The 55,351-nt window shown below is 68.4% G+C and carries 52 protein-coding genes and 1 tRNA gene (1 of these 53 cut by a window edge); 16 read left to right on the top strand and 37 right to left on the bottom strand.

Going from position 1 to position 55,351, the window contains the following annotated elements; translation table 11 throughout:
- From Q7J39_RS05330 to Q7J39_RS05315, 4 genes are all read left to right on the top strand, one after another.
- Window positions 1-295 carry the 3' portion of an energy transducer TonB gene (locus Q7J39_RS05330; RefSeq protein WP_304821193.1) on the top strand. It extends 404 nt beyond the left edge of the window, so only the last 295 of its 699 coding nucleotides appear in the window; its start codon lies beyond the left edge, outside the window; its stop codon occupies window positions 293-295.
- Window positions 296-434: 139 nt separating this feature from the next.
- On the top strand, window positions 435-1,214 hold the full coding sequence (locus tag Q7J39_RS05325) for a LytTR family DNA-binding domain-containing protein (protein WP_304821191.1): 780 nt from the start codon (window positions 435-437) through the stop codon (window positions 1,212-1,214).
- 18 nt (window positions 1,215-1,232) lie between these two features.
- Window positions 1,233-1,309 (top strand) — tRNA-His (locus Q7J39_RS05320).
- A gap of 105 nt (window positions 1,310-1,414) precedes the next feature.
- A complete protein-coding gene (locus Q7J39_RS05315) occupies window positions 1,415-2,095 on the top strand; it encodes an isochorismatase family cysteine hydrolase (protein WP_304821189.1) in 681 nt (226 codons plus the stop codon).
- On the opposite strand, the gene Q7J39_RS05310 is transcribed toward Q7J39_RS05315, so the two are convergent.
- From Q7J39_RS05310 to Q7J39_RS05300, 3 genes are all read right to left on the bottom strand, one after another.
- Complete coding sequence (locus Q7J39_RS05310; protein WP_304821187.1) at window positions 2,067-3,275, bottom strand: DUF6351 family protein; 1,209 nt, start codon at window positions 3,273-3,275, stop codon at window positions 2,067-2,069. The genes Q7J39_RS05315 and Q7J39_RS05310 overlap by 29 nt on opposite strands.
- Window positions 3,260-4,780 carry a tannase/feruloyl esterase family alpha/beta hydrolase gene (locus Q7J39_RS05305; RefSeq protein WP_304821185.1) on the bottom strand — a complete coding sequence of 507 codons (1,521 nt, stop codon included), beginning with the start codon at window positions 4,778-4,780 and terminating at the stop codon, window positions 3,260-3,262. Before Q7J39_RS05305 ends, Q7J39_RS05310 begins: the two co-directional genes overlap by 16 nt.
- A 61-nt stretch (window positions 4,781-4,841) precedes the next feature.
- On the bottom strand, window positions 4,842-7,472 hold the full coding sequence (locus Q7J39_RS05300) for a TonB-dependent siderophore receptor (RefSeq protein ID WP_304821183.1): 2,631 nt from the start codon (window positions 7,470-7,472) through the stop codon (window positions 4,842-4,844).
- 137 nt (window positions 7,473-7,609) lie between these two features.
- On the opposite strand from Q7J39_RS05300, the gene Q7J39_RS05295 reads away from it, so the two are divergent.
- On the top strand, window positions 7,610-8,635 hold the full coding sequence (locus tag Q7J39_RS05295; RefSeq protein ID WP_304821181.1) for a LacI family DNA-binding transcriptional regulator: 1,026 nt from the start codon (window positions 7,610-7,612) through the stop codon (window positions 8,633-8,635).
- A gap of 34 nt (window positions 8,636-8,669) precedes the next feature.
- Here Q7J39_RS05295 and Q7J39_RS05290 read toward each other — a convergent pair whose 3' ends face one another.
- The 4 genes from Q7J39_RS05290 to Q7J39_RS05275 form a co-directional block, all read right to left on the bottom strand.
- Window positions 8,670-10,031 carry an MmgE/PrpD family protein gene (locus Q7J39_RS05290; RefSeq protein ID WP_304821178.1) on the bottom strand — a complete coding sequence of 454 codons (1,362 nt, stop codon included), beginning with the start codon at window positions 10,029-10,031 and terminating at the stop codon, window positions 8,670-8,672.
- 4 nt (window positions 10,032-10,035) lie between these two features.
- Window positions 10,036-11,055 carry a hypothetical protein gene (locus tag Q7J39_RS05285; protein WP_304821176.1) on the bottom strand — a complete coding sequence of 340 codons (1,020 nt, stop codon included), beginning with the start codon at window positions 11,053-11,055 and terminating at the stop codon, window positions 10,036-10,038.
- 13 nt (window positions 11,056-11,068) lie between these two features.
- Window positions 11,069-12,187, bottom strand: a complete 1,119-nt coding sequence (locus Q7J39_RS05280) for a CapA family protein (RefSeq protein WP_304821175.1) — start codon at window positions 12,185-12,187, stop codon at window positions 11,069-11,071.
- A gap of 178 nt (window positions 12,188-12,365) precedes the next feature.
- A complete protein-coding gene (locus Q7J39_RS05275) occupies window positions 12,366-13,184 on the bottom strand; it encodes a flagellin (protein ID WP_304821173.1) in 819 nt (272 codons plus the stop codon).
- Between the two features lie 527 nt (window positions 13,185-13,711).
- On the opposite strand from Q7J39_RS05275, the gene Q7J39_RS05270 reads away from it, so the two are divergent.
- On the top strand, window positions 13,712-15,169 hold the full coding sequence (locus Q7J39_RS05270) for a carotenoid oxygenase family protein (protein WP_304821171.1): 1,458 nt from the start codon (window positions 13,712-13,714) through the stop codon (window positions 15,167-15,169).
- 164 nt (window positions 15,170-15,333) lie between these two features.
- Here the strand turns inward: Q7J39_RS05270 and Q7J39_RS05265 are convergent, their stop codons facing one another.
- From Q7J39_RS05265 to Q7J39_RS05210, 12 genes are all read right to left on the bottom strand, one after another.
- The gene (locus Q7J39_RS05265) at window positions 15,334-16,140 is read right to left on the bottom strand and encodes a DUF1295 domain-containing protein (RefSeq protein WP_304821168.1); all 807 of its coding nucleotides are present in this window, start codon (window positions 16,138-16,140) and stop codon (window positions 15,334-15,336) included.
- Window positions 16,141-16,145: 5 nt separating this feature from the next.
- A complete protein-coding gene (locus Q7J39_RS05260; protein ID WP_304821166.1) occupies window positions 16,146-16,904 on the bottom strand; it encodes an SDR family oxidoreductase in 759 nt (252 codons plus the stop codon).
- Window positions 16,905-16,908: 4 nt separating this feature from the next.
- Entirely contained in the window at window positions 16,909-17,430 is a 522-nt protein-coding gene (locus tag Q7J39_RS05255; protein ID WP_304821164.1) for a nuclear transport factor 2 family protein, read from the bottom strand.
- A complete protein-coding gene (locus Q7J39_RS05250; RefSeq protein ID WP_304821161.1) occupies window positions 17,427-17,855 on the bottom strand; it encodes a nuclear transport factor 2 family protein in 429 nt (142 codons plus the stop codon). The genes Q7J39_RS05255 and Q7J39_RS05250 overlap by 4 nt, the downstream gene beginning before the upstream one ends.
- Window positions 17,852-19,072: an acetyl-CoA acetyltransferase gene (locus tag Q7J39_RS05245; protein ID WP_304821159.1), complete on the bottom strand. Its 1,221-nt coding sequence runs from the start codon at window positions 19,070-19,072 to the stop codon at window positions 17,852-17,854. Before Q7J39_RS05245 ends, Q7J39_RS05250 begins: the two co-directional genes overlap by 4 nt.
- A 70-nt stretch (window positions 19,073-19,142) precedes the next feature.
- Complete coding sequence (locus Q7J39_RS05240) at window positions 19,143-20,201, bottom strand: SO2930 family diheme c-type cytochrome (RefSeq protein WP_304821157.1); 1,059 nt, start codon at window positions 20,199-20,201, stop codon at window positions 19,143-19,145.
- Window positions 20,198-21,421, bottom strand: coding sequence for a parallel beta-helix domain-containing protein (locus Q7J39_RS05235; protein ID WP_304821155.1), 1,224 nt, complete (start codon window positions 21,419-21,421; stop codon window positions 20,198-20,200). The genes Q7J39_RS05240 and Q7J39_RS05235 overlap by 4 nt, the downstream gene beginning before the upstream one ends.
- A gap of 104 nt (window positions 21,422-21,525) precedes the next feature.
- Complete coding sequence (locus tag Q7J39_RS05230) at window positions 21,526-22,269, bottom strand: aminoacyl--tRNA ligase-related protein (RefSeq protein WP_304821153.1); 744 nt, start codon at window positions 22,267-22,269, stop codon at window positions 21,526-21,528.
- A gap of 213 nt (window positions 22,270-22,482) precedes the next feature.
- Window positions 22,483-23,694 (bottom strand): acyl-CoA dehydrogenase family protein, encoded by a 1,212-nt coding sequence (locus Q7J39_RS05225; protein ID WP_304821151.1) that lies wholly within the window; start codon window positions 23,692-23,694, stop codon window positions 22,483-22,485.
- Between the two features lie 95 nt (window positions 23,695-23,789).
- The gene (glcF, locus tag Q7J39_RS05220; protein ID WP_304821149.1) at window positions 23,790-25,007 is read right to left on the bottom strand and encodes a glycolate oxidase subunit GlcF; all 1,218 of its coding nucleotides are present in this window, start codon (window positions 25,005-25,007) and stop codon (window positions 23,790-23,792) included.
- Window positions 25,008-26,057 carry a glycolate oxidase subunit GlcE gene (glcE, locus tag Q7J39_RS05215; RefSeq protein WP_304821147.1) on the bottom strand — a complete coding sequence of 350 codons (1,050 nt, stop codon included), beginning with the start codon at window positions 26,055-26,057 and terminating at the stop codon, window positions 25,008-25,010.
- Window positions 26,035-27,534, bottom strand: a complete 1,500-nt coding sequence (locus tag Q7J39_RS05210; RefSeq protein WP_304821145.1) for an FAD-linked oxidase C-terminal domain-containing protein — start codon at window positions 27,532-27,534, stop codon at window positions 26,035-26,037. Before Q7J39_RS05210 ends, glcE begins: the two co-directional genes overlap by 23 nt.
- A gap of 121 nt (window positions 27,535-27,655) precedes the next feature.
- On the opposite strand from Q7J39_RS05210, the gene Q7J39_RS05205 reads away from it, so the two are divergent.
- Entirely contained in the window at window positions 27,656-28,426 is a 771-nt protein-coding gene (locus Q7J39_RS05205; RefSeq protein ID WP_304821143.1) for an SDR family NAD(P)-dependent oxidoreductase, read from the top strand.
- A 13-nt stretch (window positions 28,427-28,439) separates the two neighbouring features.
- The gene (locus Q7J39_RS05200; RefSeq protein WP_304821141.1) at window positions 28,440-29,168 is read left to right on the top strand and encodes a dienelactone hydrolase family protein; all 729 of its coding nucleotides are present in this window, start codon (window positions 28,440-28,442) and stop codon (window positions 29,166-29,168) included.
- A gap of 67 nt (window positions 29,169-29,235) precedes the next feature.
- On the opposite strand, the gene Q7J39_RS05195 is transcribed toward Q7J39_RS05200, so the two are convergent.
- The 4 genes from Q7J39_RS05195 to Q7J39_RS05180 all read right to left on the bottom strand — a co-directional run bounded on the left by Q7J39_RS05195 (window position 29,236) and on the right by Q7J39_RS05180 (window position 35,732).
- The gene (locus tag Q7J39_RS05195) at window positions 29,236-31,767 is read right to left on the bottom strand and encodes a TonB-dependent receptor (RefSeq protein ID WP_304821139.1); all 2,532 of its coding nucleotides are present in this window, start codon (window positions 31,765-31,767) and stop codon (window positions 29,236-29,238) included.
- A gap of 396 nt (window positions 31,768-32,163) precedes the next feature.
- Window positions 32,164-33,420, bottom strand: coding sequence for a cytochrome P450 (locus Q7J39_RS05190; protein ID WP_304821137.1), 1,257 nt, complete (start codon window positions 33,418-33,420; stop codon window positions 32,164-32,166).
- A gap of 136 nt (window positions 33,421-33,556) precedes the next feature.
- On the bottom strand, window positions 33,557-34,840 hold the full coding sequence (locus Q7J39_RS05185; RefSeq protein WP_304821135.1) for an MFS transporter: 1,284 nt from the start codon (window positions 34,838-34,840) through the stop codon (window positions 33,557-33,559).
- Between the two features lie 82 nt (window positions 34,841-34,922).
- Window positions 34,923-35,732, bottom strand: coding sequence for a 2-keto-4-pentenoate hydratase (locus Q7J39_RS05180; protein WP_304821133.1), 810 nt, complete (start codon window positions 35,730-35,732; stop codon window positions 34,923-34,925).
- Between the two features lie 141 nt (window positions 35,733-35,873).
- Here Q7J39_RS05180 and Q7J39_RS05175 point away from each other — a divergent pair, with 141 nt between their 5' ends.
- Window positions 35,874-37,202 carry a polysaccharide lyase family 1 protein gene (locus Q7J39_RS05175; RefSeq protein WP_304821131.1) on the top strand — a complete coding sequence of 443 codons (1,329 nt, stop codon included), beginning with the start codon at window positions 35,874-35,876 and terminating at the stop codon, window positions 37,200-37,202.
- Window positions 37,203-37,355: 153 nt separating this feature from the next.
- Window positions 37,356-38,396, top strand: coding sequence for a LacI family DNA-binding transcriptional regulator (locus tag Q7J39_RS05170; protein WP_304821129.1), 1,041 nt, complete (start codon window positions 37,356-37,358; stop codon window positions 38,394-38,396).
- A gap of 319 nt (window positions 38,397-38,715) precedes the next feature.
- Here the strand turns inward: Q7J39_RS05170 and Q7J39_RS05165 are convergent, their stop codons facing one another.
- A complete protein-coding gene (locus Q7J39_RS05165) occupies window positions 38,716-39,582 on the bottom strand; it encodes an alpha/beta fold hydrolase (protein WP_304821127.1) in 867 nt (288 codons plus the stop codon).
- A gap of 132 nt (window positions 39,583-39,714) precedes the next feature.
- Between Q7J39_RS05165 and Q7J39_RS05160 the strand changes: the two genes are divergently transcribed.
- On the top strand, window positions 39,715-41,388 hold the full coding sequence (locus tag Q7J39_RS05160) for a class I adenylate-forming enzyme family protein (protein WP_304821125.1): 1,674 nt from the start codon (window positions 39,715-39,717) through the stop codon (window positions 41,386-41,388).
- Window positions 41,389-41,412: 24 nt separating this feature from the next.
- Window positions 41,413-41,856 carry a GFA family protein gene (locus tag Q7J39_RS05155; RefSeq protein ID WP_304821123.1) on the top strand — a complete coding sequence of 148 codons (444 nt, stop codon included), beginning with the start codon at window positions 41,413-41,415 and terminating at the stop codon, window positions 41,854-41,856.
- A gap of 5 nt (window positions 41,857-41,861) precedes the next feature.
- On the opposite strand, the gene Q7J39_RS05150 is transcribed toward Q7J39_RS05155, so the two are convergent.
- From Q7J39_RS05150 to Q7J39_RS05130, 5 genes are all read right to left on the bottom strand, one after another.
- Window positions 41,862-42,542 (bottom strand): hypothetical protein, encoded by a 681-nt coding sequence (locus Q7J39_RS05150; RefSeq protein ID WP_304821122.1) that lies wholly within the window; start codon window positions 42,540-42,542, stop codon window positions 41,862-41,864.
- Window positions 42,539-42,772, bottom strand: a complete 234-nt coding sequence (locus Q7J39_RS05145) for a hypothetical protein (RefSeq protein ID WP_304821121.1) — start codon at window positions 42,770-42,772, stop codon at window positions 42,539-42,541. The genes Q7J39_RS05150 and Q7J39_RS05145 overlap by 4 nt, the downstream gene beginning before the upstream one ends.
- Window positions 42,769-43,149 (bottom strand): hypothetical protein, encoded by a 381-nt coding sequence (locus Q7J39_RS05140; RefSeq protein ID WP_304821119.1) that lies wholly within the window; start codon window positions 43,147-43,149, stop codon window positions 42,769-42,771. The genes Q7J39_RS05145 and Q7J39_RS05140 overlap by 4 nt, the downstream gene beginning before the upstream one ends.
- Window positions 43,150-43,354: 205 nt before the next feature.
- Window positions 43,355-43,921: a hypothetical protein gene (locus tag Q7J39_RS05135; protein ID WP_304821117.1), complete on the bottom strand. Its 567-nt coding sequence runs from the start codon at window positions 43,919-43,921 to the stop codon at window positions 43,355-43,357.
- A gap of 3 nt (window positions 43,922-43,924) precedes the next feature.
- Complete coding sequence (locus Q7J39_RS05130; RefSeq protein WP_304821115.1) at window positions 43,925-44,725, bottom strand: DUF2306 domain-containing protein; 801 nt, start codon at window positions 44,723-44,725, stop codon at window positions 43,925-43,927.
- Between the two features lie 85 nt (window positions 44,726-44,810).
- On the opposite strand from Q7J39_RS05130, the gene Q7J39_RS05125 reads away from it, so the two are divergent.
- Both Q7J39_RS05125 and Q7J39_RS05120 read left to right on the top strand, forming a co-directional pair.
- Window positions 44,811-45,836: an AraC family transcriptional regulator gene (locus Q7J39_RS05125; protein WP_304821113.1), complete on the top strand. Its 1,026-nt coding sequence runs from the start codon at window positions 44,811-44,813 to the stop codon at window positions 45,834-45,836.
- 125 nt (window positions 45,837-45,961) lie between these two features.
- Window positions 45,962-46,903: a DUF808 domain-containing protein gene (locus Q7J39_RS05120; RefSeq protein ID WP_304821111.1), complete on the top strand. Its 942-nt coding sequence runs from the start codon at window positions 45,962-45,964 to the stop codon at window positions 46,901-46,903.
- A gap of 111 nt (window positions 46,904-47,014) precedes the next feature.
- Here Q7J39_RS05120 and Q7J39_RS05115 read toward each other — a convergent pair whose 3' ends face one another.
- The 4 genes from Q7J39_RS05115 to Q7J39_RS05100 all read right to left on the bottom strand — a co-directional run bounded on the left by Q7J39_RS05115 (window position 47,015) and on the right by Q7J39_RS05100 (window position 49,799).
- A complete protein-coding gene (locus Q7J39_RS05115) occupies window positions 47,015-47,419 on the bottom strand; it encodes a glyoxalase/bleomycin resistance/extradiol dioxygenase family protein (protein ID WP_304821109.1) in 405 nt (134 codons plus the stop codon).
- 85 nt (window positions 47,420-47,504) lie between these two features.
- On the bottom strand, window positions 47,505-48,761 hold the full coding sequence (locus tag Q7J39_RS05110; RefSeq protein WP_304821107.1) for an RNA polymerase sigma factor: 1,257 nt from the start codon (window positions 48,759-48,761) through the stop codon (window positions 47,505-47,507).
- Entirely contained in the window at window positions 48,758-49,129 is a 372-nt protein-coding gene (locus Q7J39_RS05105; RefSeq protein WP_304821105.1) for a YciI family protein, read from the bottom strand. Before Q7J39_RS05105 ends, Q7J39_RS05110 begins: the two co-directional genes overlap by 4 nt.
- A 76-nt stretch (window positions 49,130-49,205) precedes the next feature.
- Window positions 49,206-49,799, bottom strand: coding sequence for a TetR/AcrR family transcriptional regulator (locus tag Q7J39_RS05100; RefSeq protein WP_304821103.1), 594 nt, complete (start codon window positions 49,797-49,799; stop codon window positions 49,206-49,208).
- 75 nt (window positions 49,800-49,874) lie between these two features.
- On the opposite strand from Q7J39_RS05100, the gene Q7J39_RS05095 reads away from it, so the two are divergent.
- Window positions 49,875-51,068, top strand: a complete 1,194-nt coding sequence (locus Q7J39_RS05095; RefSeq protein WP_304821101.1) for a serine hydrolase — start codon at window positions 49,875-49,877, stop codon at window positions 51,066-51,068.
- 24 nt (window positions 51,069-51,092) lie between these two features.
- On the opposite strand, the gene Q7J39_RS05090 is transcribed toward Q7J39_RS05095, so the two are convergent.
- The 3 genes from Q7J39_RS05090 to Q7J39_RS05080 all read right to left on the bottom strand — a co-directional run bounded on the left by Q7J39_RS05090 (window position 51,093) and on the right by Q7J39_RS05080 (window position 53,590).
- The gene (locus tag Q7J39_RS05090) at window positions 51,093-51,764 is read right to left on the bottom strand and encodes a hypothetical protein (protein WP_304821099.1); all 672 of its coding nucleotides are present in this window, start codon (window positions 51,762-51,764) and stop codon (window positions 51,093-51,095) included.
- 305 nt (window positions 51,765-52,069) lie between these two features.
- Window positions 52,070-52,729: an HAD family phosphatase gene (locus Q7J39_RS05085; RefSeq protein WP_304821097.1), complete on the bottom strand. Its 660-nt coding sequence runs from the start codon at window positions 52,727-52,729 to the stop codon at window positions 52,070-52,072.
- Window positions 52,730-52,747: 18 nt separating this feature from the next.
- Window positions 52,748-53,590 (bottom strand): phosphotransferase, encoded by an 843-nt coding sequence (locus tag Q7J39_RS05080; RefSeq protein WP_304821095.1) that lies wholly within the window; start codon window positions 53,588-53,590, stop codon window positions 52,748-52,750.
- 380 nt (window positions 53,591-53,970) lie between these two features.
- On the opposite strand from Q7J39_RS05080, the gene Q7J39_RS05075 reads away from it, so the two are divergent.
- Window positions 53,971-54,588 (top strand): NUDIX hydrolase, encoded by a 618-nt coding sequence (locus tag Q7J39_RS05075; RefSeq protein WP_304821093.1) that lies wholly within the window; start codon window positions 53,971-53,973, stop codon window positions 54,586-54,588.
- Window positions 54,589-54,902: 314 nt separating this feature from the next.
- Here Q7J39_RS05075 and Q7J39_RS05070 read toward each other — a convergent pair whose 3' ends face one another.
- Window positions 54,903-55,265 carry an argininosuccinate lyase gene (locus Q7J39_RS05070; RefSeq protein ID WP_304821091.1) on the bottom strand — a complete coding sequence of 121 codons (363 nt, stop codon included), beginning with the start codon at window positions 55,263-55,265 and terminating at the stop codon, window positions 54,903-54,905.
- Window positions 55,266-55,351 lie beyond the last annotated feature (86 nt).

The following is a 55,351-nucleotide window of genomic DNA, read 5'->3' as shown; positions in this document are numbered from 1 at the left end:
CAGCAACCCTGACTGGTCGCGTCGTCCCAACGCCGAAGATCTGGCCCGGTACTTCCCGGACCGGGCTCAGCGGATGAACGTCGAGGGCCGCGCGACGATCAGTTGCACGGTCACCGCCAGGGGCACGCTCGAGAACTGCTCGGTGGTTTCGGAAGATCCGGCGGACTACGGCTTCGGTGACTCCACCTTGAAGGCTTCCAAGCTCTTCAAGATGAAGCCGAAGACCCTGGACGGCGCCCCGATCGAAGGCGGTACGGTTCGTATTCCCCTTCGTTGGGTTCTTCCCAAGGGCTGAGCCTCCGGGCTCCCCTGCAAAAACGAATTGGCCCCGGAGGTTCACCTCCGGGGCTTTTTCTTTGCGCTATGCTGGGGCCATGAGGACGCAGGATCGAAGCGGGGAGGGGGAAAGAGACCGGCGGGGCGACCTGCTGTTCATGGGCCTCTTCATGCTCTTCGCCGGCGGCGTGATCATCGTGGACATCTTCACCGTCCTGCACGACCGCGCCCGTTTCGGGCAGCCCGTCGCCTGGTGGGAGCCCACCGTCTGGGAGGTGTCCAGCGGTCTGGTCCTGGCCGTCCTGTTGCCGGCGATGCTGTGGCTCATCCGTCGCTGGCCCCCGCGTCCTGAACGGCCCTTCACCTGGGTGGCGGTCCACATCGCCGGCGGCCTGGCCTTCTCCCTGATCCACGTTGTCGCCATGGGCCTGCTGCGCAGCGCCGCCTACAGCCTCGTCGGCGGCGTCTATGATGCCCTGGGGCCGCTGGGGGACTGGCCCTACGAGCTTCGCAAGGACCTGCTGATCTATTCCGGCGCCCTGGTCTGCTACCCTCTCTGGCGGCAGTTCCGCGCCCGCCAGGCCCCGGCTGCGTCGCAGGGCGACATCCTGGAGGTGCGCGACGGCGCCCGCCGGGTCTTCCTGCCGGTCGGGGACATCCGCTGGGTGGAGGCGGCCGGCAACTATGTCGAACTGCACACGGGTGAGAACGCCGTCCTGCACCGCGCCTCCCTGGCCCAGATGGAACAGCGGCTGGCCGGCTTCGTCCGCATCCACCGCTCGCGCCTGGTCAGCCGCGCCGCCATCGCCGAGGTGGAGACCAAATCCTCCGGCGATTTCAACCTCCGGCTCACCTCTGGCGAGCGCCTGGCGGGAAGCCGGAGATTTCGCGCCGGCCTGCTGTCGCGCGCGCTTGATCCGGCTGCCGCGCCCGACTAGAACACGCCTTCGCGATGCGCCGCCTTAGCTCAGTTGGTTAGAGCGCCGGTTTGTGGAACCGGAGGTCCTCAGTTCAAGCCTGAGAGGCGGTACCATCGCTCTCCCGTCGTGCTGGCGGTTTTTCCACACAATTTCAGTTGATGTTCGCGCTCTGTTCGCGTCGCGACGAATCGTGCCTCCTTCCTTCGGGGAGAGACGATATGGAAGCGCCGTTGCACGACTGGCACATCGAGGCCCGCGAATACGCCCGGCAGGAAGATCGCCGCGGCCGCCGCCATGCCTATGAGGTGATCGTCCCGGCGCGAACCGCCTTGCTGGTGATCGACATGGTTCCGTTCTTTCTGAACGAGCTGCCCTACACCCGCGGCATCGTCCCCAATGTCCGCCGCATCGCCGATGGCCTGCGCGCGGCCGGCGGGACCGTGGCCTGGGTCCTGCCCACCAACAGCGCGCCGACACCGGCCTCCACCGAATTCTACGGCGAGAAGGTCGCGGCGATGTATGCGGCCAGCGGCGGGGAGGGGACCCTGGCCGAGCGGCTCTGGCATGAGTTCCAGGTCCATGAGGGCGATGTCCTGGCGGAGAAGTCGGCCACCAGCGCCTTCTTTCCCGGCCGCTCCACCTTGCCGCCAATGCTGGAGGCGCGCGGCGTCGACACCGTGCTGATCACCGGGACCCTGACCAATATCTGCTGTGAATCCACCGCACGCGACGCCAGCACCCTGGGCCTGCGGGTGATCATGGTGGCCGACGCCAACGCCGCGCGCCGCGACCAGGACCACAACGCCGCCCTGCACAACGTCTACCGCACCTTCGGCGACGTGCGGGCGACCGACGAGGTACTGGCCCTGATCAGGGCCGGAGCAGCCGTTCCGGCTTGAAGGCCGTGAAGGGCGCTTTTGGCAGGTGGCTCCAGGCGCCCTTCGTCACGCGGCCGTCCAACACCTGCACGGCGGCCAGCAGCTCGTCGGGCTGGAAGTTGCAGTGCCCGGTGCGGGTCACGAAGACCTGCCGCAGCAGCTTGCCCTTGCCCCTGGCGGCCACCTTGGCGCCGTAGGTCCCCTCATTGGCCGAGGAGGTCAGGGGATCGTGCGTGGTGTGCAGGGTCAGGACCGGCCGGGTGAGGGCGCCGGTGGGGACGTAGTTGGCGGTCAGATAGGCCACCGCCTGTGGATCGGCGCCCTGGCGCGGCGCGGCGTTCAGGGCCGCCACGTCCTTGTCGATGGCCAGGCCCGCCTGCGCATAGGCCGCCGCGATCGCGCCGCCCTTGCCGGTGGCCTTCACCTGGCGGCGATAGTCGACCCCGGTGTTCCAGGAGAACACCCCGCCGGCGCGGCGTTCCTGGTCGGCGCGCGGGAAGAACACCCCCATGACGAAGCTCTTCAGCTGGTCGTCCAGGGTCGCGCCGGGCAGCTGTGCGAGGGCGGCCACCAATTGCAGCCGCGCCCGGCCCTGGGGCGTCTGGCGGGCCTCGGCGACCACGGCGGCCGCGCGTTCCGCGACAGCGCGATCATCCACCCCACCGACGATCTTCAGGTCGGGGGCCAGCAGGGTCTTGAAGGCGAAGGCCGCGTCGAAGGCGGAGTTCATCATCGGGATCGCCCCGCCCACCGAGCCGCACAGCGGCAGCCCCCCATCGAACCGGCCCGGGTGACGCTCGATCAGGGCGACCGTCGCCAGGGCGCCCATGGAGGAGCCCCAGGCCAGGGTCCGCTTGGGCGTTCCGATGGTGGCGGAAAACGCATCCAGGGTGGCGAGTTGGCCGGGAACCGCCTCCTCCAGCGCCCAGCCGGGACGGGCGAAGGACGATCCGGCCAGGGCGTAGCCCTTGGCCAGCAGCAGCGGCTTCACCGCCTCGCTCGGGGCGTTGTGGGCTGGATTGGCCGGCCCTCGGGCATATCCGTGGCTGTACAGCAGCAGGGCGCCATTCCAGGCGTCCGGCACGTCGATTACATAGGTCGCGCCCCCCGCCAGGGTCCCGGTCTCGTGGCGCGGGGCGGCCAGGGCGCTCGATGCCAGCAGGGCGGCGAGGGCCGCGGCGGGGATCAGGCCTTTACGCATGTGAAGTTCGCCGCCTCGTCCGTGCTGCCGGAACCCTTGTAGCGCGCCACCTTCGGCCAGGCGCAGAGCGGCCGGGTGCGGACCACCTTCTCGTCCACCATCTTGCTGGCGACGACCCGCTCGGGTGCACGGTCCTGTTCCACCCAGGCCATGATGGCGGCCAGCAGGTCGTGGTCGGGGTCATCCACTGGCGCCGGCCGCCCCGAGCCGCCGAACAGGTCGGGTCCCGCTCCGCCGCCGCAATGGAGCACGCCGGGCGCCAGGAACAGGCGGGTGAAGCTGTCGGCCGCCTGGCCGCCCATCTTCGTGCGAACGCGGCCGTAATAGTCCAGCGACTGCCTGGCCCCGATCGAGGGGTCCATCCAGCCCTGGTAGAGGATGAACTTACCGCCAGCCGCCTTGAAGCCCGACAGGTCGGTCTGGTCGGCGCCCAGGGTCGGCATGGTCTGGCGCACCAGGGCCAGGTCCTGGGTGACGTCGAAGGTCATGGCGTCCCAGTTGACGTCCTTGTGCGCCCCGTCGGCGAACATCGCCCGCAGCAGCGGGGAGGGCGGACCGGGCCGCGTCCGCACCCCGTGGACCAGGCCGGAGTCCAGGTCCTTGCCGGCGCTATCCTTCAGGGGGGCGTAGATCCAGCGCACCATGGCGATCTGGGCCGGGGTCAGGCAGCGGCCGGCCAGCTTGCCGCAGGCCAGGGCGTCCAGGTCGAACCGGCAAGCCAGGGGCTGCTCGACGACGCCGTCTGCCACCCCGTCCTTGGCGTCGCAGTCGGCGACGGCGCGGGTGGTCACCAGATCCCAGTCGGCGTCGGTCAGGGCGGCGGCCGGGCGGCGCATCTCCTCCACCGCGATGGCCATGAACCGGGCCGACTGGATCATCATGTAGGGGCCGGGCGCCCCGGCGACGATGCCGTCATAGTCGTCGGGATAGGACTGCATCTCCTTCAGCGCCTGACGGCCGCCGCCGGAACAGCCGATGAAGTACGAATAGGCGGTGGGCTTGCCGTAGTAGGCCGCGGTGATGGCCTTGCCGGTCACCGTCATCAGGTGCTCGGCGCGGTGGGCGTAGTTCTCCACCTTGACGGGATCGAGCATCCAGTGCGGCTCGGTGATCTTGTGGCCGCTATCGGTGGTGGCCGAGGCGTAGCCGCGATCCACCCCGCGCGCGAGGTCGGCGTAGTTGTAGATCCCGGCGTCGCCGCCGACACCCGCCCCCAGGAAGCGGCCCGTCCAGCGATCAGGCGCGGGCAGCCATAGTTCGAAACCGATGCCGCCCTCGATCACGCCTTCGACCCGGCAGAAGGGGGCGGAAACTACCCCATTGTAGAGCCGCTGCTGGGGCGACTTCCAGGTGGGGGCCGGGACCACGGTGGTCGCCGCTGTGATCTCCACGTCCTTGAGCTTCAGGCCCTTCAGGTCACCGCACGCGCCGGCCGTGGCCAGGGCCGGCGCGGCCAGCGCCACGGCCAGGACGCAGGCGGCGGCGGAAAGGCGCGGAACGGCCATGGCTGTACTCCGAAACAGAAGAAGGCCGGAGGGCGGGGACGCCGCTCCGGCCCTTGAAATCCTACCAGCGCTTGTCGATCGACACGCCCACCAGCCGGCCGATCGGGCTGGCCATCTGCGGGTCGTAGCCGCCGGAGATGTCCACGAAGGGCGGCTCCTTGTTGAACAGGTTCTGGGCGTCCAGGGCCACGGTCACACCGTCGAACCAGCCGCCGCGCGGGCTCAGGTCATAGCTCACGTGCAGATCGACGGTCGTGAAGGCGTCGATCTTCTTGGCCGGGGTGATGGTGTTGTTCTTGTAGGCGCCGGTGAAGTTGACGGCGGAGCGGGCGCTCCAACCGTTGTTGCGCCAGGCCAGCTCGCCGCGCATGCGCAGCTCCGGCGGGTAGTTGATGGTGTCCACCACCGCGGTGATCGGCGCGCCGGGGGCCGGCGAAAGGTCGAACTTGGTGAAGTACTCGCCGCTGACGCTGGTCTCGAAGTCGCCCAGGCTGGTGCTCCAGTCATAGCCCAGGTCGAAGTCGAACCCGCGGATGATGTTGGTGCCCAGGTTATGGCGCCGCCCGTCCTGGATGTAGGTCACGAGGGCAGTGTTGATCGGGGTGTTGGTGACGTACTGCGCCTGCAGGGCGGCGATCTGCGCCGGGGTCGGGTTGCGGATCACGAACTGCGCATAGAAGGGCAGGGACAGCAGGCCCGCCGTCCCGCGCAGGGCGACGATCTGGTTCTCGTAGTCGACCTTGAAATAGGTGACGTTGGCGTGGAAGCCGGGCAGGGGCTCGGGACGCAGGTCGAGGCCGAAGGACCAGGTCTTGGCGGTCTCGGGCTGCAGGTTGGGATTGCCGCCCGCGATGCCGATGCCCTGGCGGGTGCCGGTGGGGGAGGACGGATCGGGCAGGGTGTCACCGTAGAGGCCCGCGCCTCCGCCGATCGGGCTGTTCTCCGCCAGGCTGGGCGCCCGGAACGACTTGCCGTAGCTGCCGCGGAAGCTGACGCCCTCGGCCAGCTCCCAGTTCAGGCCGATCTTCGGGTTCTTGGTGGTCCCGACGTCGGAATAGTCCTCGTAGCGGCCGGCCACCGACAGGTCGAGACGGCGCACCAGGGGCACGTTCATGTCGGGGCCCACCAGGGGCACGTAGAGTTCGGCGAAGGTCGCGCCGATGTTGCGGGTGACGTTGGAATAGGCCGAGGTGGTGGCCGGACCCGGCGCGCCGCCGAACAGGTTGGTGACCAGCTGCTCCTCGCGGTACTCGGCGCCGACCGCCAGGCGCACCTTGCCGCCGGGCAGGTCGATCAGCCCGCCGTCGGCCTGGACGTTGTAGGTCTTCAGTCCCGTGCGCGCCTGGATGATGAACTGGCCGCTGGAGATCTTGGCGATGGTGGCCGGGTGGTTGGCGCCGCCGAACAGGTTGAGCGCCGTGGCCGGGTTGGTGTCGGCCAGCGCCGCCACGCCACCGGCGCCGTAATAGTTCGACCGCTGCTTGTTGAGGTCGTCGGACCGGCCATAGGAAGCATAGGCGGTGGCCTTCCACTCGCCAGGCAGCTTGATATCGGCGCCGGCGGTGATCTCACCCGAGGCCGAGCCCGAGGCCACGTAGTTGTATCCGAAGTCCTTGAAGAACGAGTAGTTCACCGACTCCGAGGTCCCCGCCGGCGCGCCGGGCGGGCGAACATAGAAGGGGTTGGTCGAGGGCACGGTCAGGGACGAGGTGATGATGTTGCGGTTCAGCACCTGGCGTTTTGAGTAATAGCCCTCGGTGAACAGGCTGATGGTGTCGGTGATGTCCTGCCGGGCTGACAGCACCACGCTGTTCTTCTGCTGCTCGGGGATGATGTAGTTGTACTTCAGGTTGTCGCAGAGGTTGGTCGCGGGAACCAGCGACGCCGCGTTGGCCGCGGTGACCCCGCCGGCCGGGATGGCATAGGTCACGCCCGAGATAATGATGTTGCCCGGATTGCACTGATTGGCCCGCAGGTCGCGGCCGCCGCGCGAGCGCAGGTCGGAGGTATAGAAGTCGCGGTCGCGCGCATCGAGCTCGGTGTTGTAGCTGTGCTCGAAGGCGATCATCGCGGCGCCGCTGTCCCAGCTCGTGCCCAGCAGCTGGCTGATCTGGTGGGTTTCGTAGCCGTCAGCGTAGGAGACCCGCGCGTTGGTCTGGGCGCCGTCGAAGGTCTTGCGGATGATCAGGTTGACCACGCCGGCGATGGCGTCGGAGCCGTAGATGGCCGAGGCGCCGTCCGGCACCACCTCCACCCGCTCCAGGGCCAGGAACGGAATGACCGAGGGATCGGTGAACTGGCCTTGGGTCCCCGCCGCGGGGAAGCGCTTGCCGTTCAGCAGCAGCAGGGTGGCGTTGACGCCGACGCCCCGCAGGTTGACGCCCGAACCCCGGGTGGCGTTGGCCGCCCCGTTTTGGGCGCTGGAGGCGGTGGCCGAGGGGCCAAGCCCGATCACCTGCGGCACCTTTCGCAGCAGGTCGGCGGCCGACGAGGTTCCGCTCTGGACAATCGCTTCCTGGTTGATGCTGACGACGTTGGAGCCGACCGCCTCGACGCCACGAATCCGGCTGCCGGTGACCACGACTTCGGAGAGGCTGGTGTCCTGGGCGCTGGCCTGGCCCGCGCCGAACGCCATCAGGGCGCCCAGCGCCGCTCCGGCCAGATAACGGCCGCGCATCTTCAGTTCAGACATTTGGTCAACCTCCCCAGGCATCGGTCGCTCATGGCGCCGTTTGGAGAATTAATTGTACGTCAAACGTACAATGTCAACGTGCAAATGTAAGCGCGTTCATCGTTGCTGCGTAAGGGTTTTTGGATCATCGTCACGCTGTGACACCGCCGCTCCGCCTCGTTCGACGCCCCGACTCTCCGACGCCGACCCTGGCGCAGGTGGCCCGCATGGCCGGCGTGTCGGGGGCCACCGTGTCTCGGTTCTTCAACGCGCCGGGCAAGCTGAGCGCCGAGACCGCGGCCCGCATCAAGGGCGCGGTGGACGAGCTGGGTTACACACCGAACCTGGTGGCTGGAGGCCTGGCCTCCAACCGCTCCCGGCTGGTGGCGGCGCTGGCGCCGACCATCGAGCAGTCGATCTTCGCGGCCACCATCCAGGCCATGACCGACGAGCTGGCGGGCGCGGGCTACAGCGTCATGCTGGGTCTGACCGGGGCGCGGGACGAGCACGTGGGCCAGCAGCTCTCCGCCGTGCTGGGCCGGCGCCCGGACGGCGTGATCCTCACCGGCTCGATCACCGATCCGATCATGCGCCAGCGCCTGGTGGCCCAGAACACCCCGATCATCGAGACCTGGGACCTGCCCGCCGATCCCATCGACATGGTGGTGGGCTTCTCCCACGAGGCAGTCGGCCACGCCGTGGGCTCGCGCGTCATCGACAAGGGCTGGAAGAAGCCGCTGCTGATCTCCGCCACCGGGACCCGAGCCGGCATCCGCCAAGCCGGCTTCACCGAGGCCCTGCGCCAGAACGGCCGACCCAACCCCGAGGTTCTGACCTTCGACGGCGTCACCACGGTGGGGCGGGGCCGGCGCGCCTTCGCCCAGGCCTGGGAGGCCGGCACGCGGCCCGACGTGGTGGTCTGCTCGTCGGACTGGACCGCCTATGGCGTCATCGCCGAGGCCCAGAGCCGGGGTCTCGACGTTCCGGGCGACCTGGCGGTGATCGGCTTCGGCGACCTCGACTTCTCCGCCGATGTGAACCCAGCCCTGACCACTGTCCGCATCGATGGCCACGCCATCGGCCGCCAGGCGGTGAGCTTCCTGCTGCAGCGGGCGCGGGGGGAACGCGTGGCCGAACCTATCGTGGACGTTGGGTTCGAGTTGGTGGTGCGCAAGAGCGGGTAGGGATTTCTCCCTCCCGTGAAGGGGAGGGCGGATGTCACAAGCTTCCGATCAGGCCCTTCAAGTCTGCCTCTTCATCCACCGCCAGCAGCCTCGCCGCGAGACCCGCCGCGTCCGTCACAGGCGACGCCGCATAGCCCGCGCAGGCCACGAACTTCGCCACCAGGGCCCGCTCCGTCATCGGATTGGTGGGCGCGCCCAGCGGCTCGGGCACGGCCATGGCGAAGCTCCGCCCATCGGTGGTGCGGATATCCAAGGCGCCGGAGGCGGCGGTGCGCATGTCCGCGCCCGGCGCCTGGACGAAGCTGACCTTGCGCGCCAGGGCCAGCACCGCCGGGTCGGTCAGGTTCTCGAAGGTCTCTAAGGTGATCTCGCCGCGAACCAGAGCGGCGGCCACGGTGAAGGGGATGGAGAACTTGGCGTCGATGGCGGTGGCGGGCGCCTGTTTCTGGGCGGCGGGTTCCACCAGCATGACCTGGACCGGACCGCCGGTGGCTGTCAGGGCCTCGATTTCGGTCGGCTTGAGCCCGTTGCGGGCGCTGAGCGTCAGGGCCGCCTCGATGAAGGCGTGGGTCCCCCGGCAGCTGGGCCACGGTTTGAGGCTGAGCTGCGTGCCGTAAAACCGCGCACCCAGGCGGTCGGTGATGACCTCGGGATCATAGGCGCCACGGGCATAGAGCGCGAACAGTCCGGCCTTGCCCTCGAGCGCGGTGTCAAAACCCCGCACGCCCTTCGAGGCGAGCAGAGCAGATTGCAGGGCCGCCTGGGCCGGGAAGGCGTCGCGGACCGCGCGGATCACCGAGGCCGGCTCGCCCTTGAATTCGGCGCTGGCTACCGCCTGGTTCAGCACCAGGGCGAAGGCGTCCAGCAGGGCGCGCTCGTCCAGCTTCAGCAACTTGCCCGCCGTGGCGACCGCCCCGAAGGCCGAGAGGATCGGCGGGGGATAGAAGCCGAAGTCGTCCGGGTTCACCTGCAAGGCCAGGCCGAGCCGACAGGTGAGGTCGCAACCTACCGCCAGGGCCGTGATCAGGTCGCGGCCGGTGACGCCAGGCAGGGTCTCGGCGAGCGCCAGGGCCACCGGGGTCGAGGCGGCGTTGGGATGCACCGGCGCGCCGTCCAGGGCGTCCTCGAAGTCCAGGGCGTGGGCCAGGGCGCCATTGGCCAGGACCGCGGCGGCCAGGGGCGCCTTGAAGCCCGCGCCCAGCACCGTGGCCTCGGGCCGGCCGCCGGCATCCCGCGCCAGCTCGGTGAAGGGGCCGCAGCCCTCGCCGATGCCGCTGGCGGCCAGGCTTACGGCCACGGCGTCCAGCAGCGAGCGCTTGGCGGCCGTCACGGCTTCAGCTGTCAGGTCCTCGAACCGCAGGGCCACGACGTGGCGGGCGACCGCGCGGGTCAGCATGGGCTCAGGTCGCCTCGGCCAGGGCGAGGCGCCGCGCGGCCAGGCGCGGGGCCACCGACAGCACCACGATGGCGGCCACCAGCAGGCCCGAGCCGATCAGTTCGGCGGTGGTGGGCTTGGGCAGGCCCAGGGTGAAGGCCAGAACATAGGCCGCCACCACGCCGGCCAGCACGCTGGCCGACCGTTCCAGCGGTACGCAGAAGGTGTTCTCCCGCGCGTCCAGCAGGATCAGGATCGAGAACACCGAGACGACGAAGAGGGTCAGGCCCATGACGGCGATGGGCAGCAGTTGCGGACTGCTCCAGACGTCCACGAAGCCCCAGCCGAGCTGGCCGCCCTGGTTCCCCAGGCCAAACCACGAGATGGCCGCCAGCACGGCGATGGCCACCGGGATGCCGACGATCTTCTCCTCGACGAAGTAGCTCTTCACAGACCCCTCCGCCCCGGTCTTGGAGACCTTGGTCATGATCGCCAGGCGGCCGAAGTAGCCGATCGTGTAGGCGATGATGGTGGCGATCGCGATGGGCGGCAGGTTGATCCCGCCGCGCGCATTGATGGCGATGAACATGCCCAGGGCCGCCAGGGCGAGCGCCGTCCAGGACCACCAGCGCACCTTGCGCCCCATCACCAGGTCCACCACCGGCGCGATCAGCAGCACGTCGCCGCGCATCAGCAGCTGGATGTAGGGGATCGAGACCCCTTGGAAGGTGTAGGACAGCGGCACGGTGAACAGCACGAAGGCGGTGCAGATCCCCGACAGCAGGGTCCACTTGGTGGGGAAGGGGACCGACAGCGGTCCCAGCTTCACCTGGTTGGCCGACTTCCACCAGCCCGCCGCCCAGATCCAGAGGATGGTCGCCACGCCCGAGAGCGCCAGCGACGCCGGCAGGATCTCCAGCCCGCTCAGGGGCCGTCCCAGGGTCGGGTCCGGCGTGGTGGCCAGGTGCTTGGTGAGGATGATGTAGGGGATGTAGAACAGCATGTAGAGGAGGGTGATGACCTCCAACGGCAGGGCGCGTTTCATCGCGGTCGCCTCCTCAAGATGTCTGGATAATGACCTCGTCGCCTTGGACGACGAAGCCGGTGTCGAGATCGACCGCCACGCCGATGGCGCGGACATAGTCGATCACCTGGGTGAAGCGCGGGTCGCCGGCGGCCAGCACTTCCGGCTGGGCCTGGCGGTTGATGAAGGCGGGCAGGTAGCCGACGCGGGTGATCGCCCCGCCTGAAATCACCGCCTTGGCGATCAGGGTCATGCGGGCGTCGGGCGGGAAGTTGTAGAGGCTTTCGAAGTCCGGCTCCCAGCCGGGCGACAGCACCTGGATCTCCTTGAACCCCTTGCTGGCCGCATGCTCCGGCGTCATCCGCAGATCGACGGCGAAGTTGCTCAGCGAATAGAAGATCGCCTTGCCCCGATAGACCTCTATGCCCTTCAGGATGTGGGCGTGGTGGCCGAGGATCAGGTCGGCGCCGGCGTCGATGGCCGCGTGCGCCACCTCCTGCTGGTAGTCGGCCAGGACGGCGGGCACGAAGTGGATGCCCCAGTGCAGGGAGACCACCACCACGTCGGCCACGGCCTTGGCCTTGGCGATGTCGTCCAGCAGGGCGGCCAGGTCGCCGCGGTGCGCGTAGGTGTGGACCCGGGCCGGGGTGCCGGGCTGGTCGTGTTCGATCTGTTCGTAGAGGGTGTGGGCCCGCATCGGCGCGCAGCCGGGGCGGTCGGCCTCGGCCCAGTAGCTCATCGGCAGGATCGAGGAGTAGGCCAGGGTCGCCACCCTGGTCCCGCGCACCTCCTGGATGACCGGCGCGCGCGCCGCCCCGATATTGGCCCCAACCCCCACCACCTTGAGGTCGGCGATCTCCAGGTTGGCGATGGTGTCGAAGAAGCCTTCCTTGCCCCAGTCCATGCAGTGGTTGCCGGCGAAGGACACCAGGTTGAACCCGGCGGCCTTCATGGCGTGGGCGGCCTTGAGGGTGGCGCGGTGGGTATGGCGGGCCTGAGGCAGGCGCGAGCCGCCCTCGGTCAGGTTGCACTCAAGCTGGCAGAAGGCGATGTCGGCCTGGCGCAGGGTGTCGGCGGCGAGCGCGAAGCACTCGGCGGGATCGTCCCGGTCGGGCGCCACGTCGCCGGCCGCCAGGAGAAGAATGTCGCCCATGTCTCTCCCCGCCGATCCGCCATTTCTTTGTGCGGATAAATTGTACGTCTTGCGTCCTATCTAACGCGAGACATCGGGGCATGGGAAGGGTGAAAGCGCTTACATGCGCAGACAGCAAAAAGGGAGGTCCCGTGCGGGACCTCCCTTCCTGTACGCATACTGGAGTTCTGGTCGGGGCTTAGCGGAAGAGGCTGAGCAGGCCCGACGAAGAGCTGTTGGCGATCGACAGCGCCTGCACGCCAAGCTGTTGCTTGGTCTGCAGCGAGGTCAGTCGCGCGCTTTCCTTGGCAAGGTCGGCGTCAACGAGGTTACCCACCCCGGCGTCGATCGAGTCTTGCAGCTTGCTGACGAAGGTCAGGTGGGCGCCGAGCGACTTGGAGCCCGTACCCATCTTCGACAGGGCGGTGGAAACCGTGGAGATCGCCGTGCCGACGGTGGCGATCATGGCTTCGGCCGTCGCTTGGGTCGAAATCGACCCGGAGGCCAGGCTGATGCCGGCCAGGGACAGGTCCTGGGCCTGGACGGTGATCTTCGAGGTGCCATCATCGTTGGCCAGGGCGGCGATGTCGGTGCCGGTGGCGCTGATCATGTTCACGCCGTTGAAGGTGGCGTTGGAAACCGACTTCCCGATCTGGTCGCGCAGAGCGTTGAAGTCGTCGTTCAGAGCGGTCCGCGAGGCGGTGTCGAGGCTGGAGTCGGAGGCGGCCAAGGCCTTTTCCTTCATTTGCAGCAGCAGATCGGAGACAGCTTCACCGCCAGCGATGGCGACGTCCACGGTCGACTGCGAGCGCTGCAGGGAGTCCTTGACGGCGTTCAGGGAGCCGGAGGTGGCGCGTTGGTTCTGGGCGATGGCCCAGATGGCGCCGTTGTCCTTCGCCGAAGCGATCTTCTTGCCGGTGTTGATGCGGTTTTGGACCGTCATCAGCTCGGAGCTGGTCTGGTTCAGGTTCTGAAGGGCGACCATCGCCCCGACGTTGGTATTGACGCTATTCGGCATCGTAGAAAACCCCACTTTTAGGTTTCGTTCACCGTTTTGGTGACCGCAAGCATTTTTGCTCTGTGACCTTTGTAGTGGGGCAGGGTTCTTGAATCGTTACGCGAAGATTTCCGAGTCGTGAATCACGGGAATACTCTGGCTGTTCCTTAATGTTGATTCACCAAGAGTCATAACGAACGGCGACAAGAGTCTAGGCGGGATTCATGGGTGCGCCCCGTGACTCTCGGTGATTCAACCGGACTCCGTTAATGCGCGGGGGGCGGGCGCGTTAAGGACGTGGGCCCGCGGCGGGTGTCCACTTTGTCGCACCTGGGCCTGAAATTTCTTATCTAAGCGGGGCTAGAGGCCCGAAAAGTCGGCCGGACGCGTCTCGCGGAAGGCCGCGAGGCCTCCAGATTGGCTGGCGCGCCCGCCCGCGCCGGCTTGCAGGTTGCCGCGACGGCGCCCTCGCGCGGGCACGCGCGCGGAGCTAGGGTGGGCCCACGGCCCCGTCTCAGAAGGGCCGCTTGCCCGAGGACACGCATTCCATGAAGGTCGAACGGCTTCCGCCCGTCGTCACCAGCCTGCTGCCCAGCAACCACCCCTATCTCAACGGGGCCTGGACCCCGCTGCACGAGGAGGTCAACGCCACCGACCTGGAGGTGACCTTCGGCGCGATCCCCACCGACCTCGACGGCGTCTACCTGCGCAACACCGAGAACCAGGTGCAGCAGCCGCTCGGCCGCTTCCATCCCTTCGACGGCGACGGGATGATCCACCAGATCGATTTCAAGGGCGGCCAGGCCAGCTACCGCAACCGCTTCGTCCGCACCCGCGGCTTCGAGGCCGAGCAGGAGGCCGGCGCCTCCCTGTGGGGCGGCCTCGCCGATCCGGTCCAGCTTGCCAAGCGCCCGGGCTGGGGCGCCCACGGGTCGCTGAAAGATTCATCCTCCACCGACATCGTGGTCCACGCCGGCAAGGCGCTCTCCACCTTCTACCAGTGTGGGGAGGGCTATCGCCTCGATCCGCTGACCCTGGAGCAGGAGGGCCTGGAGAGCTGGGTGCCGATCGACGGCATCAGCGCCCACCCCAAGGTGGACGAGGCCACCGGCGAGCTGATGTTCTTCAACTACTCCAAGCACGCCCCCTACATGCACTATGGCGTGGTCGGCCCCGACAATCGGCTGAAGACCTATATGCCGATCCCGCTGCCGGGCCCGCGCCTGCCGCACGACATGGCCTTCACCACCAACTACTCGATCCTCAACGACCTGCCGGTGTTCTGGGACGCCAAGCTGCTGGAGCGGAACATCCACGCGGTGCGGCTGCACGAGGGCATCCCCTCGCGCTTCGCCATCGTCCCGCGCCACGGTGGAGATATCCGCTGGTTCGAGGCCGCGCCCACCTATGTCCTGCACTGGCTGAACGCCTATGAGGAGGGCGACGAGATCGTCCTCGACGGCTACTTCCAGGAAGACCCGACGCCGGAGCCCAATGCGGACGCGCCCCCCGGCTTCGAGCATATGATGGCCTATCTCGACGAATACCGGTTCAAGCCCAAGCTGCACCGCTGGCGCTTCAACCTGAAGACCGGCGAGACCACCGAGGCCCACCTGGACGACCGCATCCTGGAATTCGGCATGATCAACGCCCGCTATGCCGGGCTGAAATACCGCTACGCCTATTCGACGGTGGCCGAGGTCGGCTGGTTCCTGTTCCGGGGCTTCGTCAAGCACGACCTGGAAACCGGCGAGAGCAGCGAGTTCATCCTGCCCGAGGGCGTCTATGCCAGCGAGGCGCCCTTCTGCCCCCGCATCGGCGCGGTGGACGAGGACGACGGCTATCTGGTGAGCTTCCTCACCGACGAAAACGCCGGGACCTCGGAGTGCATCCTGATCGACGCCAGGGACCTCGCCGCCGGGCCCGTGTGCCGCATCCGTCTGCCGCACAAGCTGTGCAGCGGGACGCATGCGGTCTGGGCGCCGCGGGACATGCTGGCGGGCTAGGGCGACCCTTTCCTCCCCTGCGCAGCGGGGGAGGGGGACCATGCGCGAGCATGGTGGAGGTGGCGAGACCGGGCTCGGAGCTTGAGGCCGCCCCTTCCACCACGCCTGCGGCGCGGTCCCCCTTCCCCGTAAACGGGGCCGGAAAGATCAGGCCTCCAGGCGCGCTACTCCGCCGCCACCTTCTTCGGCGGCATCGGCACGAACCCCGAGGTCCTCGCCACATAGGCCTCGTAGTCCGGCCGCTTGCGGCGCATGCGGCCCTCGACGGTGGGGACCCCGCTCCACTTGGTGAGCAGGAAGGTGATCAGCACCGGACCCACGATGGAGACCGCGCCCACCAGGCCGGTGTCGGCGGCGATCAGCCAGAGGCCCCACCAGGCGCAGGCGTCGCCGAAATAGTTGGGGTGGCGGGTGTAGCGCCACAGGCCGGTGTCCAGCACCTTGCCGTTGTTGGCCGGGTTGGCCTTGAATTTCATCAGCTGCCAGTCGCCGAGGCTCTCGAAGGCGATGCCGATGACGGCCAGCGCCACGCCGGCCCAGGCGATGGCCGAAAGGTCGGTGGTGGCGTGGACCTGGCCCAGTTGCACCGGCAGGCAGACCGCGAACTGCAGCGGCATCTGCAACGCGAAGACCAGCAGCAGGGAGGCTTTCGGATAGTCCCAGCCGCGCTCCAGCTTGGCCTTGCCCATCATGGTGGCGTAGCGGCGGTCGGCGCCGTGCTTGCGCCAGCGCCACAGCAGGTAGATGCCCAGCCGCAGGCCCCAGACGGCGCAGAGCAAGGTCAAAAGGGCCGCATGCGGGCCTCGGCCGCCGGTGATCAGGTAGCTGGTCAGGGCCATCACCACCATGCCCAGGGGCCACCAGCTGTCGATGAAGCTCGGGTCCTTGATGCGGATCGAATAGAGCCACAGCCCGATGAAGAGGGCGATGGAGACCCCGGCGTTCAGCAGCAGGAGTTGGGCGATTTCCATGGGTGTCAGCGTCCGGTGGTGACTTGGGTGGCGGTGAGCATCTTGGCCATGCTGCGTTCCAGGGCCTTGGGGTCGCGGGCCAGCGAGGCGCGCACCTCGATGGCCATGCGGTCGGTGTCCAGTTCGTCGAGGCCCCGGCGGATGGCGGCCAGGCCGGCCTTGGCGATGTCGGCGGGGTCTTCCTTGGCGCCGGCGACGTGGGCGGCCATGCGGGTGTCCACCGAGCCGACGATCAGGGCGGTGACGGTGGTCCCCTGTCCGGCCAGCTCGGCACGGATGCAGGTGGTCGCCGCGCGGCCGGCGAACTTCGACGGGCTGTAGCCGCCCATGGCCGGCACGGCCACCATCCCTCCCGACGACAGTACGTTGCAGATCGCCCCGCCGCCGTTCTTCGCCAGGATCGGCGCGAAGGCGCGGGCCAGGGTCAGGGGGCCGAAATAGTTGACCTCCATCTCGTCGCGGGCGGCGGTGAGATCTGGCGCGGTCATCAGGGTCTGGTTGTGGAAGGCCCCGGCGTTGTTGATCAGGATGGAGACGTCGCCGCACTGGGCGGCCGCCGCCGCGATCTGCTCGGGCTTGGTGACGTCCAGCTCCATGGGAATGGCGCGGCCGGGCGCCTCGGCGGCCAGGTGGGCGGCGCTGCCTGCCTCGCGGGCACCGACATAGACCTTGGCCGCGCCGGCCGCGAGCAGGGCGCGCACGAAGGCTTCGCCGATGCCGCGATTGCCGCCGGTGACCAGGGCGACGCTGTCCTTGAGCTCCATGGGATCAGGCGCCGTAGATCAGGTCATCGGGGGTCTTGCGGCCCCGCACCAGCACCGTGGCGTCGGGCGCGATGATGCCGCGGCCCCAGGTCTCGGCCATCGGCATCTCGTGATTCCACTCCCAGACCATGCGGCGCGTGGCGATGCGCCAGGTTCCGCCCCGCTTCTCAAACTGGTCGACGGCGCGGGCCAGGGTCAGGGTGTCGAACTTCTCGCCGTCCTTCTTCAGTCGGGCGAAGGCCAGGATGTGGCTCTCCACGTGGGCGCTGTCACCATCGAGGGCGATCAGGACGTTGGTGGTGGTGTGGGTCATGATCCCGCCGCGCGGCAGGATCGGCGCGATGCTCTCGATATAGGCGGTGGCCGAACCGTTGAACGTGCCGCCGTGATCCTCGGTGGCGTCGTCGTGATAGCAGGCCTTCAGCAGGGGGATGTCGGCGCGGTCCACGGCGCGGCAATAGCTGGCCAGCACCTCGGTGATCGCCTGCTTGTCCAGCAGAGCCTGGATCTCGGGCGCGTGGCTCACAGGGCCACCCGGTCGATCAGGGCGTCCACCCAGGCCGAGCGCGGATGGCCGGTCTTCTGGGCCTCCATCACCCCTATGTCGACATAGTCGCGCCAGCCGATGATCAGGCCGTCCTTGAACTCGATCACGCCGGCATAGGGCGCGGCCACCAGGCCGCCGTCCTTGGCGAGGTATTCGTCCACGCCCTCCACGAACAGCCGGTCGCCGTTCTCGGCATAGTCGAAGATCCGCCAGCGGACCTCGCTGATCTGGCTCTTGAAGTTCTCCAGGAACTTCCGAGCCTTGACCTTGCCCTTCAGCGGCGGGGCGACGCTGGCGGCGTAGTGCCAGACGATGTCCTCGTGCATGTGGGCCAGGGCCCCGTCCACGTCGCCTTCCGACCAGCGGGCGATCAGGGCCTTCATGGTGGCGAGTTTGGCGCTCAAAGGCCCACCACCAGGCTAACCGTGGTGGTGGTGGAGCCGCCGATGTTCAGGGTCTGGACGGTTTTCGCCCCCTCCACCTGATAGTCGCCGGCCTTGCCGGTCACCTGCTTGTAGGCGTCCAGGGTCATGCGCACCCCGGTGGCGCCCACCGGGTGGCCGCCCCCGATCAGGCCACCGGAGGGATTGATCGGCAGCCGGCCGCCGATCTCGATGGAACCGTCCTCCACCGCCTTCCAGGCTTCGCCCGGCGCGGTCAGGCCCAGGTGCTCGATGGCCATGTATTCGGTGGTGGTGAAGCAGTCGTGGGTCTCGACGGCGTGGAGTTGGCTGATGTCGTCGATCCCGGCCCGGGCGCGGGCCTCGTCGATGGCGCGCTTCACCTGCGGGAAGACATAGGGGCCGCCAGCGCTGGCGCGCACCTTGCGGTCATAGCTGATGGGGGCGGAGCGGTGGCCCCAGCCCTTGATCTGCGGCAGGCTTTCCAGGGGCAGGCCGCGCTTGTCGGCATAGGCCTTGGCCGCCTTCTCCGAGGCCAGGAACACCACGGCAGAGCCATCGGTCACCTGGCCGCAGTCGTTCTTGCGGATCATGCCCTCGACGACCGGGTTGGCCTCGTCATCAGCGGTGAAGCTCTTGTCGTTGAAGGCCCACTGACGGGTCTGGGCATTGGGGTTCTTGCGGCCGTTGGCGAAGTTGATCTCCGCGATCCGCATCAGGTGCTCGTACTTCAGGCCCCAGCGGCGGTCGTATTCCTCGCCCAGGTCGGAGAAGGCCTTGGGCCAGAGGTAGGTGGCGTCCTGGAACTCGTGCCCGGCCCAGGCCGCGGCGCCCAGGTTCTGGGCCGCCTGCTGGCCCGAAACGTTGCGCATCATCTCCAGGCCGACGACGCAGGCGGTGTCATAGCGGCCGGCCTCGATCTCGGCGGTGGCCGCCAGGATCGCGACGCTGCCCGAGGCGCAGGCCGCCTCGTGGCGGGACGTCGGCATGCCGTCGAAGTCGGGATGCACCAGGCCGAAGAACCCGCCCAGCAGGCCTTGCCCTGCGAACAGGTCGCCGACGAAGTTGCCGACGTGGCCGGTGTCGATGTCCTTGGGTTCCAGGTCCACGGCCGCCAGGCCCTCACCCACCACCTCGGCGAAGGCGTCGGCGAAGTCCATCTGCTGGCGCGCCCAGTTCTTCGAGAAGTCGCTCTGCCAGCCGCCCAGGATGTAGACCATGACCTTTGTTTCCTCTTGGGGCGCTCTTGCCGTCGCCCTGCAGCGACAAGAGGCGTCCCCGGGTTGGGTGTCAACGCGAAGCCGGAAGGCTCCGCAGATAGTCGGCGACCAGGGCCACGCCGTCCTCATCCACCAGGGATCGGCCCAGCTCCGGCATCATCACGCCCGGTTCGCGGGACTTCATGCGGTGCAGGAGGATTGAGGTTTCGGGACGTCCCGGATCGATATCGAATTCGAGGCCGCCGGATCCGCGCCCGGCTGCCACCGGCCGCCGGCGGACCCCCAGCTTGGCGGGGTCGGTCTCCTCCAGGTGCAGGAAGAGGCCGGAGTTGCTCGCCATGCCTTCGGGGTTGTGGCAGTGGCCGCAATTGCCGTCGAGATAGGCCCGCGCACGGTCGGCCAGGGGCTCGGCCGCGTCGTTCCAGATCGCCGTGCGGGGCGCGATCCTAGGGTCCGGGGCGCCGGTCAGCAGGCCGGCCCTTGTCCAATGCGCCAGCTGGTTCTCGCGCCTCGGGCCATAGGCCAGGTCGCCGTTCAGGTTGCGGGCCTTGGGGCCGATGGGCGCCAGTTCGCCGGATAGCGAATGGCACTCCTTGCACTGGTTGGTGTTGGGGACCGCATAGTCGATGGTCAGCGGCTTGCCGGCGTGATCGATCACCGAGACCGGCAGCCGCGCCCCGGCGCGCTTCAGCACCGCCTGGGTCTGCTCGGGGTTCCAGACATAGGTTAGAGCCACCCAGCCCTGGGGCTTGTGGATCATCAGGCGGGTCTCGATGAGCCGCACCCGATCCCCAGGTTTCCGCAGGTCGGCGGGATAGGCGAAGGTCTTCACCAGGGTCGCCCCCACCGGGAAGGCGAAGGCGCCTGTCGCGGCATAGGTCGCCTGGGTGCCTGGCGGCAGAAACAGGAAGCGGGACTTTTCCGAATGGTCGCTGAACAGCGGCGTGTTCAGGGCATAGGGGGTCAGGCCGGCGTTGGGCGCCCGCGCGCCCTGGTCGGTGAACAGCCGGTAGGTGTCCAGGCTCGGCGCCGGGGTGTCGGCCAGCAGAGCGTCCAGCGCCACGGGTGCGGGCTCGGGCGCCGCACCCAGCGACAGGACCGCCGCCAGCAGAGCGGCGAGACGCATCATTTGGCGGGCTTGTCCTGATCGGCCGGCAGCACCACGGCGGCCCGCTCCGGCAGGCCCGGCGATCCCAGGCTCGCGGTGACCGTCGGCTTGGCGGCCTCCACCTCGCCCGCCTTGGGCAGGTTCAGGTTCAGAACGGGGCCGTCCTTCAGGTACAGGCGCGGGGCGGGTCCGCCGTAGCCGGCATAGGTGGTGACGCCGTCCCAGAGGATCGGAGGCAGAGACCCTCCGGTCGCCGCGGCGAGCATCTTGCCGCCGGGCAGGCCGGGCAGCCAGCCGTTGCGCCCCAGCCTGTTGTCCCGCACCACGATGTCCCGGGGCAGGGGGTTGTAGCTCTTGTCGTCGAAGCTGCGGCTGAAGCTCACCAGCATCACCGCGCTGGTCTGGTTGCCGGAGATGTCGTTGTCGAACACGTGGACGTCGCGGTTGGCCATCAGCATGACGCCCACCCCCACCGGCACATTGGCCACGATATTGCCCTTGGGCGCGAAGTTGGCGGTGTCGTTGTCCACCACCTGGTTGCGGAAGATCCGCGTCGAGTGGCCGCCCATCACGGGCAGGCCTGGCAGGTCGAACACCAGGATGCCGCCGGTATTGTGGGTGGCGACATTGTCGAACACATCGGCGTCGGTGGAGTTCTCGATCTCGATGCCGGCGACGTTGAACTCCGCCCGGCTGTTGCGGACGATGATGTTCTTCGACTGGCCGACATAGATTCCGGCGTCGGACGCGCCGCGCACGGTGACCTTGTCGATCAGCACATTGGTCGATGCGACCGGGTAAACGCCATAGGCGCCGTTGGTCTCCTTGGGGCCGCCGGTCCACTCCACCGTGACGCTGACGAAGCTGATGCGGTCGGCGCCCTTGGACTTGATGCCGTCGCCCTTGCTGTCCTGCAGGGTCAGGTCGCGCACCGTGACGCCGTCCGAGGTGATCAGCAGACCCTCGCCCGCCCCCTTCTGACCCGCGAAGGACAGCACCGTCTTGCCTTGGCCCGCACCCGTCACGGTCACACTGTCGACGTCGAGGGACAGACCGTCGGTGAAGGCGAACGTTCCGGCGTCCAGGGCCACGGTATCGCCGGGCTTGGCGTCCAGCAGGGCGGACTGCACTCGCTCCTGCGCGTCCGCGCCGGGGGCGACCCTGAGCGTCGCCGCCTGAGCCGACGACGCAAGGGCGCCGGCCAATACGCAGGCGAGCACGAACTGATTTGAAGCGGCCATTGACGTCCTCCACCCGTGGCGCTCTTGCGGCGCCGTTCCTTGATACGGACCATGCGGGAAGGAGGACGCCTTGTCAGGCCTGACCTAAGGTCAGTCAGCGAAGGTTATCGCCCGTCCGCCACGCCCCAATTGTAGACGCAGCGGTCCAGGCCGATGGCGATCTCCAGCACCAGCACCGCCACCTCGCGCACCTCACCGCCCTTGGTGGCGAACCGGGCCGCCTGCGGGAAGTCGGTGCGTCGGGAGATGGAGCAGACCTCCATCCACTTGTCGCTGTTGTCGACCTCCACATCCATGGTCACCTGGGAATAGGCCGGCAGGCGGTCGGACGGCACGATGCGGGTGGGCAGCCGCACCATGGCCTCGATCATCCGGCGCACCGGCTCCAGGCTGGCGGCGTGGTAGTCGTTGGCGGTGTCGACCGTGTAGGCGCACTGGAACTCCATCTGCCAGAATTCCTTGAGCCGCATGTGCTTGCTCACCTGGTCCTGCTCGCGCCGGAACGACTTGCCGGCCTGCCAGACACACAGCGGCATGCGCACCTTGGCGTGGCTGTTCAGCAGGTGGGCCATGTAAGCGTAGGTCGAGGGCGTGGTCTCCGGCCGCAGGACCAACTGGGCCTCGCCCAGGCGTTCGATGAAGAAGATGTCCTCCGGCCCATAGGCCTCCGACACCATCTCGCGCGGCGTCAGCTGCGGCGCCTCCACCCGGCGGATGTCCCAGGCGGGGTTGGCGTTCGTCAGGAAGGCCGAAATCTCGGCGGTGAAGTGGGCCTGCATCATGTCGCGCAGGCGGATCTCACGGTCGGTCCAGTGGACCAACCCATTGGATTGATAAAGGGAAAGCACGGTGGCTCCTCCGAATAGATTTGGGAATGTCAGGCGGTGGTTTCACGTCCCCGGAGCGCCCGGGAACGGCTGCGCCTGATCCCGCGGTCTATCCGAAGACGCGCAGACCTCGGCCGCCGCGGGCGTTCAGCACGCTCCGCAGGTCGGTCAATGCAACAGTGGCGGTCGAGGCGGCCATGGCCCCGCCTTAGCGGCGAGGCCCCAGGCGGTCAATCAGTAGGTGTGGATGTTGGTGTCGGGCAGACCCAGGATCCGCTTGGAGATGATGTTGTTCTGGATCTCGTAGGAGCCGCCCGCGATCGTCCCGGACTTCACCCGCAGGAAGGCTCTAGCTGCGGCCAGCTCCTCGGCGCTGAACTCGTCTCCGGCCCAGGCCAGGCCGTTATAGCCCATGGCCTCCACCACCATCTCGGCGTGGTTCACATTGATGCTCGAGCTGGCGTTCTTCATGATCGAGGTCGCCGCGGAGGGCCCGCTCTGATTGCGCGCTTCCAGGGCCACCCGGGCGTTGGTGAGCTGATAGGCCCGGGCGTTCATGTCCTGCTCGATCAGCCGGGTGCGGAAGTCGCGGTCGGCCAGCCGGCCGCTGTCGTCCACGCCGATGTATTTCTTGGCGATCTCCCGCAGCGCCGCCGGATTGTTCCGCGCCGGCGCCCCGCCGCCGCCCGACAGCCCGTTGCGCTCGTGCTGCAGCAGCCGCTTGCCCACCGTCCAACCGCCGTTGAGCGGCCCCACCAGGTTCTCCTTGGGCACCTTCACATCGGTGAAGAAGGTCTCGCAGAACGGCGACGACCCGGAGATCAGCAGGATCGGCCGCGGCTCGACGCCGGGCGTCTTCATGTCGATCAGCAGGAAGCTGATCCCCTCATGCTTCTTGCTGGGATCGGTCCGCGTCAGGCAGAAGCACCAGTCGGCGTACTGAGCGCCAGAAGTCCATATTTTTGAACCATTTACGAGGAAATGATCACCCTTGTCCTGAGCTTTTGTCTGCAGGGAGGCGAGGTCAGATCCAGAGCCCGGCTCGGAGTAGCCCTGACACCAGCGCAGCTCGCCGCGGACGATGGGCGGGATGTGGCGCTGCTTCTGTTCCTCGGTGCCGTATTCCAGCAGGGTGGGGCCGAACATCATCACCCCCATGCCGCCGATGGGGTTCCAGGCGCCGATGGCGGCCATCTCCTCGCGCAGCACGCGGGCCTCGGAGCTGTTCAAGCCGCCGCCGCCGTACTCTGACGGCCAGGTGGGAACGCCCCAGCCCTTGGCGCCCATCCGCTCCTTCCAGAGCTTGTAGTCGCCCTCGACGGGGACCGGCGCCTCGGCGGCGGCAATGTCGCTGCGGTTCTTCAGGGAGGGGGGGAAGTTCTCCGCCAGCCAGGTCTTGGCTTCGCTGCGGAAAGCGTCGAGATCGGCGCCGCCAAAATCAGCCATGGTCGTTTCCCTAAATGTCTTTGCGCCGACGTGGTCGAGCCCGCCCGCTTATGGCGACATGAGACTGCCGCTGGGGCAGGCTGTCAACGCCATGCTCAGGGCCGCGTGACCTCGTCCACCGCCTCCAGCCAGTGCCGCACCGGGGCGGTGGAGTCGGGCGCCAGGTGCATCCAGCAGCCGATATTGGCGGTGTAGATGGCGGCCGGCTGGTGGGCGTTGAGGGTGCTGAGCTTGGCGGCCTTCAGCTTGCCCGACATCTCCGGCTGCAGCAGCGAATAGGCGCCGGCCGAGCCGCAGCAGATGTGGCTGTCGGCCACCGGCTGGGGCTCGTAGCCCAGGCTCGCCAGCAGCGTCCCGATGCGGCCGGTCAGGCGCAGGCCATGCTGCAGGGTGCAGGGCTCATGGACGGCGATGCGGGGCTCGGCGGGCGCGCGTCGGGCCGCGAGGTCGGCCACCGACAGCAGCTGGATGGGGTCGCGCACCAGGGCGGCCACCACCCGGGCCTTTTCGGCATAGGCCGGGTCGTCGCGCAGGACGTCTGGATAGTCCTTGATGAAGGCCGCGCAGCCGCTGGAATTGACCACCACGGCCTCGGCGCCGGCCTCGATGTCGGGCCACCAGGCGTCGATATTGGCCCGCGCGGCGGCGGCGCCCTCGTGCGGTGCGTCCAGGTGGAAGCTGACAGCGCCACAGCAGCCGGCGCGGGGCGCCTCCACCAGGCTCACCCCCAGACGGTCGAATACCCGGGCGGTGACGGCGTTGAAGTGCGGGGCGGCCGCTGACTGGGCGCAGCCGGTGAGCATCAGCATCCGCCGGACGTGGTGCGGGGCGGGACGCAGGCCAGGGGCGATGCGCGGCGTGACCTTGGCCTTCAGGGCCTTGGGAAGCAGCGGGCTCACCAGGCGGCCCACCGCCAGGGCCGCGCCCAGCAGGGCCGCCGAGCGGGTCACCCGCCGGATCACGCCGCGCGCCAGCCGCTCGGTCCAGGGCCGGCCCACCTGATCGACGACCGCCTCTCGCCCGATGTCGTAGAGCCGGTGGTACTGGACGCCGGAGGGGCAGGTGGTCTCGCAGGCTCGGCAGCTCAGGCAGCGGTCGAGGTGCTTGAGCGTCGTCTGGCTGACCGGCTGGCCCTCCAGGGCCTGCTTCAGCAGGTAGATGCGGCCGCGCGGGCCATCCAGCTCGTCGCCGGTGATCTGGTAGGTGGGGCAGGTGGCGTTGCACATGCCGCAGTGGACGCAGGCGCGCAGGGCCTGGGCGGCGATGTCGCCGCCGCTGCTCCCAGCCAGCGGACCCTGGATGACCGTCTTCATCTAGAGCCCTTCATACATGGCGCCGGGATTGAAGATCCCCGCCGGGTCCAGGGCGGCCTTCACGCGGCGGTGCAGGTTGAAGACGCCGGGGGCAAGCGGCTGGAAAACCTGGTCATTATCTGCCTGGCCTCGGAACAGGGTGGCGTGGCCGCCGAGCCGCGCGGCATGGCCCCAGACGCCTGGATCGACGCTGTCGGCGGCGAGCCAGCGCTGGCCGCCGGCCCAGTCCCAGGCGGTGGTCTCGAAGCTTTCCGCCGGGCCGGTGGGCGGCAGGGACACGCGCCACAGGACCGGCTCCTGGAAGACCGGATGGGTCATGTGGCGGATCGCGGCCCAGGTCTCCAGCGGCTCGTCCTCGCCCCCGAGTTCGGCCTTGGTCGCCGCGACGCCAGCCTCGCCACCGGAGAGCCGCAGGTGCAGGCGTTGGCCATCGTGGAAGGCGCCCGACAGGGGCAGGGGGCGGCCCATCAGGCCGGTCACCCAGGTCCGCGCCGCCTCGCCCGCCATCTCGAAGACCAGGGCCCGTTCTGTCCGCGGCCGAGGCGTCACCCGCAGGGAGACCTCCAGGATCGGCCCGAAACAGCCCAGCGATCCGGCCATCAGCCGGAAGGCGTCGAAGCCGGCGACGTTCTTGAACACCGTGCCCCCGAAGCGAAGCACCTCGCCCTGCGGGTTCATCAGGCGGGCGCCCAGCACATAGTCGCGCAGCGGCCCCACGAAGGGCCGGCGCGGCCCCGACAGCCCCGTGGCCACCGCGCCACCCAGGGTGCCGGCCGAACCGAACACCGGCGGCTCGAAGGCCAGCATCTGGTTCTCGGCCGCCAGCAGGGCCTCGATCTCGATGATCGGCGTTCCCGCTCGCGCGGTGATCACCAGTTCGCTGGGGTCGTAATCCACCACGCCGTGGTGTCCGGCCAGCGACAGCGCGGCGCCGTCCACCTTGCGGCCATAGAGGCCCCGCGTCCCGCCGCCCTCCAGGCGCAGGGGACCTCCCGCGCGGACGCGCTCGGCGAGGCTCTCGGTAAGGTCAGAACCGGGGGAGGTGCGCAAAGGGCAGTTCCCCGTTGTGGATGTGCATGCCGCCGAACTCTGCGCAGCGGGCCAGGGTCGGGATGGCCTTGCCGGGATTGAGCAGGCCCTTGGGATCGAAGGCGGCTTTCAGGGCGTGGAAGGCGTCGATCTCGGCGCTGCTGAACTGCACGCACATCTGGTTGATCTTCTCGCGGCCCACGCCGTGCTCGCCGGTGATGGTGCCGCCCACGGAGACGCAGAGCTCCAGGATCGCCCCGCCCAGGGCATCGGCGGCGTCCTGGTCGCCGTCCTTGGCCGCGTCGTAGAGGATCAGGGGGTGCAGGTTGCCGTCGCCGGCGTGGAAGACGTTGGCCACCGCCAGGCCGTGGACCTCCGACAGCCGGGTGATCTCCGTGAGAACATTGGGCAGGGCCCGCCTGGGGATGGTGCCGTCCATGCAGTAATAGTCCGGCGCGATCCGCCCCACGGCTGGGAAAGCCCCCTTGCGCCCGGCCCAGAACCGCTTGCGCTCGTCCTCGTCGCGGGCCTGGCGGACCTCGGTGGCGCCGCAGCTCGAGAGCAGGGCCGAGACCCGGGCGATCTCCTCGGCCACGTCCGGGCCGGCGCCGTCCAGTTCGCAGAGCAGGATGGCCGCGGCGTCCTTGGGGTAACCCGCCATGGCGAAGTCCTCGGCGGCGCGCAGGGCCGGGCCGTCCATCATCTCCAGGCCGGCGGGCACGATGCCTTCGGCCATGATCTCGGCGACGGCCTGGGCGGCCACCTCCACATTGTCGAAGGCGGCCAGCAGGACCTGGGTGGTCTCGGGCACGGGCGTCAGCTTGACGGTGATCTCGGTGACCACCCCCAACAGGCCCTCGGACCCGGTCATCAGAGCCATCAGGTCGAACCCCGGCGCGTCATAGGCGTCGGAGCCGAGGTGCAGCACCTCGCCCTCCAGGGTCACCATCTCCAGCTTCAGCAGGTTGTGCACCGTCAGGCCGTATTTCAGGCAGTGCACCCCTCCGGCGTTCTCCGCGACATTGCCGCCGATGGAGCAGGCGATCTGGGATGAGGGGTCCGGGGCGTAGAACAGGCCCAGATGCGCCACGGCCTCGGAGATCGCCAGATTGCGCACGCCGGGCTGGACCCGCGCGGTGCGGGCCTGGGCGTCGATCTCCAGGATGCGGCTGAACTTGGCCAGGCTCAGCAGCACGCAGCCGGGATAGGGCAGGGCGCCGCCCGACAGGCCCGTGCCCGCGCCGCGCGCCACGACGGGCGCCCCCAGGTCGGAGCACACCCTCAGGATCGCCTGCACCTGCGCCACGGTCTCTGGCAGGGCGACGACGGCGGGGAGGGAGCGGTAGGCGGCCAGGCCATCGGTCTCGTAGGGCCGCAGAGCCTCGATCTGGGTCTTGAGGTTTTCGGGCGGCAGCAGGGGCTTCAGCGCCGCGATCAGGCGCGCGGGATCGACGGGCGGGAAATCGGCGTCGAGGCGGGCGTCGAACTGATCGAGCATCACCCTTCTTGGTCCGGGCGCCGCGGGGGCGTCAATCACTTGAAGCGCCGGCATCAGAAAGACCTCGCGGCTCCGCCCGCCCGCGCTAGAAAGGTCGCAACAAACCAAACGGGAGACGACCATGGATCTTCAACTCAAGGGCAAGACGGCGGTGGTCACCGGCGCGACGCGGGGCATCGGCCGGGCGATCGCCGAGCTGTTCGCCGAAGAGGGCGCCAATGTCGCCATCTGCGCCCGCAACGCCGACCAGGTGGCCGAGACGGTCGCGGCCCTGCAGGCCAAGGGCGTCAGCGCCTGGGGCGAGGTCGTCGACATCGCCGACGGTCCGGCCCTAAAGGCCTTCGTCACCAAGGCCGGCGAAACCCTGAGCGGCATCGATATCCTGGTGTCCAACGCCAGCGCGCTTGTTCAAGGCGCCAAGGAGGCGGACTGGAAGGCGATGTTCGACATCGACCTGATGGGCGCCGTCAACGCCTTCGAGGCCGCCAGGCCGTTCCTGGAAAAGGCCGCCGAGGACAAGGGCGACGCCTGCATGGTGATCACCTCCTCGGTGTCGGCGGCGGAGGCCTCCAGCGCCTCGGCCTATGGCGCCATGAAGGCCGCCCAGATCCACTACGCCAAGGGCCTGGCCAAGGAAGGCGCGGCCAAGCACGTCCGCTGCAACGTGGTCTCGCCGGGCACCGTCTTCTTCGAGGGCGGCGTCTGGGGCAATGTGAAGGCGGGCATGCCGGCCTTCTTCGACCAGATGATCAAGCGCAACCCCACCGGCCGCATGGCGACCCCTGAGGAGGTGGCGGCCGCCACGGTCTTCCTGGCCAGCCCGCGCTCGGCCTTCACCACGGGCATCAACATGCTGGTGGACGGCGCCATCAGCGCCCGCGTCAACTTCTAGGGGCAGGGGCGCCATGATCGAACAGACCCTCGAGATCGCCACCGCGCACGGTGCGACCACCACCTTCATCGTCCATCCCGAGCGGGACGGGCCGCACCCGGTGATCCTGTTCTACATGGACGCCCCGGCCATCCGCGAGGAACTGCGCGACATGGCGCGGCGCCTGGCCAGCTCCGGCTACTATGTGGTCCTGCCCAACCTCTATTACCGGGCCGGCGTCCTGGAACTGGCGGGCTTCGCCACCGAGGCGGACCGCAAGACGATGTTCGACCTGATGGCCTCCATCAACATCGGCCTGATCATGTCAGACACCAAGGCGCTGCTGGCCCACATCGACACCGATCCGGCCGCCAGCAAGGGCCCTATGGGGGCGGTCGGCTACTGCATGAGCGGCCAGTACGCCATCAACGCGGCGGCCTACTATCCGGACAAGGTGAAGGCGGCGGCCTCGATCTACGGTGTCTCCCTGGTCACCGACGCCCACGACAGTCCCCACCTGGCCGCCCAGAAGGTCCAAGGCGAGGTCTATTTCGCCTGCGCCGAGATCGACCCCTATGCGCCGCTGGAAATGGTCGAGGCCCTCAGCCAGTCGGTCACCGCCAACCAGGTCAAGGGCGAGGTGGAGATCTATCCCGGCGTCCACCACGGCTTCGCCTTCCCGCAGCGCGCCGCCTACGACAAGCCCGCGGCCGAGCGCCACTGGGAACGCCTGCTGGCGCTGTTCAAGCGCAATCTGGCCTAGCCTTGGCTCACGAAAAAGGGCGGCGCCGAAATCGGCGCCGCCCCAATTGTCGTTCCCAGTCCGCGGCTTAGAAGCGGTATTGCACTTCCACGCCGTAGGTGCGCGGGAAGTTCAGCTTCTGCGTCTGGCGTTGGTTGCCGCTGGAGGACGGCGAGCCGATGGTCGAGCTCTGGATCGCCACCTCGTCGGTCAAGTTCTTGACATAGCCGATGATGGTGAAGCGGTCCGCGGCGTCCTTCCACAGGGCCCGCACATCCGCCACCGTGTTGGAAGGCGAAGTGTAGCCGTCCTGGGCGAAGATCGTGACCTGCTGGTCGCCGGTATAGGTGGCCGTGGCGCCGAGCGTCAGGCTGCCCGCGTCGAAGTCGAAGGTGTAGTTGGCGCCCAGGTTGAACTTATTCTCAGGCGTCAGCGGCAGGTGATTGCCCACCAGGGTCTGCGGACGGCTGCCATTGGGCAAGACCACGCCGGTGGGACGTGCGCCGGCCTTCAGGGCCTTCGCATCGGCCGTATCGACGAAGCAGCAGCCCGTTTGCAGTTCGGTGTTCAGATAAGCGTAGCTGCCGAAGATCGAGAGGTTTTCGATCGGCGCCCACTGCGCTTCAAGTTCCAGGCCCCAGTTGATGGAGTCGAGGTTCAGGAACTGCGTGCCCGTAGAGCCGGTCGTCGAGTTCAGCACCACGGTGAGCGGAGCCTGGAAGCCCTTGTAGTCGGCGTAGAAGATCGACGAGTTCACCTGAACGCGACCACCGAAGGTCTTTTTCAGTCCGATCTCGTAGTTGTCCACGTATTCCGGATCGGCATAGGGGGACGGCGAGAGACCATTCGACGCGATCCAACCCCCGGACTTGTAGCCGCGGCTGTAGCGGGCGTAGCCGTTGGTGTCGGAGTCCGGCTGCCACTGCAGGCCGATCGTGCCAGACCAGGCCTGGTAGTCGGCCGCCATATCGCGGACCAGGCCGCCGGTCGCGACTTGGGTCAGGTTCGAATAGAGGGGATTGGCCGCGCAGCTGGCGATGGTCGGGCCGCCGCAGACAACGAAGGTGGTGAAGTCGACAGCGATATCGCCGGCGGCGACGAGCGGCACGCCGCCTGACCGCAGCACGGTCGTGGTGGTCGGGCTGCGCGAGACATAGCGCGCGAAGTCCGTGCCGGTCTTGTCGTCGGTGGTGTAGCGCAGGCCGGCTTGGAGGGTAAGGGTGTCGGACAGCTTGTATTCGACCTGGGCGAAGGCGGCGTAGGAGTCGACCGTCAGGGTGCCGTCAACCAGCAGATAGTTGCCGTTCGGATTGGGCGCCGCCAAGCCGCCAGTGGCCAGATTGATCGGGTTCTGAACGGTCGGATCGCCCAAGACGCGCAGGCCCTGCGGCTGCGAGTACTCCTGGTGGTACTGATAGATGCCGCCGATCCAGGACAGCGGGCCATCGCTGTTGGAGGACAGGTTGATCTCGTTCGACCACCACTTCTGCTTCTCCTGGTAGAAGAAGCGCTCGCGCGGCGAGACGTTGCTGGCGGTGTAGGCGCCGAACGGCGTCACCGAGGAGACGTTGAACAGGCCCGCTCGTGAAGATCGATCTTCGTCGCCATTGGTGTTGTAGACATAGGCTTGATAGCCCGCGATGTATTTCAGGGAAGCCCAGCCCAGATCCCAGGTCATGTCGAAGTTCAGACGGTGGTGATCGGAGAGTTTGCCCTCCATGGTGTCGTTCATCGCGATAGTATAGGGATCGGCGGTCGAGGGATTGACGCCGGCGAAGCCCAAGGTCGGGTTGTAGTAGAGGGCCGAGTTGCCCAGACCGACGACCGAAGTGGTGTCGTAGGGGCTCACCACGGCTTCGTGGATGTTGCCCACGCCGTAGCTGTCGTCCCAGTCGATCTTTCGGTAGCTGAGGCGGGCGGTGATGTTCTCACCGAGGTCAGCTTCGATCTGAGCGTCGATCAAGTAGCGCTTTACGGCGCTAGTGTCCCCGCCCGGCCCATTGTTGTGAATATAGCCTTCATCGCGGCGTTCAAGCGAGCCGCCGATCGAGTAGCGCAGGCCGTCGGTGATCGGGCCGCGCAGCAGGGCTTGGGTCGTCCAGGTCCCGTAATTGCCGACCGAGGCGCGAACTTCGCCGTTGAAGATGTCCGTGGGGCGCTTGGAGATGATGTTCATGGCGCCGCCGATGGAGTTCCGGCCGTAAAGCGTACCCTGCGGGCCGCGCAGGATTTCCGTCCGCTCGATGAACAGCGACGGAGTCGAGGCGTCCGACATCGAGTTGGAGAAGATACCGTCCGAATACAGGGCCACCGACGGGTCGGTGCCGATGGAGTTGGTCAGGCGTCCGAAACCGCGGATCGAGATCCGGTCATTGTTGGTGTAGGCCATGCTGGGGCTGACGCGCGCCAGGTCCTCGACAGTGGCGACGCCCAGAAGGTCGCGCTTTTCACTGGTGTAGGCGGTGATCGCCACCGGCACGTCCTGCAGGCTGGCTTCACGCTTTTCAGCGGTGACCACCAGTTCCTCGATCATGAACGGAGCGGCGCCCGCTTGCGCCATGGCCGAACCGGCCGAAGCCAGGGCGACGGCGGAGACGCCTGCAACCAGCGCGCTCCGCATAAGCAGAGAATTCCTCATCCTAGTACCTCCCAACGCGTCCGGAGCTCTTGTACGGCTCTCGGCGGCAATACTGCGAGATAGCAGACTCGAACGGCGTTCGGATAGAGGTCAATTTCTCAACGAATTCAATGTTACACTTGACCTTGGGTAATGCTGATGCACGTCATCAGGTGAAAATTGACCATATAATTGCGCGAGCATGTCAATAAAACGCCGTTATACCAACCTTCACCTAGGTCAACCTGTATTCCGAAAGAACGACGTTACTCGGATATCGCGCCGCAACCCCAATGTGGGCATGGGATTTCCGCGAGTTTGACCGCAACGAGAAAACGCCGCCCCCCTTTCCGGAGAGCGGCGCCTCTATTCGACGATACTGTCAGTATGTGGGGGTGATCAGTAACGGGTGGGAATGACCACCTTCATGCTCTCGTAGCCCTTCACGAAGCTGGAATAGACCCGCTTCGGCTCGGACACGACCTGGATATCGGGGAAGCGGGCCAGGATTTCCTCCCAGATGATCTTCAGTTGCAGTTCGGCCAGGCGGTTGCCGACGCAGCGGTGGATGCCGAAGCCGAAGGAGATGTGCTGGCGGGGGCGTTCGCGGTCGATGATGTAGGCGTTCGGGTTGGCGATCACCTCATCGTCGCGGTTGCCCGAGACGTACCACATGACGACCTTGTCGCCCTTCTTGATGGTTTTGCCGCCCAGTTCGAAGTCCCGGGTGGCGATGCGACGCATATGGGCCAGCGGCGTCTGCCAGCGGATGGTCTCGGAGACCATCGACGGGATCAGGGACGGATTGGCGCGCAGCTTGGCGTATTGGTCGGGGTTCTGGTTCAGCGCCAGGACCGAGCCGGAAATGGTGTTCCGCGTGGTGTCGTTGCCGCCGACCGTCAGCAGCACGATGTTGCCGAAGTACTCGCGGGGCGACATGTCCCGGGTGGCCTCGCCGTGGGCCAGCATGGAGATCAGGTCGCCGGCGGGCGGGGCGTTGACCCGGTCGTTCCACAGCTTGGTGAAGTAGGCGTGGTACTCGACGAAGATCTCCATCTTCTGCTCGATGGTGTCGATCAGGCCCTGGCCCGGCGCCGCGGTGACCACGTCCGACCAGTAGGTCAGCTTGCGGCGATCTTCCTGCGGCATGTCGAACAGGGTCGCCAGGGTCATGGCGGTCAGTTCCATGGAGACCTTGTCGACCCAGTCGAACTCCTCGCCGATCGGCAGGCTGTCGAGGATCTTGGCGGCGCGCTCGCGGATCAGCGGCTCAAGGATGGCCAGGTTGTGGGGCGAGACCACCGGGCTGACGGTCTTGCGCTGCACGTCGTGCTTGGGCGGGTCCATGGCGATGAACATGGGCAGGGGGCCTTCGCCGCCGTCCTGGTTGGCGATGGTGATGCCGCCCTCGGAGGAGAAGGCCTCGTGGTTGGTGTCCACGGTCATGATGTCGTTGTACTTGGTGATCGACCAGTACGGGCCGAACTCATGCTCGGCGGTGTAGTGGACCGGGTCCTCCTTGCGCAGGCGCTCGAAGAGGGCCCAGTGCGCGTCCTGGCGGAACAGTTCCGGCTGGGCCGGGTCGAGCAGCTCCAGGGGGGTCGCATAGACCTTTGCGCGCGCGTCGCTGTTCAGGTCGATTGATCCGTCGCTCATGTCGTTTCTCCGGTTACCTAGCCCATTGGCGGAAAATGACGGGGGCGTCAACTTGAGAAGACGCCGCCGCGTCATACGGCCTCGTGAGCGCCCCGCATCGCGAGGGCCCGAAGCCTGCGTCCCGGGTCGTCCGCGCTTAGATCCTGGCGGGCGCAAGCCTCGGCGAGAGCAGGTGGACCGCCAGCAGGGCCAGGAAGTAGATGCAGCCGCAGACCGCGAAGATCGGGCCGTAGCCGCCAGCCTGCTCCAGCACCTGACCCACCGACTTGGCCATCACCATGCCGCCGATGCCCCCCAGCATCCCGCCGATGCCGATGACGGAGCCCACGGCGCTGCGCGGGAAGACATCTCCAGGCAGGGTGTAGAGGTTGGCCGAGAACGCTTGGTGCGCGGCGGCGACGAGGCCCACAACGGCGGTGGCCAGCCACAGATCGTGAATCTGGTTGATGAAGAAGTAGGGCAGGGTGGCGACCGCGCAGATCAGCATGGTGATCTTGCGCGAGAAGTTCAGGCTGCGCCCGGCCTTCATCAGGCGCGAGGACATCCAGCCGCCGCCAACGCTGCCGACGTCGGAGATCAGATAGACCGCCGCCAGCACCAGGCCGAAGGTCGTGACGTTCAGGTCGAAGGTCTTCTTGAAGTAGTCGGGCAGCCAGAACAGCAGCATCCACCAGACCGGATCGATCAGGAACTTGCCCAGCGCATAGGCCCAGGTCTCGCGCTTGGTCGCCACCTTCAGCCAGCTGACCTTCTGGTCGGAGTCCTCGGGATCGGACCGGATGTGGGCGAGTTCGGCGGCGTTGACCTTGGGCTCCTGCTCGGGCGACCGGTACATGATCAGCCAGGCCACGATCCACAGCATGCCGATCACGCCGGTGATGATGAAGGCCGCCCGCCAGCCATAGGCCAGCATGATCATGGGGGCGACCAGGGGGGTGACCACCGCCCCGATATTGGCCCCGGCGTTGAAGATGCCGGTGGCGAAGGCCCGCTCCTTCTTGGGGAACCACTCGGTGACGGCCTTCACCCCGCCCGGGAAGTTGCCCCCTTCGCCGACCCCGAGCAGGACCCGGACCAGGAAGAACTGGCTGAGGGTGCTCGCGCCGGCATGGGCGATGTGGGCCAGCTGCCAGATGATGAAGGCCGAGGCGTAGCCGATCTTGGCGCCCACCCGGTCCACGAAGGCCCCGAACAGCAGATAGGAGGCGGCGTAGGCGGCCTGGAAATAGAAGACGATATCGGCATAGTCGGTCTCGCTCCAGCCCATCTCGTCGGACATGAAGGGCTTGAGCACCCCCAGCATCTGCCGGTCGACATAGTTGATCACCACGGCGGTGAAGAGCAGGGCGCAGATCACCCAGCGGCGGCGCGTCATCTTGCCGTCCGCCGTGACGGCAGGCCCGGTGTCGGTGGTGGTCATGGACAGAACGCCCTTTTGTTTCTTCGCCTTGGCGACATCTCTTGAACCTCCCCGCCATCGCCGAGCGGGAAGGGTTGTCTCGTCAATCGGCCGGCTTGGCTGGGTAGGCGCGGCAGGCGATCTCGCCAAAGCCCTCGAAGCGTACGGCGCCGGTCTGGCCGGCGGCGATGTCATGGATGCCGGCCGCGGCGCCGGTGCAGATGTACATGCCGGCCGTCAGCGGGCGGCCGCGCCGGGCGGTGTTCTCGGCCAGGAAGCGGATGGATTCCACCGGGCCGCCCGGCAGCAGGAAGGCGCCGCCCTGGCCCACGACCTGACCCTCGATCACGGTCTCGCAGCGCAGGTCCTCGATGCGGCGGCGACGCCAGTCGACGATCTCTGCGCCCACCATCAGGCCGGCGTTGTTGCCGAAGTCGGAGACAACAACCGTGGGCCCCAGGATGTTGATGCTGGCCAGGGGGCTGCCGGCCGGCTCCATGCCGATGTGCAGGGCGCCGATCAGCTCGGCGGCCTCCTGCGTGGTCCAGGTCAGCTTGTCGGCCGGGGCGTCGAAGGCGATGCGGGCCACATACTCGGCCTCCACGGCGGCGAACCCGCCCTCGAAGACCGGGAAGGGCGTCACGTCGCCGGGCGTCACATGCCACAGGGACTTGGCGAAGACCGGGCCACAGATGCGGTTGCTCTTCAGGCGTTCCTCATGCTCGGGCGGCACCCGACCGACCTTCCAGCCGATCACCTCGTCGGGCCAGAGTTTTAGCGCGGCGTCCTGAACGCGGTAACCGGTGGCAAGATCGCTCGGCACGGGGCCGGGATAGTCGGAAAGGGCGGTCGCCGAACGCCGGGCGCGGACAAACCGCGCCGCCACGTCGTCGATGGGAAAGCCATCTGCCATGCTTGCCGCCGGAACGCTCACGCGAAATCGCCTCCCCACCCGCTCGCCCTCGAAAGGCGCTGTTGTCTCTAGAGGAAACCGGTGTCATTTTCAAATCAAGTCCCAAATTCGCAATTTCAAGGGGCATCAGGGAGAGCTTCCATGGGTATTCGCCTGGCCGCCGTGGCGCTGTTTTCGATCCTGCTGGCCGCCGCCGAGGTTCAGGCGGCCGAGCCCCTGGCCTTCCCGGGCGCGCAGGGCTGGGCGGCGACCACGCCGGGCGGGCGCGGCGGGCGGATCCTCAGGGTCACGACCCTGGCCAGTGAGGGACCGGGCTCCTTCCGCGAGGCGGTGGAAGCCAAGGGGCCGCGCATCGTGGTCTTCGAGGTGGGCGGGGTGATCGACCTCGACCGCAAGACCATCAGGATCACCGAACCCTTCCTGACCATCGCCGGCCAGACGGCGCCGTCACCGGGAATCACCCTGATCCGCGGCGGCATGGACGTCTCGGCCCACGACGTCGTCCTGCGGCACATCCGGGTCCGTCCCGGCGAGGCCGGCCAGCTCAAGAAGAGCGGCTGGGACGAGGACGCCTTCTCCACGGTGAGCGGGGCCTACAACATCATCGTCGACCACTGCACCTTCACCTGGGCCACCGACGAGAACCTGTCGGTCTCCGGCCTGAGGTTCATCGGCAAGACCCCGGACGACTGGCGGGCGGCGACCTCGCACCGGATCACCTATTCCAACAACATCATCGCCGAGAGCCTGGCCTATTCGACCCACGCCAAGATCGAGCACTCCAAGGGCAGCCTGATCCACGACAACGCCAGCGACCTGCTGATCGTCGGCAACCTCTATGCCCACAACTATGAGCGCAACGCCCTGTTCAAGGGCGGGGCGCGGGCGGTGATGGCCAACAACCTGATCTTCAACCCCGGCCAGCGAATCCTGCACTACAACCTGCAGGCCAATGAGTGGGGCGATCACCCCTATGAGACCGGCCAGATCGTGGCGGTGGGCAACGCCATGCGGGCGGGAATTTCCACCCCCGACCAGGTGGCCTTCTTCGAGCTCGGGGGCGACGGGGATGTGGCGTACTACGGCCGCGACAACATCGCCGTGGACCGCATCGGCCGGCCGCTGCCGATGCTGGGCCGCTACACCACCAGCCGGGCCAGGATCATCGAGACCAGGACCCCTCCGACCTGGCCGGAGGGCTTCAAGCCGATGGCCGCCATGGACGTGCAGAAGTCGGTGCTGATGAACGTCGGCGCCCGCCCCTGGGACCGGGACTTCGACGACGTCCGGCTGCTGGCCGACGTGGCCGAGGGCCGCGGGACGATCATCGATTCCGAGCAGGCCCTGCACGGCTACCCGACCCATAAGCCGACGGCGCGCCCGTTCAACGAGGCCGACTGGAACCTCACCGACATGACCCCCAGGCGGCCCGAAGTGCTGGATTCCAGTTCCAAGGCCAAGGGCACCTAGGGCCGACCTGGCGGCGGCCTCGTGCCGCCGATCGAGGCGCAACAGGCGGCTCATACCCCATGATGCCGCCGTCCCTCCCTCGGCATCAGGCCCGCTTGGCGCACCCCGAGGCGCAGGCTATGACACCGGGACAAGATTGAGGACATTTCCCCCGTGGCGACACGCGACCCAGGCGCCGACAAGGCCAAGCGGCACACCATCAACGACGTCGCCCGCCTGGCCGGGGTGTCGAAGAAGACCGTCAGCCGGGTCATCAATGAGAGCCCCTTCGTCAAGGAGGAGACCCGCAAGGCGGTCCTGGAGATCATGCGCGAGACGGGCTACGTCCCTGACCCGCAGGCCCGCGGCCTGGCCTTCCGCCGCTCCTTCCTGGTGGGGCTGATCTACGACAACCCCAACCCCCAGCACACCATCAGCCACCAGCAGGGCCTGCTGGACGCCATGGCCGGCTCGGGCTTCGAGCTGGTGGTCCGCCCGGTGGACCGTAACTCGCCGCGCCTGCTGGCCGACATGCGCGACTTCGTGGAGCGCCAGAAGCTGTTCGCCGTGGTCCTGCCCTCGCCGGTCTCGGAGGACGAGAAGCTGGCCGCCCTGCTGCGCGAGCTGGACGTCCCCTATGTGCGCATCGGCTCGGTGGCCCTGGACGAGCCCGACCGCATGCTGGTCAGCCACGATGGCCGCGGCGCCGCCCAGGCCGCCCGCCACCTGGCCGACCTCGGCCACACCCGCATCGCCCTGATCTCCGGCCCCCCCACCTTCCGCAGCTCCATCGAGCGGAAGAAGGGGTTCGAGGAAGGCCTGGCCGAGGCCGGCCTGAGCCTGGACCCGGCCTATGACAAGGTCGGCGCCTATACCTATGAGAGCGGCCACGCCGCGGCCCTGGAGCTGTTCCGCATGGAGCAGCGCCCCACCGCCATCTTCTGCCTCAACGACGAGATGGCCACCGGGGTCTACACCGCCGCCCGCGAGATGGGCCTGTCGATCCCCGAGGACTGCTCGGTGGTGGGCTATGACGACGCCCCCATCGCCGTGCGCCTCTGGCCGCCGATGACCTCGGTGCGGCTCCCCTTGCGCGACATGGGCCGGATGGCCGGCGAGATGCTGGTGCCCAACGCCCTGCGCGAGAAGCGCGCCGACGCGCACGAGGTGGCGCCGCAGCTGGTGGTGCGAGGGTCGACGGGGAAGGTGGGGTAGGGTTCAGAGGCCCGGTGCTCCCGGAGCGCCTCGGTGTCTCGGGCCTCGACGCTGTCCGGGGCGGGGCCTTGGGTTCGGCATTTGGGGGTGTGAGTTGCGCGGCTCCAGCTGTCTTCCGATCGTCGAGCTTGGGCGACGCGCTGGCTCAGCAAATCGCGCAGGCTGAGCAGCAAGCCGCCGAAGTGGCCGCTCTTCCGCTCGACGCGCCAATGCCCTTTGCTGACATTTCCACTGAGCCGTAGGTACCTTGCGCGGCCGACAGAGGAGTCCTAGGCGCGAGGCTTAGAATGACGGGCGTGGGGGCTGCCGCCTCCGCCGGCTACTCCGCCAGGAACGCCTCGGTCTCGGCCATGAAGGCCTCCAGCCTGTCGTGGTGCACCCAGTGGCCCGCACCTTCGAAATTCACCAGGCGAGCGTTGCGGAAGTTCTGGATGCGGCCGTCGAGGACGGGGTCCGACGCCCAGGACTCGGCGCCTCGGGCCAGCAGGACTGGGGCGGTGATCTGGCGCCAGAGGTGGTGCTGGTCGGCGTGGGAGAGGCTGCCGCCGCCCCAGCGGGTGTGGTTGTCGAACTTCCACGACCAGGTGTCGTCCTCGTTCTGGTGGGCGCCGTGGACCGTCAGGTGGCGGGCCTGGTCGGGGCTGAGGTGGGGGTTCTCCTGGGCCATGCGGGCGGTGGCCTCGTCGAGGCTGGCATAGCGGCGCGGCGCGCGGCCGGAGTTCTCGCGGCGGTCCTTGATGGCGTCACGCAGGCGCTGGTCGACGCTGCGGGCGGCCTGCTCGGCGATCACCTTGGGGGAGGCGCCCAGGCCCTCGATGGCGATGACCTTGCTGACCGTCTCGGGGAAGGTGCCGCAGTAGTTCAGGGCGATGCCGGCGCCCAGCGAGTGGGCGATGATGGTCACCGGGGCCAGGCCGGTCTGATGCACCAGCTGGGCGATGTCGTAGAGGTAGGCGGCCTGGTCATAGCCGCCGCCGATCGCCCAGGCGCTGTCGCCGTGGCCGCGCAGGTCCGGGGCGATGATGTGGTAGCGGTCGGCCAGCCGCGCGGCGACCCAGTCCCAGTTGCGGCAGTGATCGCGGCCGCCGTGGATCAGCAGCAGGGGCGGGGCGCCGGCGTTTCCCCAGTCGACATAGTGCAGGCGCAGGCGCTGCGAGAAATAGAAGTGGGAGGTGGGGCCTTCCATGGGGGACTCTCCGCCGCTCAGGGGGCGAGACCCTTAGCACCGCCGCCGGCCCCTGGACATCGCCGCCGAACTCTGGCGCCTAGCGCGCTTAGCCCGGCGCGAGTTCGGGGTTTGGCCTGGGGGATTTGAGACGTGAACAGGATCGAGGCGCTGGCGCAGCTGACCGGCGAGGGTCTGCCGTACGAACTCGCGGAGACCGAGGCTCTGGGCCGCCGGGTGCGGGCGTTCAAGAACGCGCCGGTCAACCTGGCGGCGCTGTTTGCGGCCGGGCGCAGCGACCTGCCGTTCATCGTCTACGAGGACGAGCGGCTGAGCTTCGAAGAGGCCTGGACGCGCTCGCAGCATCTGGCGGCGGTGATGGCCCGCGACTATGGCGTGGAGAAGGGCGACCGGGTCGCGATCTCCATGCGCAACTATCCGGAATGGATCCTCGGCTTCATGGCGGCGACCTCGATCGGGGCGATCGCGGTGGCGATGAATGCGCTGTGGCAGCCGCACGAGATGGAATACGGGCTGAAGGACTCAGGCGCCAAGCTGCTGCTGGCCGACCAGGAGCGGCTGGACCGACTGGCCGCCTGTGAGAACGCGCCCGCGGGCCTGGCGGTGATCGCGGTGCGGGCCACCAAGCCTCTGGCGGCCGGCGTGCGGGCCTATGACGAGGTGATGGCCCGCGCCGCGCCGGTGGGGGCGGGGCCGCCGGAGCGGCACGTCGGGCCCGACGACGACGCCATCATGCTCTACACCTCCGGCTCGACGGGCCATCCCAAGGGGGCGGTCTCGACCCACCGCAACATCATGTCGGCCCTGCTGTCGTGGGAGTTGGACGCCCAGGCCGGCATGCTGGCCGGCTTCGCCCCCGTCGCGGGCGGGCCGCAGCCCGCCGCCCTGCTGTCGATCCCGCTGTTCCACGTCTCGGGCCTGCACGTCAGCCTGCTGCAGAGCTTCCGCGCCCAGCGGCGCTTGGTCTGCATGTACAAGTGGGACCCGGCCCAGGCCGTGGAGATCATCGAGCGCGAGCGCATCACCGGCTTCAACGGCCCGCCGGCGGTGACCGGCGACCTGGTGGAGATCGCCCGGCGCGAGGGCCGCGACCTGAGCTCGCTGATGGCCGTGGGCGGCGGCGGGGCGAGCCGCGCGCCGGAGCAGGTGCGGGCCATCGACAAGGCCTTCCCCAACGCCGCGCCCAACACCGGCTGGGGCATGACCGAGACCAACGCCATCGGCACCTCGATCGCCGGCGCCGACTACCTGGCCCATCCGGCCAGCTCAGGGCGGGTGTCGGGCGTGCTGGACATCCGCATCGTGGACGAGGCGGGCGTCGCCCAGCCGGCGGGGACGCGGGGCGAGCTGCAGATCCGCGGCGCCTCGATCATGCGCGGCTACTGGAACCGCCCCGAGGCCAATGCCGAGACCTTCGTGGACGGCTGGATGCGCACCGGGGACGTGGCCTATGTCGACGACGAGGGCTTCGTCTACATCGTCGACCGTATCAAGGACCTGGTGATCCGGGGCGGGGAGAACATCGGCTGCGGGTCGGTGGAAGCCGCGCTCCTGGAACATCCCGATGTGCTGGAGGTCAGCGTCTACGGCGTGCCCGACGAACGCCTGGGCGAGGAGGTGGGGGCGACGATCTATGCGCGCTCGCCCATCGACGAGGCCGAACTGCGGGCCTTCCTGGAACCGCGCCTGGCGAGGTTCGAGATCCCCCGCTATTTCCATTTTGCCGGTGAGCCCTTGCCGCGCATCGCTTCGGGTAAGATCCTCAAGCGGCAACTGCGGGACGAGGCGGCCGCCCGCTGGGGCTGAGCCCGCCGAGGGAGGAAGCCGCCGATGGTCAGAGCCGCCTGTCACTGCGGAGCCGTCCGCATCACGATGGACCCGGCGCCGGTCTGGGTGCTGGACTGCAACTGTTCGATCTGCCGCCGCTATGGCGTGCTCTGGGCCTATGGCTCCGATCCCATCGGCAAGACGCAGCTCAGCGTGGACCTGGTTCAAGGGGCCGATGCGGTGGAGGCCTATATCTGGGGTAACCGCTGGATCGGCTTCTGGCGCTGCAAGACCTGTGGCTGCGTCACCCATCACACCGCCCTGGACCAGCCCTCCACGATCCGCGCGGTCAATGCCCGGATGTTCGTGAACTTTGACCCGGCCAGCGTAACCATTCACCGGAGCGACAACGCCCACACCGGTGGGTTCTGGACCCGTCCCGACGCGCCCATCCGGAAGGGCGGTCAGCCCCCCATGGAGCCGCCTGGACCGGACGACTGGCGCTAGAGAGCCTAGCGGAGCTTCGGCGTCGTCATGCCCGGGGGCGGCGGTCCGACGCCGCCGATGCCCTGCAGCATCTGCTGGGCCCTCTGGACCGCCGGCTGCGGCGCCTTCTCGGGGGTGTTCTCGGAGAGCTGGTAGACCCAGTTCACGAAGATGCCGAAGAAGGCCAGGGACACCACCAGGATCAGCAGGCCGGTGACCGACGAGCGCAGGGAGATCTTGCCGCGCTCCAGGCTCAGCACGCCGTCGGAGGCCAGGCTGGCCTGGCCGGTGGCCGCCAGGCGCGAGGCGGCCAGCAGCTGGAGGCCGGCGAGGGCGACCCCCGACAGGGTGATGGCGACCACCATCCACAGCATGACGTTGCCCTGGAACTGCTGCTGCACATAGGCGGTGCGGCGGATGCGGAAATCGTCCAGCAGCAGGGCGCGGTAGGCGTGGTTGTAGCAGACCGAGGAGACCCGATCGACGAGGTCGGGGGTCTGCTCCTTCACCGGAACCGGGGCCAGTTGGTCCTTCCAGCAGCGCTCGAAGGTGGTGGGGGTGGCCGGCGCCGTGGCGGGCGGCAGCGGCCGGGTGGTCCAGATCGCCATCAGGGCGGCCACCACCAGCAGCCCCGAGATCGACAGGATGATCTGGAGGCCGCGCCGGCTCAGCGAACCGCCGGGTTGGGTCTTGGGCGGCGGCTTCATGGCGCGACCACCTCGCCCAGGGCGGCCTGACCCTGGCGGGTGGGGCACCAGCAGGAGGCGCCCGGGGAGGCATAGGCGTTGATCCGGCACTGGCCCACCGGGGTCCGGCACAGGGGGGCGGCGGTGGGCGGCGGATCGTTCAGGCCCGGGACGGAGACGCCCGGAATGCTGAGACAACCGGCCAGCAGCAGGGCGCAGGCGGCCATCAAGAGAGCAAGCCGGGCCTTCATTGTCCCACCGTGCCCGTGGCGAATCCGCCGTCCTCGGTGGGGCACCAGCAGGCCTGACCCGCGGTGGCCAGGACGTTGACCGTGCAGGCGCCGACCAGGGTCCGGCAGACGGATGGGCCGGTGGCGAGGTTGATCAGCGTGGGCGCGGCGGGAACCCGCACCGCCCGTTCGGCCTGTATCGACTTGATATAGGCCTCGGCCTCGATCCGGCCGGCGTCGCGGGCGATGGCTTCGCTGATCGCCGAGCTCCGCGCGCTGTTGGCGTTGTCGAGCCTTCTGGCGTTGTCGGGCAGGATGTCGAGCCTGGACACCAGGTCCGACAGGAAGCCCGCCGCCTGGGACGGCCCGGCCGCCGCCAGGGCCAGGCCCGCAGCCATCGCAGCCGCTAAAACTGCAATCCTCATCTCCACCCCCTCAAGTGGAGCCGATCGTCGGCTCGGCGAACGCCGTTGTCAATTCCGCGTGGCGGTCAGGCCGTGGCCGCGCGCGGCCTGCGCCGCTTCACCCGGCCCTGGCGCTTGCGCCGCCAGATCACCACGCCGGTGACGCTGAGCGCGCGTCTTTGGCTGCGGAAGACGCGGCCTAGGGTTTGCGGTCCGCAATCGCCTTGGCGAGCGCCAGTGGGAGGTAGAGATCGAGTTGGGCCAGCACGGCGGTGTAGGCGGCCATCGGTTTGCCCCAGGCGTCGGGGATCGGGGTGTCCTGGCCGCTGGCGTAGGCGGCCAGGGTGTGGGTCTTGGCGCTGGCGTCCGGATAGAGGGCCACGACCTTCTCAACGTGCGTCGCGGTCATGGTGAGGATCAGGTCGGCGTGGGCGATGTCGGCGGCCGTCGGGGGCCGGGCGCGGTGGGCGGCGAGGTCGAAGCCGCGGGCCGCCATCAGGGTCTGGGCGTTGGCCTCGGGCGCCTCGTCGAAGGGATCGACGTCGAGGCCGCGGGAGATGACGGCGATCGGCAGGGCGCGGCGGGCGGCGAGCGCCCGGGCCAGGGTCTGAGCCATCAGGCTGCGGCCGGTGTTTCCGGTGTCCACGAAGGCGATCTTTAGCGGCTCGGCGGCCTGCGCCCCGCCGGCGAACGCGGCCAGCAGCGGCAGAACGAACAGGCGGCGGCGGTCGAGCATGGCGGCGATCCCGGTGAAGGCGCCCAGCATGGACTAGAGCCGCGGCAGCCACATCCCCATCACCACCAGAAGGATGCCCGCGGCGGTCGCCAGACTGAGAACGAGCAGAAGCGCTGCCATGGCGCCCTTGGCGCGCGCGCCGCCCCGCGCTCCGGCGGCCAGGTAGAGCTCCAGGATCGCCAGGGGCAGGAGCACGTGGGCGAAGGCCAGGAAGATGTCGAAGGGTCCGTCGAAGGCGGCGGTGTGCCCCACCGGCGCCTGGTGGACCGCGAACCACAGCATCATGCCCAGGCGATAGAACCAGACGGCGTTGATCACCACGAAGAGCCGTAGGGCCCAGCGGCGGTGGTCGATGAAGGCCCGCGCCCGCGCCGCGCGCCAGGCCCGCGTGGCGAAGGTCAGGACCAGGGCGGCGTTCAGGGCGTTGCCGAGGGTCATATAGATCCCCGCCACGGCGCCGCGGGTGAGGGCGATGAAGAGGCCGCTGCCCGCCGCCACCACCGCGGCCACCACGAACAGGCGTCCATTCCATCGGTGCAGCCAGGGCGCGCGGGCGCGGATCTGGGGAACCAGCTGCAGCGCCCCGCCGAGGGTGACGATCAAGGCCAGGCTGAGATGGGCGCCCAGGGCCAGGTTTCCCCTCAGGTCGCCGGCGACATAGCCGTGGCCCTCCGGCAGCACCCGGTTCCACCGGTTGAGGTCGCCCCCCAGCAGGCCCACCCCATAGAGGGCGGCGATGTAGAGGCCGAAGGCCCACAGACCGGCGACCGCGACCCCGTACCAGAGCACGGCGGAGGCCCGCAGCAGCCGTTCGGCTTTCGGCGCGGTGGACATGACTCTACTCTCCGGTTCGCGACCAATTCCTTGGTGAAATTTAGGCTGGCGCGCCGCAGCGTCGATGACCGCAGGACCCAGACTTGTGACCGCAGGGATCAATCGCACCGACCGGCCCACCGTCTCGGCGGGCTACGCCCAGGCGCTGCTGGACTTCGCGGTGGCTCAGGGGGCCGGGCGGGCGCTGCTGCTGGCGCGGTCCGCGATCGCGGCGGACGCGCTGAGCGACCGAGACAACCGCGTGCCGTTGGCGAGCTATGTGGCCTTGATGCGGTCGGCCAAGGACATCTGCGAAGCCCCTGACCTGGGCCTGCGGTTCGGCGCGGGGACCAACTTCGAGGAGGTGTCGCTGGTGGGGCTGATCTGCCGCGCCGCCGGGACCATGGGCGAGGCGCTGCAGCAGTTGAACCGCTACCGGCGGCTGATCGCCGAGGTGGACCTGGGGGGCGGGGAGAGGTTCGAGCTGGTCTCGCGGGACGGCGACCTGTGGCTGGAGGACCGGCGGCCCGACCCGAACGCCTTCCCCGAGCTCACCGAGGAGACCTTCGCCCGCTTCGTGTGCGAGGTGGCGCGTAGCTACGGCGACGTCCCCTTCGTGACCGCGGTGGAGGTGACCCACGCCAGGCCCGACCATGCCGCCGCCTACGCGGCGGTGCTCAAGGCGCCGGTAGTGTTCGGCGCGGCGCGCAACGCCCTGCGGATCGAGCCCTCCTGGCTGTCGCTGAAGACCCAGGGCGCCAACAGCTATGTGTTCGGGATCTTCAACGACCGGGCCGACGCCCTGCTGGCCAGGCTGGAGGCCTCGCGCACGGTGCGCGGCGAGGTGGAGCGCCTGCTGGTGCCGCGCCTCCACCTGGGGGCCGCGAGCATGGCGGTCACGGCCGGGCTGATGAACCTCAGTCGCCCGACCCTCTATCGCCGGCTGAGGGCCGAGGGGGTGAGTTTTGACCAGGTACTGGACGACCTGCGCCGGGAGCTGGCCAAGACCTACCTTGCGCGGCTGTCGGTGAACGAGACGGCCTACCTGCTGGGCTTCTCCGACCGCAGCGCCTTCTCGCGAGCTTTCAAGCGGTGGACCGGCCAGGGTCCGCGCGGCTGGAAGGACGCCTAGCGCCGGGATACCGACGCGGGCCTGAGCGCGGTTTAGGCCTTCCGCAGCCCGACGTGGTGTTTCCGCTTGGAACCCCGGGCGTTTTCACCGATTGCAGGCGGACCGATCTCACGAGGGACTGACCGATGGCTTCCGGCCTTGCCGCGCTGCTGGACGACGTGGCGGCGATCGCCAAGATCGCCGCGGCCTCCGTGGACGATGTGGCCGGCGCGGCGGGCAAGGCCGGCTCCAAGGCCGTGGGCGTGGTGGTGGACGACGCGGCGGTGACGCCGGGCTACGCCATGGGCTTCACCCCGGACCGCGAACTGCCCATCGTCTGGAAGATCGCGCTAGGCTCCCTGCGCAACAAGTTCGTCTTCCTGCTGCCCGGCGCCCTGGCGATGAGCGCGTTCGCGCCCTGGCTGGTCACGCCCCTGCTGATGGTCGGCGGGACCTACCTGGCCTTCGAAGCCAGCGAGAAGATCCTGGAGGCCTTCGTGCCGCACGAGGCGGGCGAAGAGCTGGAAGAGCTGGCGCTCAGTTCGACGGAACTGGAGGATCAGAAGGTGGCCGGCGCCATCCGCACCGACCTGATCCTGTCGGCGGAGATCATGTTCATCGCCCTGGCCGACGTCGCCGATCGCCCCTTCGCCATCCAGGCCGCCGCCCTGGCGGTGGTGGGCCTGGCCATAACCATCGGGGTCTACGGGGTTGTGGGCCTGCTGGTGAAGATGGACGACATCGGCCTGCACCTGGCCAATGGCCACACCCGGCTGGGCCGCGCCCTCGGTCGTGGCCTGGTGAAGGCCATGCCGACCCTGCTGGGCGGCCTGGCGACCATCGGTACGGCCGCCATGCTGTGGGTCGGCGGCGGCATCCTGGTCCACGGCCTGGAGCACTTCGGCTGGATGACCATCCCCCATCTTGTGGAGGGCCTCTCTCACTGGGCGGGCGGCGTCCCCCGCGTCGGCGCCGTCACCGGCTGGCTGGCCTTCGCGGCCGGCTCAGCGGTGGTGGGCCTGGCGGTCGGCGCGGTGATCGTCGGTGTGGTCCATCTGGTGCAGAAGGTGCGCGGCGGCGGCCACTAGTCCTCGGACTGAAGAGCGCGCATCTCGATGGGCCGGGCGGAAATCGACTGGGCGGCGCATTTTCCTCCCCTGTGCAGCGGAGCGGAACGAGGGAGGAAATGTCGATCATGCCTACTGCGCGGCCGGCTGGTTGAAGGCCCAGTGGACGCCGAAGGGGTCGACCAGGGCGCCGTAATAGTCGCCCCAGAACATAAGCTGCGGCTCGGAGGTGGGCTTGCCGCCGGCGTCCACCGCGCACCTCCACCAGGTGTCGAGGTCGGCGACGACGAGCTGCATGGTGAAGCTGTGCGAGGGCTGGTGGGCGTAACCGCTTTCCGGGAAGGCGTCGCTGAGCATCACCGAGCCGCCGTTGATCTCCAGGTGAATGTGCATGAACCGCTTGCCGTCCTCGGCCGGCATGACGCGCAGTTCCTTGGCCCCGAAGGCCTTCTGGTAGAACGCCGAGGCGGCGCCGGCGCCTTCGACGCTGAGATAGGGGATGACGCCCTGGAACACGGGATCGAGGGTCTGGCTCATATGGGCTCTCCAAGTTTGCGCCCGGATGGCGCTCTGTTCCCAGGACGAATGGGGCGGCTCCAGTCCGACATCGGGCGGGCCGGCCTCACGCGCTCGTGGCGTTGTCCTGCTGCAGGCGGTCGAGGTGCATGCGGATGTGGTTGGCCTCGGCCGGGGTGTTGGCCAGCGCGATGGCCTGGTTGAAGGCCTCGCGGGCGTCGTCGGACCGGCCCAGTTGCAGCAGCAGCGCCCCCTTGGCCCCGAAGAAATGGAAGTAGCCGCCGAGCCGGTTGGCCAGGGGCTCGATCATGTCGAGCGCCGCCTGCGGCCCATGCACCTTCGACACCGCCACGGCGCGGTTGACGGTGATGACGGGCGAGGGGGTCATGATCTCCAGGGTCGCGTAGAGGTGGTCGATCTGGGCCCAGTCGGTGTCCTCGAACCGGGCGGCGCGGGCGTGCAGGGCGGCGATGGCGGCCTGGACCTGGTAGGGGCCGGGACGGCGGTGGCGCATGGCCTTGTCGATCAGGGCCAGGCCCTCGGCGATGTCGCGGGTGCTCCAGAGCGCTCGATCCTGATCTTCAAGAAGGATCACCTCGCCGGCGGCGTCGAAGCGGGCGGCGGCGCGGGCGTGCTGCAGCAGCAGCAGGGCGGTGAGGCCCATGATCTCCGGTTCGGCCTGGAACAGGCGGAGCAGCAGGCGGGAGAGCCGGATGGCCTCCTCGCAGAGCGGACTGCGGGCGGCGATCTCTGCGCCGCCGGCCGAATAGCCCTCGTTGAACAGCAGGTAGACCATGGCCGCCACCACGCCGAGCCGCTCGGAGCGCTCCACCGGACCGGGGGTTTCAAAGGGCACATCGGCGCGGGCGATCCTGGCCTTGGCGCGGGTGATCCGCTGTTCCATGGCGCTGTCGCCCACCAGGAAGGCGCGGGCGATCTGCTTGACGGTGAGGCCCGAGACGATGCGCAGGGCGACGGCGATCTGTTGGGTGGGCTGCAGGTCCGGATGGCAGCAGATGAACAGCAGCCGCAGGATGTCGTCGCGGTAGTGGGCGCCGTCCAGCCGGTCGGCCATCGGGGTTTCGACGTCGTCGAGGTCGGAGATCAGGTCCTCAGGCGGAAGGGCGGTCTGCTTGGCCTGGCGGCGGACCTGGTCGATGGCGGCGTTGCGGCCCACCATGATCAGCCAGGCGGCCGCATCGCGGGGCGGACCGTTCTGCGGCCAGGCCTTCAGCGCCCGCAGGCAGGCGTTCTGGAAGGCCTCCTCGGCGGTGTCGAGATCGCGGAAATAGCGCAGCAGGGCGCCGATGGCCTGGGGCCGGGCGGCGGTGATCGCCTGCTCGATCCAGGCCAGGTCGCTCATGCCACGTCGCCGCCGGGCAGGAACAGGCGGATCGGCCGGATCTCATAGCCGCCGCCGGAGCCGGGATTGGCCTTGGTGAGGTCCTTAGCGGTCTCGATGGCTGCCTCGAGGTCCTTGCACTCCACGACGTAGAAGCCGAGCAGCTGCTCCTTGGTCTCCACGAAGGGGCCGTCGGTGATCAGGCCGCCCTCGCGGTGCAGGCTGGTGGCCGCGGTTGTGGGCAGCAGGCGCAGGGCGGGGCCAAGCCGGCCCTGGGCGTGGAGCTTCTGGTGGACCACGTCGAGGTCGGCCATGACCTTGTCGTCCTCTTCCTGGCTCCAGGAATAGACGATCTCTTCGGAGTTGTAGCAGAGGATGGCGTAGAGCATTTCGGCGTCCCTGATCGAGGCTAGGACGAACGAGTATGCCCGGACCCGACAGGGGGCCGAAGAAAAAGCGCGACGCCTAGCGAGGCGGCGACGCCAGGGCCTCGAAGGCCGCGTAGAACACCTCGTCGGGGACCAGGTCCGGGGTCATCAGGCGCTGGAAGACCAGGCCCTCGGTGAGGGCGTGGATCACCACCACCAGGATCTCCGGCGGCATCGGGCTATCGCCATCCTTCAGGATGCTGGCGAGCCAGGCCGCGCCCCCGGCATAGCTCTGGGCGGTGATCTCGCGCACCTGGGCCCGGGCTTCCTCATGGCTAAGGGTGTGGGCCATGCCGCTGAGGCGGGCGGCGGCCGCGCCCTGACGGACGGGGACGGCGGCCAGGGTCGCCTTGGCGAAGGCGTGCAGGATCTGGGGGAGGCTGGAGCCGGGCGTGATCACCGGCTTGATGGGCGCCCAGTCTGTCTGGGCGATGGCCATGAACAGGTCCTGGCGGTTCCGGAAATTGCCGTAGATCGCCCCGCTGGTCATGCCGGCGCGGCGGGCGACGTCCTCTAGGGTGGTGGCCTCGAACCCCTTCTCGCGAGCCAGCTGGCGGGCGGCCTCCATCAGGGCGGCACGGGTGCGGGCGCGCTTGTCGCCCTTGGGCTTGCGGCGGGTCTCCTTGGTCATGGAGAAGACCCTAGGCGGTTGCCAATTAATAGGAAGTCTATTTTATAAGATATATATTTTATGGAGTCGGGGCGGATGAACACGATCGATGAGGCCCTGGGGGCGGTGGTGGCGGCTGGAGACCTGGCCGGCGCGGTCGGCCTGGTCTGGCGGGGCGGGGCGGCGCAGGTCGCCGCTGTGGGCTGGCGGGATATGGAGGCTGGCCTGCCGATGCACCGGGACTCCCTCTTCCGCATCGCCTCGATGTCCAAGCCCATCGTCTCGGCCGCGGCGATGACGATGCTGCAGGAGCGGCGGTTTGCCCTGGAGGACCCGATCTCCCGCGTGGCGCCGGAGTTCTTGGCGATGCGGGTGCTGCGCGATCCTGACGGGCCGCTGGACGACACCACGCCCGCCGACCGGCAGATCACCTTCGAGGACCTGCTGACCCACCGGGCGGGCCTGACCCAGGCGGGCTTCCATTCCGGTCCCATCGACGCGGCCCACCGCGAGGCCCTGGGGCCGGACCTCGACAGCCCGCTGTCGCCGGACGCCTGGATCTCAGGGCTGGCGAGCCTGCCGCTGGTGGGCCAGCCGGGGGCGTCCTTCACCTATGGCCGGTCCACCGACCTGCTGGGCCTGTTGCTGGCCCGCATGGAGGGCGCAACCCTGGAGGAGGTGTTGCGCCACCGGGTGTTCGAACCCCTGGGCATGAGCGACACCGGCTTTTCCGTGCCGCCGGACAAGCGCCACCGCCGGGCGGGGCTCTACGGCTTCGACATGACCGGCAAGCTGAAGAAGATCGACGCCCCGCCCGGTGGCGTGGCCTTGCCCGAGCGGCCGGGCGACATGGAATTCGCCTCCGGGGGCGCGGGCCTGTGGTCGACGGCGGACGACTACCTGGCCTTCGCCCGCATGTTCGTGGACCCGTCGGTGAAGCTGCTGTCGCCGGAGACCCTGGCCTTGATGACCACCAACCGGCTCACCGACCCCCAGCGGCTGGGGGCTGAGATGTTCGGCATGCCGACCTTCGGGACCGGCTCCGGCTTCGGTCTCGGCGTTTCTGTCGTTCTCGATCCGGCCACCGCCCAGGTGATGCGCGGCAAGGGCGGGGTGGGCACGGTGGGCTGGCCCGGCGCCTATGGCGGCTGGTGGCAGGCCGATCCCACCAACGGCTCGGTGGCCATCCTGCTGATGCACAACATGCTGGAGCTGGAACAACTCACCGCCGGCTACGGCCTGGGCGGCTACGGCGCAATCATGGAGTTCCACGCCCTGGCGACAGCCTAGCCGAAACCCGCACCGTCACCCGCTCTAGCTCTGTTCGAACCGGACGCGCTGGTAGGTGTTGGGCCCAAACAGCACGGCGGTCAGGAACAGGAAGATGAATTCCGCCGCCAGCAGCCGCCAGGCGCCGGTCTGTTCCGCCACGCTGAAGGCTTCCAGCGCGTCGCGGCCGAAGAACAGCCAGGCGCCCCCCTCGACCACCAGGGCGGCCATCCCCCAGCCTACGGCGTCGAGCACGGCCTTACCGGCCGTCCAGGCGGCCCGCAGCCGGAAGAGCAGGGCAAGCAACCCCAGCCACCATGGCGCCCAAAGCCAGCCGGCCAGCATCGCCGAAAGCGGTTCGGCCCAGCTCGGCAAGGCGGCGACCAGGGCGGTGATCAGGCTGCGCGGCGCCTGCGGCTCGAGCGCCAGCGCCAGATGCGGGACCGCATAGAGGGCGGCGAACACCAGGAAGACGGGGGCCATCCAGATCGCCGGCCGTCCATGGACCTTGCGCCAGGCCTTCACCTCAGCGGCCGCCGCCGGATCCTGCCGGGCCTTGGCCGCCCGCCGGGTGGTCTTCTCGCGAGGCGCCGGGTCGGCAGGCCTGGGCCGCCGCGCGGCGAGTGCGGCCAGCGCGGCCTTGAGCCGAGCCCACAGCGTCGACAAACCCGAGGGCTCGGGTCCGCTGACCGTCGGTTGGTTTCGTTCGCCGCCCATGCCTTCCCCCCGGAAGTCGCCAGGGCAGGATGACCCAGTCGCAGAACGGCGTCACGCGAGTTGGAGTTCTCCGCGCCGGCGACGAACTGGGGGGCCATACCAATCTGCGCGCCTCCAGTTTTCCTTCTCCCCTTGCGGGAGAAGGTGGCCCTGCGGAGCAGGGTCGGATGAGGGGTCGATAGGCCTCTCCGGTTTGGGCGCTTGGATGATCAACGGAGATGGGAGCGTGACCCCTCATCCGACCGGTCTCCGACCGGCCACCTTCTCCCGCAAGGGGAGAAGGACGCGCCCAGTTAACTTCGCGATTAGGTCAGAACCAGGTCGCAAACCTCATGGAGGTCGCGAACGACAAGGGCGCAGAGCGCGCGAATGTCCTCGGTTGGCGCCATCAGATCGGGAACCATGACCGTCATCATGCCGGCCGCCGATGCCGACCGGACCCCGATGTGGGAGTCTTCGAGGGCCAGGCAGAGGCGGGGTTCGACGGCCAACCGCTCGGCGGCTTTCAGGAAAGGATCGGGCGCGGGCTTGCCGGTCTCGTAGTCCCCCCGGCAGACGATCTGGTCGAAACGACCCGTCAGGCCCTGCGAGGTCAGGTGACGCTCGACGGTGGTTCGAGATGACGAGGTGGCGATGGCGCGTGGCAGCCGGAGCTGGTCGAGGGAGCCCAGCAGTTCAGGTACCCCAGGCTTCATGGCGGGCCTGTTTTCGGCGACCAGCCAGAAGTGGCGCCTCCAATCGGCGTGGAAGTCCTCGAACATGAAGTCCTCGCCGAAGTGCGACCGGAACAGGTCCCCGCACTGCGAGCGCCGCACGCCGATGGACCTGTTGTAGACCTCCTCGGGGATGTCATGCCCGCGCTCGGCGGCGGCGGCCAGCAGCGCCTCCTGCCAGAGCGCCTCGGTGTCGAACAGCAGGCCGTCCATGTCGAAGACCACGGCGCTCGGGCGGTATGGCAATGTCATTCTGTGGGCGTCCTTCTGTCAGCCACGCCCTTCAAGGCGCCGCGTCATGGCTTGTAGCGACGGCCATGGCGGGCCCTTGCGCAGGGTGTCGATGAAGTGTTCGGCCCACTGTCGGCCGTTCGGGAACTGGTCGCCGACGTCCCACCGCCACGCCGCGCACATCGCCAAAACGAGGGCGCGACACTCGCTCAGCAGCGCCTGATCAACGTCGCGGTAGTGCTCGGGTACCCCCTCAGGCACGTGGGCCAGATCGAACTCGATCGGCCCGAAACAACAGGTCTCAAGGTCGATGAACAGCGGCCCGATCTCGGTGCTCAGCACATTGCCGGGGTGGGGTTCGCCATGCAGCAACTGCTCGGCCGCGCCGCGCGCGACAATCGTTCGCCGCAGGCTCTGCAACATGCCGCTGAGGAGGTCCCGGTCCGCATCGGCGAGGTCGGGTGTCTGGCTCCGGTTCGCCACGAGCGCCTGGGCTTCGGCGACGCGGTCGGTGAAGTGCGGCGCCACGATCTCGATCGTCTTCATGCCCGCGTGCAGACGCCAGAGGGCATCTGCGTAGTCGGCTGGCGCGAGGTCTGGCGCGACGGGCGCGTGGTAGGTCCAAAGCGTGATCGCGAAGTCGTCGCGCTCGTGGACTCGCGGCGCAATCCTAGGGTCGAGAGCCGCCGCAGGACTCCCGGTCTCGGCGAGCCGCCGGGCCAGCTCCACCTCGAACTGCGCCACCTGCATCGCCAGGGGCGCGACCCGGGCGAAGGCGTCACAGGGCCGTAGGCGCAAGGCGAGCTTGTTCGAGTTCTGAAGCACGACCGCGTCGTCGGCCTGGAGACCGAGCGCCTTGGCGGTCGAGATGGCCGCGGCCACCGCTCGCTGAAGTTCAGGGGGCTGCAAGGGCTGCTCGCTCTGCGCTCAGATTGGCCCACCAAGGAAGCCTGCGCCCCATCAATACGGGTGGCGCAGGGCGGTCAACCGCTGAGGGTGGGCCCCTTCCCAAACCCCCACGCAAAACGGCCCGGAGCCTTAAGCTCCGGGCCGTCCTGTTGTCGTCCGTAGCGCTTAGGCGAACTGGCCCATGGTGTTGTGGACGCCGCCGGCCTTTCAGGGCCGCTTCGCCGGCGAAGTAGTCCTTGTGGCCGTCGCCGAGGTCGGAGTCCGACATGTTCCGGTGCTTCATCGCCACGTCAGGGATGGGCGGCGACCAGACCTCGGCTGGATGCGCCAGGAACTTTCCCTAGGATGATCGGATGACTGACCGGCCGATCCCGACGCGTCCTATCGATGCGCGCTCCGTCGCCGCCCCCAGCAGCCAGGCTGAGGCCGCGGCGGCGTTTGCCCCCTTGCTCGCCGCCCACGAACCCTTCTTCGACCATGAGGTTCAGCGGCCGCAGGGACGGCTGCGTGTGCGGGGCTACGCCGCGGCCATTCCCGTGCCGGACATTCTGGTGACGGCGGTCCGGGCCGTGGTCTTCAGAGGCTCGCGGGTGGTGGTGCTGAGTGAGTCCGACGGCACGCACCACGTCATGCCCGGAGGACGCCGAGAGCCGGGCGAAGGCCTGGAAGCGACCGTCCGGCGCGAACTCCTGGAGGAGTGCGGGTGGCGCGTGGGCGCGCTTCGGCCGTTCGCCTTCCTGCATTTTCAGCATCCGGGACCAGCGGCCCCGGCCGACTGGTGCGACTTCGCGAACCTCATCTATCTCACCGAAGGCGCGAACTACGACCGGCGAAGCCTTGATCCCACCCAGGGCAAGGTGCGCTCGATGTTGATGTCTACGAACGCGGCGTTCGGCGCCGTCACGGATCGCCATCGCGCGATCCTCACGGCGGCCCTGTCGGCCAAAAGAGCGGCCTCGGCGGGAGGGTAAGGCGCCGCCATGGTAAGACCGTCGTCGGGGCTGGTGGCGGGCCGACCCCACCAATGGCCCTGCGGCCATCCTGCTGATGCGCAACATGCTGGAACTGGAACACCTCACCGCCGGCGACGGCCTGGGCGGCTACGGCGTGGCGTTCCACGCTCTGGCGACGGGGTCGGGGCGCGTGTCTAGTTGAAGGCTAGCGATGCCATGGGCAGGGACCAATAAGCAGACTCGGGGAGTGTCAGAGATGGGTGGGAAGCGGACGTCACCGACGCTGCCCGGGTGGCCAGGTGAAAGCATCCGGACCGCCCGACGATCTCCCGTTACTCGGTGACGGCCGACGTCGCTCCCGTACTACGATTGTAGCGAACAGTGACCGCTGAGATTGTGCACAGGTCGAGGTTTGACCAGATAGCCTCTTCCTTGTCGTCGTAGACCACCTTTATGTCGAAGCGGCAGACGTTCTCCGCAGCGTCGAAAGTGATGTCGACGTTGGCGCCGTTCTTCAGGACGTCATCGCCCATGACGTCCTCCTCCCAATCATTGCTTTTGCTGGCGGCGACGTAGACCTGTTCGATCGTGTAGCCGGTCTGGTTCTTCAACGTGAAATCTTGATCCCCGGCGACGGCAGGGAAAGCGGCGAGCGCGAGCATCACTCCCGCGGCAGCGAGCAACTTCCTCATCATGTGATCTTCCCCCATAGGTCGGCCGAGGAACGCGGCAGACCGGGCGGTCTGTGCAACGCCGCCTCAGGGTTTGCAAGCAAGCTTCA

It is taken from the genome of Phenylobacterium sp. (assembly GCF_030651185.1).
In the GTDB taxonomy this organism is placed as follows: Bacteria; Pseudomonadota; Alphaproteobacteria; order Caulobacterales; family Caulobacteraceae; genus Phenylobacterium.
The sequence above is the reverse complement of the archived record's forward strand: the minus strand, read 5'-3'. Positions and strand labels throughout refer to the sequence as shown.

What these genes read in the sequence shown, in the direction of transcription:
- Q7J39_RS05325 (WP_304821191.1), top strand. Translation starts at nt 435, where the DNA reads ATGGGCCTCTTCATGCTCTTCGCCGGCGGCGTGATCATCGTGGACATC.
- Q7J39_RS05315 (WP_304821189.1), top strand. Translation starts at nt 1,415, where the DNA reads ATGGAAGCGCCGTTGCACGACTGGCACATCGAGGCCCGCGAATACGCC.
- Q7J39_RS05310 (WP_304821187.1), bottom strand. Translation starts at nt 3,275, where the DNA reads ATGCGTAAAGGCCTGATCCCCGCCGCGGCCCTCGCCGCCCTGCTGGCA.
- Q7J39_RS05305 (WP_304821185.1), bottom strand. Translation starts at nt 4,780, where the DNA reads ATGGCCGTTCCGCGCCTTTCCGCCGCCGCCTGCGTCCTGGCCGTGGCG.
- Q7J39_RS05300 (WP_304821183.1), bottom strand. Translation starts at nt 7,472, where the DNA reads ATGTCTGAACTGAAGATGCGCGGCCGTTATCTGGCCGGAGCGGCGCTG.
- Q7J39_RS05290 (WP_304821178.1), bottom strand. Translation starts at nt 10,031, where the DNA reads ATGCTGACCCGCGCGGTCGCCCGCCACGTCGTGGCCCTGCGGTTCGAG.
- Q7J39_RS05285 (WP_304821176.1), bottom strand. Translation starts at nt 11,055, where the DNA reads ATGAAACGCGCCCTGCCGTTGGAGGTCATCACCCTCCTCTACATGCTG.
- Q7J39_RS05280 (WP_304821175.1), bottom strand. Translation starts at nt 12,187, where the DNA reads ATGGGCGACATTCTTCTCCTGGCGGCCGGCGACGTGGCGCCCGACCGG.
- Q7J39_RS05275 (WP_304821173.1), bottom strand. Translation starts at nt 13,184, where the DNA reads ATGCCGAATAGCGTCAATACCAACGTCGGGGCGATGGTCGCCCTTCAG.
- Q7J39_RS05270 (WP_304821171.1), top strand. Translation starts at nt 13,712, where the DNA reads ATGAAGGTCGAACGGCTTCCGCCCGTCGTCACCAGCCTGCTGCCCAGC.
- Q7J39_RS05265 (WP_304821168.1), bottom strand. Translation starts at nt 16,140, where the DNA reads ATGGAAATCGCCCAACTCCTGCTGCTGAACGCCGGGGTCTCCATCGCC.
- Q7J39_RS05260 (WP_304821166.1), bottom strand. Translation starts at nt 16,904, where the DNA reads ATGGAGCTCAAGGACAGCGTCGCCCTGGTCACCGGCGGCAATCGCGGC.
- Q7J39_RS05245 (WP_304821159.1), bottom strand. Translation starts at nt 19,072, where the DNA reads ATGGTCTACATCCTGGGCGGCTGGCAGAGCGACTTCTCGAAGAACTGG.
- Q7J39_RS05240 (WP_304821157.1), bottom strand. Translation starts at nt 20,201, where the DNA reads ATGATGCGTCTCGCCGCTCTGCTGGCGGCGGTCCTGTCGCTGGGTGCG.
- Q7J39_RS05235 (WP_304821155.1), bottom strand. Translation starts at nt 21,421, where the DNA reads ATGGCCGCTTCAAATCAGTTCGTGCTCGCCTGCGTATTGGCCGGCGCC.
- Q7J39_RS05225 (WP_304821151.1), bottom strand. Translation starts at nt 23,694, where the DNA reads ATGGCTGATTTTGGCGGCGCCGATCTCGACGCTTTCCGCAGCGAAGCC.
- glcF (WP_304821149.1), bottom strand. Translation starts at nt 25,007, where the DNA reads ATGAAGACGGTCATCCAGGGTCCGCTGGCTGGGAGCAGCGGCGGCGAC.
- Q7J39_RS05210 (WP_304821145.1), bottom strand. Translation starts at nt 27,534, where the DNA reads ATGCTCGATCAGTTCGACGCCCGCCTCGACGCCGATTTCCCGCCCGTC.
- Q7J39_RS05205 (WP_304821143.1), top strand. Translation starts at nt 27,656, where the DNA reads ATGGATCTTCAACTCAAGGGCAAGACGGCGGTGGTCACCGGCGCGACG.
- Q7J39_RS05200 (WP_304821141.1), top strand. Translation starts at nt 28,440, where the DNA reads ATGATCGAACAGACCCTCGAGATCGCCACCGCGCACGGTGCGACCACC.
- Q7J39_RS05195 (WP_304821139.1), bottom strand. Translation starts at nt 31,767, where the DNA reads ATGCGGAGCGCGCTGGTTGCAGGCGTCTCCGCCGTCGCCCTGGCTTCG.
- Q7J39_RS05190 (WP_304821137.1), bottom strand. Translation starts at nt 33,420, where the DNA reads ATGAGCGACGGATCAATCGACCTGAACAGCGACGCGCGCGCAAAGGTC.
- Q7J39_RS05185 (WP_304821135.1), bottom strand. Translation starts at nt 34,840, where the DNA reads ATGACCACCACCGACACCGGGCCTGCCGTCACGGCGGACGGCAAGATG.
- Q7J39_RS05180 (WP_304821133.1), bottom strand. Translation starts at nt 35,732, where the DNA reads ATGGCAGATGGCTTTCCCATCGACGACGTGGCGGCGCGGTTTGTCCGC.
- Q7J39_RS05175 (WP_304821131.1), top strand. Translation starts at nt 35,874, where the DNA reads ATGGGTATTCGCCTGGCCGCCGTGGCGCTGTTTTCGATCCTGCTGGCC.
- Q7J39_RS05165 (WP_304821127.1), bottom strand. Translation starts at nt 39,582, where the DNA reads ATGGAAGGCCCCACCTCCCACTTCTATTTCTCGCAGCGCCTGCGCCTG.
- Q7J39_RS05155 (WP_304821123.1), top strand. Translation starts at nt 41,413, where the DNA reads ATGGTCAGAGCCGCCTGTCACTGCGGAGCCGTCCGCATCACGATGGAC.
- Q7J39_RS05150 (WP_304821122.1), bottom strand. Translation starts at nt 42,542, where the DNA reads ATGAAGCCGCCGCCCAAGACCCAACCCGGCGGTTCGCTGAGCCGGCGC.
- Q7J39_RS05145 (WP_304821121.1), bottom strand. Translation starts at nt 42,772, where the DNA reads ATGAAGGCCCGGCTTGCTCTCTTGATGGCCGCCTGCGCCCTGCTGCTG.
- Q7J39_RS05140 (WP_304821119.1), bottom strand. Translation starts at nt 43,149, where the DNA reads ATGGCTGCGGGCCTGGCCCTGGCGGCGGCCGGGCCGTCCCAGGCGGCG.
- Q7J39_RS05135 (WP_304821117.1), bottom strand. Translation starts at nt 43,921, where the DNA reads ATGCTGGGCGCCTTCACCGGGATCGCCGCCATGCTCGACCGCCGCCGC.
- Q7J39_RS05130 (WP_304821115.1), bottom strand. Translation starts at nt 44,725, where the DNA reads ATGTCCACCGCGCCGAAAGCCGAACGGCTGCTGCGGGCCTCCGCCGTG.
- Q7J39_RS05120 (WP_304821111.1), top strand. Translation starts at nt 45,962, where the DNA reads ATGGCTTCCGGCCTTGCCGCGCTGCTGGACGACGTGGCGGCGATCGCC.
- Q7J39_RS05115 (WP_304821109.1), bottom strand. Translation starts at nt 47,419, where the DNA reads ATGAGCCAGACCCTCGATCCCGTGTTCCAGGGCGTCATCCCCTATCTC.
- Q7J39_RS05110 (WP_304821107.1), bottom strand. Translation starts at nt 48,761, where the DNA reads ATGAGCGACCTGGCCTGGATCGAGCAGGCGATCACCGCCGCCCGGCCC.
- Q7J39_RS05105 (WP_304821105.1), bottom strand. Translation starts at nt 49,129, where the DNA reads ATGCTCTACGCCATCCTCTGCTACAACTCCGAAGAGATCGTCTATTCC.
- Q7J39_RS05100 (WP_304821103.1), bottom strand. Translation starts at nt 49,799, where the DNA reads ATGACCAAGGAGACCCGCCGCAAGCCCAAGGGCGACAAGCGCGCCCGC.
- Q7J39_RS05095 (WP_304821101.1), top strand. Translation starts at nt 49,875, where the DNA reads ATGAACACGATCGATGAGGCCCTGGGGGCGGTGGTGGCGGCTGGAGAC.
- Q7J39_RS05090 (WP_304821099.1), bottom strand. Translation starts at nt 51,764, where the DNA reads ATGGGCGGCGAACGAAACCAACCGACGGTCAGCGGACCCGAGCCCTCG.
- Q7J39_RS05085 (WP_304821097.1), bottom strand. Translation starts at nt 52,729, where the DNA reads ATGACATTGCCATACCGCCCGAGCGCCGTGGTCTTCGACATGGACGGC.
- Q7J39_RS05075 (WP_304821093.1), top strand. Translation starts at nt 53,971, where the DNA reads ATGACTGACCGGCCGATCCCGACGCGTCCTATCGATGCGCGCTCCGTC.
- Q7J39_RS05070 (WP_304821091.1), bottom strand. Translation starts at nt 55,265, where the DNA reads ATGATGAGGAAGTTGCTCGCTGCCGCGGGAGTGATGCTCGCGCTCGCC.